Annotated in this window: 29 protein-coding genes, 3 tRNA genes and 3 pseudogenes; 18 read left to right on the top strand and 17 right to left on the bottom strand. The window is 36.4% G+C overall.

Annotated features, from left to right (window positions below):
- The first annotated feature begins 465 nt into the window (after positions 1-465).
- Positions 466-1,473 (top strand): NAD(P)H-dependent glycerol-3-phosphate dehydrogenase, encoded by a 1,008-nt coding sequence (gpsA, locus tag ACFINE_RS01695; protein WP_375620836.1) that lies wholly within the window; start codon positions 466-468, stop codon positions 1,471-1,473.
- 1,940 nt (positions 1,474-3,413) lie between these two features.
- Here the strand turns inward: gpsA and fabI are convergent.
- From fabI to fabA, 3 genes are read right to left on the bottom strand one after another with little or no spacing between them, the layout of a single operon-like run.
- The gene (gene fabI / locus ACFINE_RS01690) at positions 3,414-4,232 is read right to left on the bottom strand and encodes an enoyl-ACP reductase FabI (protein WP_375620835.1); all 819 of its coding nucleotides are present in this window, start codon (positions 4,230-4,232) and stop codon (positions 3,414-3,416) included.
- 48 nt (positions 4,233-4,280) lie between these two features.
- Positions 4,281-5,501 (bottom strand): beta-ketoacyl-ACP synthase I, encoded by a 1,221-nt coding sequence (gene fabB, locus ACFINE_RS01685; protein WP_375612835.1) that lies wholly within the window; start codon positions 5,499-5,501, stop codon positions 4,281-4,283.
- Positions 5,502-5,558: 57 nt separating this feature from the next.
- Positions 5,559-6,068 carry a 3-hydroxyacyl-[acyl-carrier-protein] dehydratase FabA gene (gene fabA / locus ACFINE_RS01680; protein WP_273722474.1) on the bottom strand — a complete coding sequence of 170 codons (510 nt, stop codon included), beginning with the start codon at positions 6,066-6,068 and terminating at the stop codon, positions 5,559-5,561.
- 233 nt (positions 6,069-6,301) lie between these two features.
- On the opposite strand from fabA, the gene irrA reads away from it, so the two are divergent.
- The gene (gene irrA, locus ACFINE_RS01675; protein WP_375611439.1) at positions 6,302-6,814 is read left to right on the top strand and encodes an iron response transcriptional regulator IrrA; all 513 of its coding nucleotides are present in this window, start codon (positions 6,302-6,304) and stop codon (positions 6,812-6,814) included.
- Between the two features lie 46 nt (positions 6,815-6,860).
- On the opposite strand, the gene ACFINE_RS01670 is transcribed toward irrA, so the two are convergent.
- The 4 genes from ACFINE_RS01670 to ACFINE_RS01655 form a co-directional block, all read right to left on the bottom strand.
- Entirely contained in the window at positions 6,861-7,427 is a 567-nt protein-coding gene (locus ACFINE_RS01670) for an SH3 domain-containing protein (protein WP_375620834.1), read from the bottom strand.
- Positions 7,428-8,897: 1,470 nt separating this feature from the next.
- Positions 8,898-9,131: a 30S ribosomal protein S21 gene (gene rpsU / locus ACFINE_RS01665; protein WP_012754552.1), complete on the bottom strand. Its 234-nt coding sequence runs from the start codon at positions 9,129-9,131 to the stop codon at positions 8,898-8,900.
- 188 nt (positions 9,132-9,319) lie between these two features.
- Complete coding sequence (locus ACFINE_RS01660) at positions 9,320-10,993, bottom strand: formate--tetrahydrofolate ligase (RefSeq protein ID WP_375620833.1); 1,674 nt, start codon at positions 10,991-10,993, stop codon at positions 9,320-9,322.
- 756 nt (positions 10,994-11,749) lie between these two features.
- A tRNA-Arg gene (locus ACFINE_RS01655) sits at positions 11,750-11,826 on the bottom strand.
- Positions 11,827-12,193: 367 nt separating this feature from the next.
- Here ACFINE_RS01655 and ACFINE_RS01650 point away from each other — a divergent pair.
- The 3 genes from ACFINE_RS01650 (at position 12,194) to pgi (ending at position 18,319) form a co-directional block, all read left to right on the top strand.
- Entirely contained in the window at positions 12,194-13,333 is a 1,140-nt protein-coding gene (locus ACFINE_RS01650) for an efflux RND transporter periplasmic adaptor subunit (protein WP_375620832.1), read from the top strand.
- On the top strand, positions 13,330-16,464 hold the full coding sequence (locus tag ACFINE_RS01645) for an efflux RND transporter permease subunit (protein WP_375620831.1): 3,135 nt from the start codon (positions 13,330-13,332) through the stop codon (positions 16,462-16,464). Before ACFINE_RS01650 ends, ACFINE_RS01645 begins: the two co-directional genes overlap by 4 nt.
- A gap of 190 nt (positions 16,465-16,654) precedes the next feature.
- On the top strand, positions 16,655-18,319 hold the full coding sequence (gene pgi, locus ACFINE_RS01640) for a glucose-6-phosphate isomerase (protein WP_375620830.1): 1,665 nt from the start codon (positions 16,655-16,657) through the stop codon (positions 18,317-18,319).
- A gap of 352 nt (positions 18,320-18,671) precedes the next feature.
- Here pgi and ACFINE_RS01635 read toward each other — a convergent pair.
- Positions 18,672-18,761: transfer RNA gene (locus ACFINE_RS01635), tRNA-Ser, on the bottom strand.
- Between the two features lie 285 nt (positions 18,762-19,046).
- On the opposite strand from ACFINE_RS01635, the gene rplU reads away from it, so the two are divergent.
- From rplU to ACFINE_RS01615, 4 genes are all read left to right on the top strand, one after another.
- Entirely contained in the window at positions 19,047-19,526 is a 480-nt protein-coding gene (gene rplU / locus ACFINE_RS01630; RefSeq protein ID WP_375620829.1) for a 50S ribosomal protein L21, read from the top strand.
- 12 nt (positions 19,527-19,538) lie between these two features.
- Positions 19,539-19,808 (top strand): 50S ribosomal protein L27, encoded by a 270-nt coding sequence (gene rpmA / locus ACFINE_RS01625; protein ID WP_273723965.1) that lies wholly within the window; start codon positions 19,539-19,541, stop codon positions 19,806-19,808.
- A 1,404-nt stretch (positions 19,809-21,212) separates the two neighbouring features.
- Positions 21,213-23,744, top strand: a complete 2,532-nt coding sequence (gene ptsP, locus ACFINE_RS01620) for a phosphoenolpyruvate--protein phosphotransferase (protein ID WP_375620828.1) — start codon at positions 21,213-21,215, stop codon at positions 23,742-23,744.
- A gap of 1,256 nt (positions 23,745-25,000) precedes the next feature.
- Positions 25,001-25,090: transfer RNA gene (locus ACFINE_RS01615), tRNA-Ser, on the top strand.
- A gap of 473 nt (positions 25,091-25,563) precedes the next feature.
- On the opposite strand, the gene ACFINE_RS01610 is transcribed toward ACFINE_RS01615, so the two are convergent.
- The 6 genes and pseudogenes from ACFINE_RS01610 to ACFINE_RS01585 form a co-directional block, all read right to left on the bottom strand.
- The gene (locus tag ACFINE_RS01610; RefSeq protein ID WP_375620827.1) at positions 25,564-26,784 is read right to left on the bottom strand and encodes an MFS transporter; all 1,221 of its coding nucleotides are present in this window, start codon (positions 26,782-26,784) and stop codon (positions 25,564-25,566) included.
- A gap of 365 nt (positions 26,785-27,149) precedes the next feature.
- Positions 27,150-27,320: a hypothetical protein gene (locus ACFINE_RS01605; protein WP_375611449.1), complete on the bottom strand. Its 171-nt coding sequence runs from the start codon at positions 27,318-27,320 to the stop codon at positions 27,150-27,152.
- Positions 27,321-28,799: 1,479 nt separating this feature from the next.
- Entirely contained in the window at positions 28,800-29,123 is a 324-nt protein-coding gene (locus ACFINE_RS01600) for a cupin domain-containing protein (protein WP_375620826.1), read from the bottom strand.
- Positions 29,116-29,733 (bottom strand): annotated as a pseudogene (locus ACFINE_RS01595) (YqcI/YcgG family protein). Before ACFINE_RS01595 ends, ACFINE_RS01600 begins: the two are co-directional and overlap by 8 nt.
- Positions 29,734-29,840: 107 nt before the next feature.
- Complete coding sequence (locus tag ACFINE_RS01590) at positions 29,841-31,046, bottom strand: ATP-grasp domain-containing protein (protein ID WP_375620825.1); 1,206 nt, start codon at positions 31,044-31,046, stop codon at positions 29,841-29,843.
- The gene (locus tag ACFINE_RS01585) at positions 31,043-32,233 is read right to left on the bottom strand and encodes a hypothetical protein (RefSeq protein WP_375620956.1); all 1,191 of its coding nucleotides are present in this window, start codon (positions 32,231-32,233) and stop codon (positions 31,043-31,045) included. Before ACFINE_RS01585 ends, ACFINE_RS01590 begins: the two co-directional genes overlap by 4 nt.
- Positions 32,234-33,603: 1,370 nt before the next feature.
- Here ACFINE_RS01585 and ACFINE_RS01580 point away from each other — a divergent pair.
- Positions 33,604-33,801 (top strand): annotated as a pseudogene (locus ACFINE_RS01580) (hypothetical protein); the annotation flags it as partial.
- Positions 33,802-34,253: 452 nt separating this feature from the next.
- Positions 34,254-35,465, top strand: a complete 1,212-nt coding sequence (locus tag ACFINE_RS01575; protein ID WP_375620824.1) for an MFS transporter — start codon at positions 34,254-34,256, stop codon at positions 35,463-35,465.
- A 319-nt stretch (positions 35,466-35,784) separates the two neighbouring features.
- Here the strand turns inward: ACFINE_RS01575 and ACFINE_RS01570 are convergent, their stop codons facing one another.
- From ACFINE_RS01570 to ACFINE_RS01560, 3 genes are all read right to left on the bottom strand, one after another.
- Positions 35,785-36,054: a hypothetical protein gene (locus ACFINE_RS01570; RefSeq protein ID WP_012754562.1), complete on the bottom strand. Its 270-nt coding sequence runs from the start codon at positions 36,052-36,054 to the stop codon at positions 35,785-35,787.
- A gap of 2 nt (positions 36,055-36,056) precedes the next feature.
- Positions 36,057-36,503 (bottom strand): hypothetical protein, encoded by a 447-nt coding sequence (locus ACFINE_RS01565; protein WP_375612874.1) that lies wholly within the window; start codon positions 36,501-36,503, stop codon positions 36,057-36,059.
- 104 nt (positions 36,504-36,607) lie between these two features.
- On the bottom strand, positions 36,608-36,847 hold the full coding sequence (locus ACFINE_RS01560) for a hypothetical protein (RefSeq protein WP_375612875.1): 240 nt from the start codon (positions 36,845-36,847) through the stop codon (positions 36,608-36,610).
- Positions 36,848-36,996: 149 nt separating this feature from the next.
- Between ACFINE_RS01560 and ACFINE_RS01555 the strand changes: the two genes are divergently transcribed.
- The 7 genes and pseudogenes from ACFINE_RS01555 to ACFINE_RS01525 all read left to right on the top strand — a co-directional run.
- Positions 36,997-37,503 (top strand): helix-turn-helix domain-containing protein, encoded by a 507-nt coding sequence (locus ACFINE_RS01555; RefSeq protein ID WP_375610047.1) that lies wholly within the window; start codon positions 36,997-36,999, stop codon positions 37,501-37,503.
- 979 nt (positions 37,504-38,482) lie between these two features.
- Complete coding sequence (locus ACFINE_RS01550; protein WP_375620823.1) at positions 38,483-44,800, top strand: Vomp family autotransporter; 6,318 nt, start codon at positions 38,483-38,485, stop codon at positions 44,798-44,800.
- A gap of 632 nt (positions 44,801-45,432) precedes the next feature.
- Positions 45,433-50,424 carry a YadA-like family protein gene (locus tag ACFINE_RS01545; RefSeq protein ID WP_375620822.1) on the top strand — a complete coding sequence of 1,664 codons (4,992 nt, stop codon included), beginning with the start codon at positions 45,433-45,435 and terminating at the stop codon, positions 50,422-50,424.
- 493 nt (positions 50,425-50,917) lie between these two features.
- A complete protein-coding gene (locus ACFINE_RS01540; RefSeq protein WP_375620821.1) occupies positions 50,918-51,184 on the top strand; it encodes a hypothetical protein in 267 nt (88 codons plus the stop codon).
- Positions 51,139-51,327, top strand: a complete 189-nt coding sequence (locus ACFINE_RS01535; protein WP_375620820.1) for a hypothetical protein — start codon at positions 51,139-51,141, stop codon at positions 51,325-51,327. The genes ACFINE_RS01540 and ACFINE_RS01535 overlap by 46 nt, the downstream gene beginning before the upstream one ends.
- A gap of 76 nt (positions 51,328-51,403) precedes the next feature.
- A complete protein-coding gene (locus tag ACFINE_RS01530; RefSeq protein ID WP_375620819.1) occupies positions 51,404-51,721 on the top strand; it encodes a hypothetical protein in 318 nt (105 codons plus the stop codon).
- 426 nt (positions 51,722-52,147) lie between these two features.
- Positions 52,148-53,585 (top strand): annotated as a pseudogene (locus tag ACFINE_RS01525) (hypothetical protein); the annotation flags it as partial.

The raw sequence follows: 53,585 nt of genomic DNA, 5'->3' as shown, positions 1-53,585 counted from the left end.
TAGATCAAGCACCTGGTTCAGAAATGCCCATGGAGCAAGGTCCAAATACGCAGTTTCCTGTGGAGTAGTTGTTATAAATATCTACGGAGCTGATGCGGCATGTATCAGCTTCGTAGAAGAATTCGTGGGATATAAAGCAGGAGATAAGTACAAGATATCAGTGGAATGAGTATCATTATTTTGAATATACTTTTAATTTAAAAGAGAAAGTCCGTGGGGTATTTAGTCAATCTTTAATTTTTGAGACAAATAGCTATTTGTAGAATATACAAAAAGTGATGTTTGTAAAATTTACTACAAAGAAAGAGAATGTGCGAAACAAGTTTTTATATTGTGTGAGATAAAAAAGCTACGAAGCAGTAATATTTTTAGATTTAAAGAATTTATATTAAAGATAGCATTAAAATTATTGTAATAATAATATGCAATTGAAATCAAAAATTTAGAGAATAATCAGAAAATTTAATGAAAACCGTTGCAATGACAGTTATAGGTGCTGGTTCTTTTGGTACTGCATTAGCGATAGCTCTTGCCCGTAATGGTCATAATGTTTTACTTTGGGGTTATAGTCCTCAACATATCAAAGAATTACAGGAACAACGTTGTAATCAAGTATATTTACCCGATGTTCGATTTCCTGAAAATTTATTACTTGAAGCTTCCCTTGAAACTGCAATAACGGCAAGTCACAATATATTAATCGCTGTTCCAAGCCATGTATTTCATCAAGTTTTGTATAATATTCAGCCTTATTTAGATCAGCATTCACGCGTTATTTGGGCTACAAAAGGTTTAGAACATGGTACTGGACGTTTCTTACAAGAGGTTGCTCGTGAGATTTTAGGTGAAAAAATTCCTTTAGCTGTTTTTTCTGGACCAACTTTTGCTCAAGAACTAGCTATGGGTTGGCCTACTGCAATGACGATAGCAGCTTCTGATGTTGAGTTTGGTAAAGAATTGCAGCAACTTTTTCATTGTGACAAAAGTTTTAGAGTTTATAAAAGTTCAGATATGATTGGTGTTCAATTAGGGGGGGCAGTCAAAAATGTTATTGCTATTGGTGCAGGAATATCAGATGGCATAGGTTTTGGGGCAAATGCACGAATAGCTCTTATCACACGAGGACTAGCTGAAATCAGTCGTTTAGGGGGGGCTATGGGTGCTGAGCTTTCCACATTTATGGGAATGACAGGCTTAGGTGATCTGGTTTTGACATGTACTGATAATCAGTCGCGTAATCGCCGTTTTGGAATACTTCTTGGTAAAGGAATAGATATAAAAGAAGCAGAAAAACAAATTGGTCAGGTTGTGGAAGGATACTTAAATACCAAGGAAGTATATACGTTGGCGCAGCGTATTGGGGTAGAAATGCCCATTGTAGAGCAAATTTATCAAATTCTCTATTGTGGTAAAAATATAACTGAAGCGGCAAACACATTACTAAGCCGCGCCCTCAAGGACGAAATTCAATGATATCCTGTTTTTTAATAATTCCAATCGTAAAAAATAGAAACATGCTATGATAGACATATAAAATAGATTTTATTGATGGTTGTATAAGGCAGTCATATTCCAGAAAATTATAGATTCATATCATTCGATTCTTTATGAAACATGGCTGAAATATAAAAGTTTTGGCTTTTGTCTAAGAGCTATCTCTTTGAAGATAAATTGTCGTTTCCACTTATACATGTTTATGTAATGTAATGAACAAGATATTTTTATTGTCTCTTAAATTCATCTCACAATGATATTTGCAAACAGAATAATACAAGACTCATTAGGTAGAAGCATCTTATTTATGTAACGTATAAGCTAAGAATATCGGGGCAGGGATATTGCGAATCTCTGTTTTTGTAATTCTTTAAAACAAGAAGACAATCTAATTTGGGAAGAAGATGAAATTTTAAAGCTGAAAATCTGTTCCCATTTCTACAATCATTTTTAAATTCGGTTTTACGCTATCTAAAGCAATATCTTTTAAATAATAGAGATTATCTCACACCTTTATTTTCTCATTTTCTAATGAAAGCATTTCTCTGATGTGTCAGGTAAAATAGAATGCCCAAAAAAACACGATTGCTGTTGTATATTCATGTTCTTGTTTTAAAGAGACCTCTCTCTTAAAACTCCCAAGTCCACTTCGCGACGGTGACCGTGAATAGTATAACGATAAAGCCATTGTGCACATCCCCATCTTTACGTTTATGAAGGAGGAAGACGAGCATCATTACCCCCCAATGTTGAAACAGCTCTTGGCACTTGAAGCTGTTCAGTAGAGATATTTAAGCCTTTTATTTTCTCACATGTCAATTCTGTTTTTTATATGCAAGAAATGATTTTTGGAATTATAACTTTGAAAGTCTAAGATTGAGAAAATGTTATTGTACTTGTTTGTGACTGTCAGTTAAACTAAAAAATAATGTGATTATAAAGATAAAAAATTGATTTATATAAATAATTCATTTTATTTTTGTATTGAGTTAATTAAAAATATGTGTTTGCTTGTCACAAGCGGGTTAGTACGTGGATAAAAAATTATTAAAGATACTTCTAATGAATCATCTCAAGTGTCAAGGGTTGTTTCAATATTAGAACATGGCAAGTAAAATGACGGTGTCGGTTTGTCATCTGTATAAACATTAAAATGGTGGTAAAAAAAGGATTTTATATACTTCACAGGGATTTTTTATACGTTTTACAGGTACCATTGTGAAATGGAATGGCATGCATTGAGAGATATCTTAAAAAAATGCATGAAGGAGCAACAGCTATAGTGTTTTTGGGTGTTCTATTTTACCTGACATATCAAAGAAACGCTTTCATTAAAGAACGAGCAAAATAAAGGTGTGAGGTAAAGAGTAATCTCCATTATTAAAAAAACATTGATGTAGATGCTTTTAAAATCGTAAAGTCTCATTAAAGAATAATAGTAAAATTAACGATTGATTTCTTTACGCCTTCATATTCTTCCTAAATTAGATTGTATTTGCGTTTCAAGAATAAATCAAACGGTAGAAATATTTTTTTTTCAATTTGCTACACAAAAGCTGAAACTAAGGATTTTAATAATTCTCTAATCTCTGTTTCAAACTGCGGTGGCATGAGAGTTGGATATTGATTTATAAGCAATGGCAAAAGCGTATACTTTAGTAAGGTAAATGACGTCATAAAACACAAACTTTATCAACCATGAATTGAAGAAATATTCCGGCTTTTTATAAAATATTTTGCGAAACAAGGCATCGTACATCTGGTTTTGTATTCACTTATTCTTACAAACACTTGTACACATGCCTTACGTCATATTATTATAAGTCAATACACTGTTATATAGCTGAGAAAGTACTCAATACCCGATTAAAGCACTATGCACATGATTGATTTTATTTTTTAGTGCAATAAAATAAAATTTATCCTTCTTGAGAATCGTCACTTTTTTTTAGTTCTTCAAGTATTGGCATAGACATGATGTTATAGCCTGAATCAACATAATGGATTTCACCTGTGACACCTGATGATAAGTCAGAGAGTAGATAAAGAGCAGATTTTCCAATTTCATGAATATTTACGGTACGACGTAATGGGGCATTACGGCGTTGATGTGAAAATATTGCCCGTGCAGCTGCAATACCATTACCTGCTAAAGTTCTAACAGGACCAGCGGAAATCGCATTGACACGAATATTTTGAGGACCAAAGTCCGCTGCTAAATAACGTACCATAGCTTCTAAAGCTGCTTTAGCAACACCCATGATGTTATAATTAGGCACAACTTGCTGTGAAGCACCATAGGTAAGAGTTAAAAGTGCTCCTCCATTCGGCATAAGCTTACCCGCGCGCTGGGCAATTTCAGTAAAGGAATAAGCTGAAATAACCATCGTGCGTTGAAAGTTTTCACGTGTTGTAACATCAACGTAACGCCCTTTTAGCTGAGTTTTATCTGAAAAACCAATGGCATGGACAATAAAATCAATTGTTTTCCATTCTTTTTCAAGTTGCTCAAAGACGTAATCAATATTTTCACTTTTTTCAACGTCACACTCTAGCACTAATTTGCAGCCAAGTTTATCTGCTAGGGGATGAACACGTTTGCCAAAAGCATTTCCTTGATAAGTCAACGCTAATTCCGCTCCTGCTTGTGCGAGCTGACAGGCAATGCCCCAAGCAATTGAATGGTCATTCGCAATTCCCATAATAAGGCCGCGTTTGCCCTCCATCAAACCTTTCATATTATTCTCCGTAAGACCGTACTTTTTTCAATTACTAAGAGCTTTTGTTTATACATAACGTTGGAAAACAAGCGTTGCATTGGTACCGCCAAAGCCAAAAGTATTCGACAATACGGTATTCAGTTGTTGATGATCACGTCGTTCACGAACGATTGGCATATCAGCAAAAGCTGGATCAAGTTCTTCAATATGGGCACTTTCACAAATAAAATTATGATTCATCATTAACAATGTATAGATTGCTTCGTGAACACCTGCTGCTCCCAAGGAATGTCCTGTTAGAGACTTAGTAGCGGAAATGGGGGGGCATTGATCACCTGCTCCAAAGACACGACGGATAGCTTCTATCTCAGGAGGATCACCAACAGGAGTTGCTGTCGCATGGGGATTGATATAATCAATTTTATTATTGACTGTTGCAAGAGCCATGCGCATGCACCGCTCCGCTCCCTCTCCTGATGGGGCAACCATATCATGTCCATCGGATGTCGCACCGTATCCAACGATTTCTCCGTAGATTTTTGCACCACGTGCTTTAGCAAGTTCTAAATCTTCAAGGACTAAAACGCCAGCCCCTCCAGCAATGACAAAACCATCACGATTAACATCATAAGCACGTGAAGCTTTGTGAGGGGTGTCATTATATCTGCTGGACATAGCGCCCATGGCATCGAATAAAACAGATAGTGTCCAATCCAAATCTTCGCAGCCTCCGGCAAAGATGCGCTTCTGTTTACCATATTGAATCATTTCGTAAGCATTACCAATACAATGATTGGAGGTAGCACAAGCTGAAGAGATTGAATAATTGATCCCCTTTATTTTAAAGAAAGTTGCTAATGTTGCAGATGCTGTAGAACTCATCGCTTTAGGGACAACAAAAGGTCCAACACGTTTTGGGCCTTTTTGGCGTGTAATGTCAGCAGCTTCTACGATTGAATGTGTTGAAGCACCTCCAGAACCCATAATAATACCCGTGTGTTCGTTCGATACTTCATGCGGTTCTAGACCCGCATCAGCAATTGCTTGATCCATGGCAATATGATTCCATGCTGTTCCACGCCCATGAAAACGTAGAGCACGTCGATCTACGAGTTCTTCTATATTAATATCGGGCTTGCCATAAACTCTGCTACGAAAGCCTAATTCAGCATATTGAGGTGCGTAAGAAATTCCGGATTTTGCTTCACGTAAACTGGTTAAAACAGCTCCAGGGTTATTTCCAATTGCGGAGACAATTCCCATTCCGGTTACAACAACTCGACGCATTCATACCTCCTCGTTCCATACAGAATAGTGAAAAGTTCTTTCTGACGGAAATAACGTTCAATCTTCTTTGAATAAAGCAACGCGTAAATCGTTCGCCTTATAAATAGTCTCTCCATCTGCTTTTAGCCACCCATCAGCTATTCCTAAGACTAAATTTCCACGTCGAATACGCTTAAAATCTATTTCATATTCAAGAATTTTGGTTTGTGGAGTTACCATCCCTGATAACTTTACTTCACCTGTTGATATTGCTCTTCCTTTGCCTGGTTCACCTAGCCAACCAAGAAAAAAACCTGTTAATTGCCACATACCATCCAGTCCAAGACATCCTGGCATGACGGGATCGCCTATAAAGTGACAATTAAAGAACCACATGTCTGGTGTAATGTCAAATTCGGCGCGAACCATTCCTTTATCGTATTTACCATCAGTTTCACTAATTTGAGTGATTCGATGAATCATCAACATTGGCGGTGCTGGCAATTGCGCATTACCTCTACCAAACATTTCGCCGCGAGCGCAGCTTAGAAGCTCTTCATATGTGTAGCGAGACTTTTGTTCAGCCATTGTTACTCCATTTATTTGCATATATCTTTAATTTCTGCGCTTTTCCCAACCTACTTTTAGAGCAAATTTTAAAGAGAGGGAAATGATTTTATATCATTTTTAATGACAAAAGCCTTTTTTTATGTATTCTACGTAGGTAATTATTTAAAAATGGAATACAAGATTACACCATACTATTCCCATTTTTTTGTATTTTGATCTTATTTAGCAGGAATGTATTTGGGTTTGTAATTATGTCAGTGAGTGCAGACAATTTAGATATGAATGAAGAGCAGCAGTTCACAAAAGAGTGTGGAAAAATTGTGCAATATTATTCCATTTCTATGTTAGAAAAACGTTTGCGTCAAAATGGTCTGCGTCCAACACGTCAGCGGTTGGAACTTGCACATATGATTTTTTCTCAAGGAAATCGTCATATTACTGCTGAAGAGCTCTATGAGGAAGCGATGAAGGCAGGTGTACCTGTATCTTTAGCAACGGTTTATAATACGCTTCATCAATTTACGGAAGCGGGATTATTACGGATTATTGCCGTAGAAGGCTCAAAAACTTGGTTTGATACAAATACCTCTGATCACTACCATTTTTATATAGAAGGTGAAAATCGTATTCTTGATATTCCTTACAATTTGGAAGAATCTCCCATTATTAGAAATTTGCCTAAGCCACCAGAAGGTATGGAAATTTCACATGTTGATTTAATCGTGCGATTGAAACCAAAAAATCAATCTTGTGATAGGCAGTGAGGATATTCAATGAGGAATAAAAATTAAACTTGTTGAGTTTGATTATTCACCAGCCTTTTACTTTTACTTTTTCATCAGGATAGATTCCCCATAACTGGGGTTGTTGAAGCCATCCGCGTGTATTATTAATGTTTAATTCGCACCATTGTCCATCACATTGGCGGATATTACCAATGACATTAGGTTCTACTTCTGCCACAAGTTCTGCGTTGTCGGTGGGATTTTTTCGTAGCATTAGTCTTTTAGTTTTATCTTTTTGCCATGGAATAGTTATAGCAGTTCGCTTTCCCGATAAAAGCGATTGATACACCCACCCCTCATCGCCTTCGGCATCACGAATTTTGCGCCATTGATCATATTCTTGAATGATTTCAATAGGTAAGCCCTTCTTTTTGTAGGTAAAAATGATAGAATAGTTGCTTCCTGGTCCGACGCGTACATTAACGCTGGTGGGTTTAATCGAAGCAAATCGCGGAAGTGGTAAACCACTGGGCCCTAAATTTTGATTAAATGTTTGTGCATGCAACAAATGAGGTGAAACTAATACAATGACTGTTGCTATTAAGATACATGATGCGAGTATTGAAACGCGAAACCAACGAGAATTTTGCACACCGAACTCCTTTATTTCATCATATATTGGAAATTTAAAATCTGAAAGATAAGACTGGAAACTGATAAAAAGTATGACACACTGCTCGTTAAAGAGATCTAAACGATGAGAAAATTGCTACAAAAATATCAAAATAAGGAAAACAAAAGCTTGTATCTCTTTTCTGGGTTTATTTTTCGAAATAAAAATATAGGTATACATATTATGAACAAAAAACTGTTCAGTGAAGGGGTTATTGTATAGCTTGAAAAGAAATTTTAAATGAACCAAATAATACGATGAATGAAACATTTAAGCGTAAAAATATGAGCAACATTATAGAGTAGATTGATATATGAAGGGCTAACAGAACACTTTTTCGTGATAATCGATTTTATAAAATTTGCTATAATCTTATGCCATGATAATGCTTATCCGTATTAGTAGATAAGCTGGCTCCATTGTTCTATTTACCAGCTTTCAATGTTATGCAGTTCCTATTATTTATGGTGTTCATAGGAAGCCTTTTTGTTTTTTCTTAAATAGCTTTTATTCTATTTGCGTACGAATCCCGCTTATGATGTACAAGAAAATAATCTTCATTGATTCAATATGAGAAGGTGTTGAGAAATTTTATGTTATTAAGAATTATTACTTAATATGAAAAATGATTACTTATAATAACAAATCTACGCGTTAAAAACTTTAACTCGTTATTTAAATTTTAAAAACATTTCCATCAAAAATGGTAATAAAAGGCACATTCATCCATATTAAAAAATAGTGTTTTCTCTGTTTATTATCAATTTTCTTTTCTCTAACTCAGTATAGAAGAAAGTTGAATGAAATAGAAAGGCTTATTCGATACACTGATGAGGGTAATTACATAAGTGATGAATAGAAGAATTTTATCAAGAAAAAAGAATCTGTAGTGCAGTGGTTGAAATTCGTCATCCTTTAGAGAGACAGAATCAAGGGATATAAAAGTTATGGAATTATATCGTTTTGTTACATAACTGAAGGTAAAGAGGATTATGCATTTAATATCATATATTTACACACAATCGCATATGGCGATAGTTGTTTTTGTTTTGTAAAAAGACCTAGGATGATCGAAAGATGTAGAATATTTAATGACAAAAAAGAAATTCATCATGAAATTTATACATAAGAAGCGGTTATTTAAGAGATATCCAGAAGGAAAAAATTATAGCGAGAAGTGATAACAAAACATCCCGCACTCAATTTACATAGGAAAAAGTCGCTTAAATATCTAAAGTGTAGTTTGTTATCTATTTTTTGAAATATAAGAGTGAAATAAAAACCACCTCTATGATAGAAACCTTATTATTTTCAAATAACTAACATATTAGATAACATTGTACATAAAAAACTACACACAAGCAATTCATCGCAATCGCCTATGAAGATAAAATTTTCTAGTAGCTTACTATCTATTGCTTATGCAATTATATAATATCATAAAGTATATTACTTTACCGCAACAGTTCGTCCGTTACTAACAAAACCTTCTCTTTGTGCACGCTTACGAGCAAGCTTACGTGTACGACGAATAGCTTCAGCTTTTTCACGAGCACGCTTCTCAGATGGCTTCTCATAATAACTACGCATTTTCATTTCACGGAAGATACCTTCACGCTGCATCTTTTTTTTCAACGCACGGAGCGCTTGGTCAACATTATTATCACGAACGAGTACTTGCACTATCTATCCTGCTTTTTTCAGTGTCATAAATGATAGGAAAAAACCTACGTCCTTTTAAAGGCATATCCAAAAGGACAAGCACTTATATCATATAAATGAGACATTTGTCTATATCGCTTTTTAAAATTCTATTTTTTTTACAATAAAAACGCTTTTTATAATGAATGATAGAATTTACGGTTATAAATTTATGAAAGTCCTTGTATTTGATCATTTTCGTCAAGATGAATTTTTTCAGCCGTGGGATAATGGGGTAGTCCCGGCATGGTCATAACATCTCCACAAATGACAACAATAAAACCGGCTCCCGCACAGAGACGAACTTCTCGTATGGGAATTTCAAAATCAACAGGAGCTCCGTATTGCGTGGGATCAGAAGAAAAAGAATAAGGTGTTTTTGCCATACAAATAGGGTAGACGCCAAAACCTTCTTTTTCCCAAGTTTCAAGTTGTTTGAGAATAGGGGCTGAGATGATGGCGCCACGTCCACCGTATAGCTTTGTTATAATACAATTAATTTTTTGAACGAGTGGAATATCATCTTGATAGAGAACTTTAAAATCAGAATCGTACTTTTCAATCAAGGTAACGAGTTCTTGTGCAAGTTCTATAGCGCCTTTTCCACCTTGTTCCCAATGCTTACAGATAATAGCTTTGTGTCCAGTTGTTGCAACTATTTTTTGTAATGTTTTTATTTCAGCATCGCTATCGCTGTCAAAATGATTGATAGCCACAACACAAGGAATACCGTAGTGCTTCATATTTTTTATGTGTCGTAAAAGATTGGCTGCCCCTTTTTCTAAAGCGGTGATATTTTCTTCTGTCAGGTTATTTTTATCCAGACCACCATTCATTTTTAATGCACGAATAGTTGCGACGATCACTGTAGCATTTGGTACAATACCTGCTTGCCTACATTTGATATTGAAGAACTTTTCTGCTCCAAGATCTGCTCCAAACCCTGCTTCTGTGACAACATAATCAGCAAGTTTTAAAGCAGTTTTTGTTGCTATAACTGAATTGCAACCATGAGCAATGTTGGCAAAAGGTCCTCCATGAACGAGAACAGGATTATTTTCAATTGTCTGTACGAGATTGGGTTGTATAGCATCTTTGAGAAGAACTGCCATTGCACCTTCCGCATTGAGATCAGCAACGGTGATGGGCGTTTTATCATAACGATAAGCAACAATAATTTTTTTGAGTCTTTGTGTAAGGTTTTCTAAATTTTCAGAGAGACAAAGAAGCGCCATAATTTCTGATGCAACAGTAATATCAAAACCTGTTTGACGTGGAAAACCATTTGTTATGCCCCCCAATGAAATGACAATATCGCGCAATACACGGTCATTCATATCAAGAACGCGTTTCCAAACAATGCGACGTGGATCAATGTTTAGAGTATTTCCCCAATAAAGATGATTATCTATCATTGCGGCAAGAAGATTATGAGCAGCTGTAATAGCATGAAAATCACCGGTAAAATGTAAATTAAGGTCATCCATTGGAATGACTTGCGCATAACCACCACCAGCAGCACCACCTTTTACACCAAAACAGGGACCTAAAGATGGTTCTCTCAAGGTAGCTATTGTTTTTTTACCAATAAGATTAAGAGCATCACTTAGTCCAACTGTTGTTGTTGTTTTGCCTTCTCCGGCAGGTGTGGGATTGATAGCTGTGACAAGGATAAGTTTACCATCTGGATTTTTATTAAGCGATTTTATGTATTCAGAAGAAATTTTAGCTTTATCATGACCATAGGGAATGAGATTGTCATGTGAGATACCAATTTTTTGTGCAATTTCAATAATATGTTGCTTTTTAGCAGTGCGAGCAATTTCAATATCAGTTTTAGGCATGGAAAAATTCTTTAAATTCAGCTTTTATTAATGTTTGGGATCTGTACCCCATGGATTAATTAGAAAAATTCATAAAGAACAGAAAAATATTAAGATATCATAGAAATCGTTGATATGCCATGCAAGAGATAATGCTAAAGAAGCACAAGAAGAGTTTTATTGTTTTTTAGGAAAAAGAATCACTTTGCTTTTAAGCAGTAAAAATACGTTTAATTCAATTAAAAATATTACAAAAAGAAGCTGTGGTTTGCAACAAATGCTGATGATATTAATGGATACCATAAGTGTTTCATAGTAGTACGTTTGAGAAGTAGTTTATTTATTCTTTCCAACAACACACTGAAAAAGTTTCACATGGTGGTAAACCGGAATTTATGGCAGCACATCTGAAGTCCCTCTTAAGATGGGACTGCTAGGAATAAAATATCCAGAAACATCCAGTTATGGAACAATTAGAAATAAGCACGTAAAAAATTACCTAACTGAGTAGAGAGTATAATCCGGAAGAGACCAAAAACAAGCGCATAGATTGAAAAAAGAAAACAACAACATACGCTACTCATGCAATCGCTACGATTATAAGCTAATAAAAGCACCTTAGAGCTGAATTGAAGGATTCATAACATCTTATTCTAGCAAAATGGCTAAAGAAACGACTCACAACAGAATGAAATAACAAAATACAAAGATAGGTAAAAATAAATCACAAAATAAAGAATTTAAAAAATCTGACTTTATAAGTAAGATATTGATAGATGGCGCACCCGAAGAGATTCGAACTCCTGACCCCCAGATTCGTAGTCTGGTGCTCTATCCAGCTGAGCTACGGGTGCATACATTTCAATTTTTTACATTGTCTAAGACAAAGGGTTCCTAATCGTTTCATTAAAGAAATGCAAGTGAAACTTGAGTCGTCATAAAAAAATCTCTCTTTTTTTATGATATATTTTAAAAAAGGATATAATATATTATGGCTTCAGTTGGTTTTGATATGAACATTTTTTTGTCATGACCATACAAAGCGATATGAACGATAGTTAACTTGACGTTTTAATCTATGAAAGATAGTCAAGCAGAGGTGAGATGTGTTTTTTGCGGTGGGGGTAAGATATATACACCCGCTGTTGGGTTTTTGTGTAAAACGCCGATATTACTGTTGAAAACTATTTCAGATGAACATGACACAGCAAGGGCGGATGTATGGCGTTATTAAAAAAGAGCTTTCCATTAGTGTTTTTAATCGTTGTTTTAACGGTTACTTATTGGGCTGGAAAAAAGAGTGCAGACCAACCCATTTCTATGGTGGATAAAACAAGAGTATCGGATAAAGCTTCAAATGAAAAAATGGGAAGGCCACCGGTAAATGTTGTCGTTGATCTTGTAAAAGTTCAAGATCTTTACGAACAACTTAACGTTCTTGGGAGTGGAAAAGCTCTTGCAGAAGTCGAGCTTACCCCTTTATCCTCAGGTGTTATTGATAAGCTTTTTGTATCAGCGGGTACAAAAGTACAAGCTGATGATGTGATTGCAAAGCTTGATTCTAAAAAAGAAGAAATAGCGGCTGCAAAAGCAAAAGTGCAACGTGATAACAATGCATTGACGCTTTCGCGTATTCTTAAATTACGCGCCAGCAATACAGCAACGGAAGTTCAAGAAATTATGGCACGCTTAGAGTTGGATAACGCAAATTTAGTTTTGCGTAATGCTGAATTAGATCTCGATCGGCGAACAATTCGAGCACCGATTCCTGGAGTTGTTGGTATTTTGCCCGTTGATGCGGGGAATAACGTGACCCTTAATACTGTAATAGGCCGTATTGAGAATAGAGAACGTATTTTGGTCGATATATGGGCCCCTGAACGATATGTGTCGCGCATCCATAAAGGAGATGAGGTAACGGCAACGTTAATCGCGCAGCCAGATAGATCTTTTGTTGGTCATATTTATGCGATTGATAATATCGTTGATCCAGAAAGTCGCACACTTCATGTTCAGGTTGAAATCAACAATGAAAAAGATACGCTCATGTCTGGTATGTCCTTTTCTGTTTCCTTGCAGTTTCATGGTGGTTCTTTTCCTGTCGTTAATCCTCTTGCAGTGCAATGGAATAGTAAAGGGTCATTCGTTTGGCGTGTGAGAGAAGGAAAAGTAGAGTCTATACCCGTAACAATTATTCAGCATAAAGCGGATCAGGTTTTCGTGAAAGCTCCCCTAGAAAATGGTGATCAAGTTGTCATTCAAGGGGTGCAAATGCTTTATCCAGGAAGTAAAGTAACTATTGATGATCCAAAGTCTCATCAACAGCAATTATCAGTAGGTTATGGAACGGATATACAATGAGCCAAGAATTGAGCACAAAACAGCCTATGTCAAAGGTGGAGCAAGGTGGTCTCATTACCTTATTTATTCGCAGACCGGTTTTTACTCTTGTTTTGAATGCTATGATCATCATTGCAGGATTTGCAGCATGGTTAAATGTTGATGTAAGAGAATTACCCGATGTTGATACTCCTGTAACAACGATTGTGACGATGTTTTCTGGTGCATCGGCAGAAACAATTGATCGTGAAGTTACAAAAGTTATAGAAGATGCTGTTTCTCGTGTTTCAGGTGTTAAGACGATTTCTTCAACGTCTTCTTTTGGACGCTCCCGTGTGAAGATTAACTTTAATGTCGGTGTTGATTTGAATGTTGCAGCATCTGATATTCGTGATGCTCTCTCTCGTGTTACCTATTCTTTACCGAAAGATGCGGATTCGCCTTTGATTATTAAAGCAGATTCGAATGCTGCTGCCATGATGTATTTGGTTGTGACGTCACCAACAATGAGTGTTGATGATTTAACCACGATTGTAAACGATCAGATTGTTGATGCTATTTCTGCTGTTGATGGTGTTGGTGATGTACAGGTCGATAGTGCTCGCACAAAGATTTTTCAGATTGATATAGATCAAGCAAAACTTGCAAGTTATGGATTAACTGTAGCAGATATTTCACGTGTTCTTGCTGATATGACAACAGATGTGCCAGTAGGGTCATTACGCAATTCTAAGCAAAGTTTAGTTGTACGTGCTACTGCACGTTTAACAACACCAGAATCTTTTGAACAAGTTGTTTTAAAGCCTCATGTGCATCTTGGTGATGTTGCGCATGTTACTTTATCGCCGGATATAGAAACAGTTATTCTTCGTATCAATGGAAAGACAGGTATTGGATTAGGTATCGTGCGTAAAGCACAATCCAACACTCTTAATATTTCTGAAGGTGTGAGAGCCGTTGTTGATAATCTCAAAAGTATTGTTCCTTCTTCTGTAAATATAGACGTTATTAATGACGATGCAATTTTTATTAAAAGCGCTCTTCATGAGGTTGAAGTTGCGTTGGGTATTGCTATTTTGAGCGTTATCTTGGTCATTTTTCTTTTTCTCAGAGACATTCGTGTAACGCTGATACCTGCTTTATCTCTTCCTGTCGCTTTGATTGGTACCATTGCGGCTATTTATCTTGTAGGGTTTTCATTGAATATTCTCACATTTTTAGGACTTGTTTTAGCAACAGGGCTTGTTGTGGATGATGCCATTGTTGTTCTTGAGAATATTGTTCGGTGGCGCAACATGGGATTAGGTTCCAGAGCAGCAGCGGTGATAGGAACACGTGAAGTATTTTTTGCTGTTTTAGCAACAACATTGACTTTAGTGGCTGTGTTTGTTCCTATTTCCTTTCTTCCTGGGCAAGTTGGAGGTCTTTTTAGAGAATTTGGTTTTGTTTTGGCAATTTCTATTTTGCTTTCTTCAGTTGTTGCCTTAACGCTTTGTCCAATGTTGGCTTCGCGTTTTCTCAAAGAACATATTGAGGAAAAAGAGGAAAAGTCCCATCATTTTGCTTTTTTATATAAATTAGGTACTTTTTTTCATAAGGCATATACTTACAGTTTGCATAAGTGTTTAGAAAAGCCTTGGGCTGTTGTTTTTGCTTCACTTATTTTTGCGGGTCTTTGTGTTGGAGGCTATACGAAGCTACAACAGGAATTAACGCCAGCAGAAGACAGAGCTGTGATCTTTTTGGTTATTAATGGACCACAAGGTATTTCAACACAATATTTGAACGAGCAAATAGAGCAAATTGAAGCAAGTCTACAGCCATTACGTGATGCAGGGGAGATTGCTAACAGTTACTCTATTGCGGGTGCTGGCGGTTCACCCAATACTGCTTTTTTGATTTTATTGCTTTCATCTTGGGATAAACGTTTACGGAGTCAGCAAGAAATCGTGAAAGATATTAATGCAAAGGTTAAACAGTTTCCCGCAGTTTTTGTGTTTGCTGCGCAGGGAAATTCTCTAGGTGTGAGCGGAACTGGGCAAGGGTTGCAATTTGCAATTCTTGGCAATGATTATGCAATATTACAACCCATTGCTGATAAGCTGGTAAGTGCTTTACAAGATGATCCGCGTTTTATTCGCCCACGCCTTACTGTTGATGCAACGCAACCGCAATTTTTTATTGAAATCAATCGAAAAAAAGCCTCCGATTTAGGGATTGATATCACCAATTTGGGCGATACATTACAAACAATGTTGGATGGTAAAAAGATTGGTTCCATTAACGTGGATGATCATTCTTACGATGTTAAATTGATATCGCGTACAAATTCTATGAAGAGTCCTAGCGATTTAGAAAATATTTTTTTAAAAACCAAAGACAATCGATATGTTCCTTTATCGGTTATTGCGCGTTTACATGAAAAAGCTATTGCTCCTCAATTAAAACGGGAAAAACGCATGAGTGCTGTTATTTTAAGCGCAAATCTTGCTCCAGATATCGCTTTAGGGGAAGCTTACCAAACTGTACAGAAAATTGCTTCTCCTTTGTTATCAAAAGGAACCTATTTGGTTCCCTTAGGGGAAGCCGAAACGCTTAATGAAACATCTTCCAATTTTATGATTGTTTTTGGCATTGCCTTTTTGATTATTTTATTGATTTTGGCTGCTCAGTTTGAAAGCTTTATTTCAGGATTCATTATCATGGCCACTGTCCCATTAGGGATTGGTTGTGCTGTAATTGCTATGCTATTAAGTGGTGTGAGTCTTAATATTTACAGCCAAATTGGATTAATTTTGTTAATTGGTGTTATGGCAAAAAATGGTATTCTCATTGTTGAATTTGCAGATCAATTACGTGATCAGGGAAGAAGCGTGCGTGAAGCCGTAGAAGAAGCAGCAAACATTCGCCTTCGTCCAGTTTGTATGACAATGATTTGTGCCATTTTAGGAGGTATTCCTTTGGTTTTAGCCAAAGGTGCTGGCGCAGAAGCTCGTATAGCTTTAGGTTGGGTTATCGTTGGTGGCTTAGGTTTAGCAACTATTTTTACGCTTTATGTTACACCGGTTGTTTATCTTTTTTTAGGGCGTTTTATAAGACCAAAAGCAGAAGAAGATTTACGTTTAACAAAAGAACTCAATCAAGTTAAATGATGTATATGATAGAAAAGATTTGAAAATTTATTCTTGTAAAAATATCATTTTCGGATCTTATCCTTTATATTTTGTATATTCCTTCATTTTTATGTGAGCAGTGAAAATAGCGAGCAATAAAAGAGATGCTTTCTGCTTTGTTATTGTTTGGGCATAGATTTCATTATCAATAACCGTATAGGATAAGCTTATGGGAGATAGCTTTTCGATTCGAAATGAAATGGCTTTTGAAGCCACATTAAAAGCTTTAAGAAACCATGCCGCAAAGGATGGGGTCTATGATATTCGTCGGCATTTTGTAGAAGATGAACAGCGTTTTTCCCATTTTTCCCTCAGACTTGATGATCTTCTTTTCGATTTTTCAAAATGTGGTGTGACATTTAAAACATTGCAACTTCTAGATGATTTAGCGGTCGCAGCAGATGTGTTAGGCCGGCGTGATGCAATGTTTTCTGGTAAGGCGATTAATACAACTGAAAAACGCTCAGTTCTTCATATTGCATTACGTTTACCTGCTGATGAAATTTTCATGTTGGATGGTCATAATCTTATTCGCGATATTCAAGACGTCTTTGACGATATGGAAAGATTTTCTGAAAAGGTGCGTGATGGAAGCTATAAGGGAGGCAGTGGCGAGAGAATAAGTGATATTGTCAATATTGGTATTGGTGGTTCTGATCTTGGTCCTGCAATGGTCACGTATGCTTTAAAACCTTATCATGATGGTCCACAGTGTCATTTTGTTTCGAATGCTGACAGTGCCCATATTTCTGATACTCTCTCTATTTTGAATCCAGCAACAACGCTGTTTGTCATTGCTTCTAAAACTTTTACAACGGCTGAAACAATGGTCAATGCTCAAGTTGCACGTCAGTGGATTTGTTCACATTTAGGAGAAGAAGCCGTTTGTACGCATTTTGTTGCTGTTTCAAGTGCGCTTGATAAAGTGGCAGAATTTGGCATAGATTCCACAAGAGTTTTTAAATTTTGGAATTGGGTTGGAGGACGTTATTCAATTTGGTCAGCCATTGGACTTGTTGTTATGTTTGCAATAGGTGGTGGAAATTTTCGCCAATTTCTCAATGGTGCTTTGCAAATGGATCAACATTTTAAAACTATGCCTTTGCATAAAAATATTCCTATTCGTTTTGCTCTTTTAGGATTCTGGCATCGTGTTATTTGTGGTTATTCATCACGTTCGATCATTCCTTATGCACAGCGTTTAATACATTTTCCAGCTTATTTACAACAGCTTGATATGGAATCAAATGGTAAGCAAGTCTCGCTGGATGGAAAACCATTAAGTTTTTCAAGTGGTCCAATTGTTTGGGGGGATTCAGGAACAAATAGTCAACATGCTTTTTTTCAGCTTCTGCATCAAGGAACAGATATTATTCCTGTAGAATTTATTTTATTTATAAAAGGGCATGAGAAAAAATTACATTCTATGTATGAGATGTTGCTAGCAAACGGTTTAGCACAATCAAAAGCCTTGATGAAGGGGCGTAGTATTGAAGATGCTCGGCATATCTTGATAAAAAATGGAGTTGATGAGGGTGAAGCAGATCATTTAGCACGTCATAGAAGTTTTAAAGGAAACCGTCCCAGCATTACGCTGGTTCAAGATTCATTAACGCCTTTTGCACTCGGTCGTCTTATTGCGCTTTATGAACATCGCACTTTTGTTGAAGGGATTTTAATGAATATTAATTCATTTGATCAATGGGGTGTTGAACTTGGTAAAGAATTAGCAAACGAGTTACTACCAATTCTTCGTGGAGAAAGTAAAGCGGATAATCGCGATAGTTCAACATTAGGGTTGCTAGCACATATTCAAGCAAGACGTGCAAAATAAATATAATTTGACAGTAGGTTTTGTACTAACTAAGCAAAAGTAGAATGAGAGAGAAATATGAGATAATTCTTTAATTTTACTATGCTTTCTCTTGTTATCTGAACTAGATTTATGTAACAGAAAATCAAAAAAGTGCAAAAATTGTAAAAATGAGAATTTATTCGCAAAAACGATAAAGACCTTTGAAAGGTCTTTGAAGATCCTTTGAGAACCTCTTAAAAACTCTTTGAGAAAAAAATAAATTGGTACAAAACCTAGTGTCAAAATATACAAAACCCGCTGGCAAGCTACAGACAAGCTACAGGCAAGCTACGATTAAAGGCAGTTTTAATAATATCGCTTTATAAATTAATGGCGGAGAGAGAGGGATTTGAACCCCCGATAGAGTTGCCCCTATGCCGCATTTCGAGTGCGGTGCTTTCAACCACTCAGCCATCTCTCCATAATAAAGTGAAACAAAAATCGGCACTATTTGAGTGTATAAGGGGTAGATAACCTTCAATTGTTTTTGGTACAACCTTTTTTTCTTTTTTATGGGACTTTATTGACAGAGAATAGAAATTCCTTCATATATACAAAATATAAGCGTGGGGAAATCTGCGCATATTTGTGTTGAAGAAGGTTTTATCCTTCTTTGGGATCTATTACGACTGATAAAAAGCAGCCTATTTTCCCTTATTTCAAGGCAGAAATTAAATAAGAGCTGGAGTGAACGGAAGGATAAAAAATGTTCGCAGTCATTAAAACTGGTGGTAAGCAATACCGCATTGTTGCTAATCAAGTGGTAAAAGTTGAAAAAGTTAGTGGAAATGCGGGTGATGTGGTTGAATTCAATGACATATTAATGGTTGGGCAAGAAGGTAATGCGGTTATTGGTACCCCTGTCGTTGCTGATGCATTGGTGACAGCTGAGATTTTAGAACAGGCACGCGGGCGCAAGGTTATCGCATTTAAGAAGCGCCGTCGTCAAAATTCTAAACGCACGCGTGGCCATCGTCAAGAATTTACGAGGCTTCGTGTTTTAGAAATTTTAATGGGTGGTTCAAAACCTAAAAAAGTTGCTGCGAAACCTATAAAAGAAGAAGAAACTACACCAAAAGAAACAAAAGCTGCTGCTTCTGTTGAGAAGACGACTAAAAAAATGGTTGAAAAAAAGACTGCGTCGCAGAAGAAAGCATCTGTAGCATCAAAGAGTAAGAAAGATTAAAGGAGAGCGTCTATGGCACATAAAAAAGCTGGTGGTTCCTCGCGTAATGGTCGTGATTCAGAATCGAAACGTCTAGGCGTTAAAAAATTTGGTGGTGAAACCGTTATTGCCGGAAATATTATTATTCGCCAGCGTGGTACACGTTGGCATCCTGGAAACAATGTCGGCATTGGAAAAGACCATACGCTTTTTGCATTATCAAATGGAAAGGTTTCTTTTCAACGCAAAGCGGGTAATCGTTCCTATGTTTCAGTCATTCCTATGGTGGAGGCAGCAGAGTAATCTGTAACACTCTCTAGCCATCAACGGGATTTCATTGAATTGTAGTTGTGGTTTTATAAGTATTCAAAGGGAAAGATGAATCTCATCTTTCTCTTTTTGCGTTGGTACTATAATAAATGTAGAAGATAAAAAGGTAGAATCGGGGAAATGGCTTTTCTCAATGAGGGAAAAAGTTTGTGCGCTGTTATGTTAGTATTTAAGTACTGAACATATTGATATTATGATAGAGTTTGTTGATAAGTTTCTGTATAATAATCAGTGAGGAGAGACTTTCTTTTTATGTATGAAGAAGCGTCGAGTAATTTCTTATAAGAGAAGCAGTTTGTTTTCAGAAAATTATGAGAAATTTAATGAGAGCATTATTGATGTAATCATTTTGATAAAGATGGATCTTTTTATCGGCATTGTGGTATTGATGAGTTGTCATACTGTTTTTAGGTGGTAGTGTGGGTAGGTGGGGCTATTCATTTAAAAAGACATAGGGATAAAAAATCCATAAGAAGGTAGTCAAAACTACTTTGAAAGTGACGTGCATTAAGGAATTTTCGGTAAATCGAGAGTGAAATTATATTTTTAAGGAGTACGGTGTTTAAAGATATAAAAATAACCAACTTGCAATCAGCGCCCTTCAAGAATATTTTTTCTGATTTCACTATTATTGTGTATTGTTGAAAATAGACAAGCATAAGAGCTAGGGTTAAGGCAATAATTGCTTTTCATTTTTTACTTTATTTATCTTATTTGTAGAGTTTTTCTTGATTTTAGTAGTTGGTGATGGTGCTTGGGAGGGGATGTCGTACTTTGCAAATGTGCGACAGAGGGTATTGTGTATTTGCGATATTGATTGAAGTAAAGGTGTAGCTTAAAATATATAAATATTATATATCGAGAGTTTGATATCATAAGATGGGTAGCACGGAATTTTAAAGATGATAAGTTGCATGGAGCAATTTGTAATTATGTAATGAACTTATAAAGAGGGATAATAGGTTAAATAAACTTTGAGGAATCAATTAAAATATTAGCTGAAGTTACGGATGATTGGGAAGGATGCTTTCTTGTAGGGAGAATAGTGAAAAGTTATGTTGGATAACTTAGGATAATGAGAGCATTTTGAAAGCATAGTTTTTCAGGTGATTGGTGCTGTAAAAAACGGGGTTTTGTCTTTGTAAAGTAAAAGAGTAAGAGGCAGACTTGTTTATGATGGTTTTGAGCACTGAGGTGGATAATAATATCTAATTGTTTTATCGGTTATATTGAGGTATTTAAGCACCTCACTTAGCTATATTCTGTAAAATATAAAGAGAGCTGTGGTGGTATTTATAGCTTGTATTTTGGGAAATGCAGCTTTGAAAAGGAATGTATCAGAGATATTGGTGTTCAAATGTGAGGCAATTTGAATTCATGATGAGATATGAGAAAGCAGAAGCAATGAATGTAGATTTTACTGATGGTGAAATCTTGTCTATAAGATCTGTACAACTTGCAGCTGCTTTTGATCATAAAAATGATGCAATTTATGCTGCTGCTGAATTGCTTGTGCAGGTTGGTGCAGTTGATAAGTGTTATCTGGCAAGTATGCTTGCACGTGAAGAAACAACCAATACTTGGCTTGGAAATGGTATAGCCATTCCTCATGGTATGGCTGAAAATCGTGATTTAATTATCAAGGATGCTGTTGCTGTTATACAGGTGCCTGCTGGTGTTGAGTGGCAGGATGGCAAGAAAGCATATTTGGTTATTGCCATTGCAGCGTGTCCAGATCGCTATAGAGAAATTTGTAAAAAATTGACGTCTCTTTTATTTGATAAAAAACAGCTTGAAGTACTTGCAACAACTATGGACAAACAGCAAATTGTTACAACTTTGTTTGACCAAGAGATGAAGATAGAAAAAACTTTTATTGGTGACCTTTCGGTGTGTCAGGAATGGACTTTAGATTATCCAAGTGGTCTTCATGCACGACCAGCTTCTCTATGGGTTGATTTTGCGAAAAAGGCTCAAAACTCTATCAGAGTTCGCCATGGTCAATATACCGTTGAAATGAAAAATTTGGTTGGTTTATTGCAATTAGGAGCAAAAAACGGTGATGTTCTGATTTTTTCTACAGATGCTGCAGAAGGAGCACAACTTCTCAATGATGCCATTGCTATTGCAAAAAAAGTGAGTATTAGTGAAAAATGTCTGATGAGAGCAATGGAATCTCAAACAAAGGCTTTTCATGGTTGGTATCCACGCTCTATGCAAAAAGGCATTTCTGGTGTTGGAGCGAGTTCAGGATTAGCATTTGGTAAGATTTTTGTTTTAAGGCAAAATGATATTTCCATAATAGATCAGCCAATTGATTTTGCAGCTGGTGCAGCATGTCTTGAAAATGCTCTTACAAAAACAAAACATAAAATGGCATCTGTGATTTCTGATATTACAGTGCGTATGGGAGCAGATTCTGCTGCGATTTTTTCTGCGCAAATGGTTTTGCTTGAAGATGAAAATTTAATAGCTCAAGCTTGTCGTTTTATAGCGGAAGGTCATGGTGTCGCTTGGTCTTGGGATAGAGCGGTTCGTCAATTTTCAGATATGTTTTTTAAGGTAGATAATCCTTTGTTAGCAGCACGTGCTGTTAATTTAGTTGATGTTGGTCGACGTGTTTTAGGTGAAATCAATCCATCCTATAGATCGTTCTTTTTAAATGATATTCCACATGGTGTAATTCTGGTTACAAATGACCTTTCTCCTTCTGATGTAGCACAACTTGATTGTACAAGGGTAAAAGGATTAGCAACAGCATGGGGAGGTCCATTATCTCATACAGCTATTTTGGCGCGTACTCTTGGTATTCCAATGGTTGTTGCTGCAGGTGATGATATTTTAGCAATTCAGTCTGATATTCAGGCTATTATTGATGGCGATAACGGGTTTATTTACCTTAATCCTACGCTTGAAGACGTTGAAGATGCTCAAAGGCATATTGATACTGTTGCGCAAAAACGTGTCAGTGAAATAAATGCATGTAGATTACCAGCGCAAACGACAGATGGTCAAAGAATTCGTATCATGGCTAATGTCAATTACGCAAATCAGGTTCCTGTTGCGCTTGATTTAGGGGCTGAAGGTGTTGGACTCATGCGCACGGAATTTTTGTTTTTAGAGAATCCATATATTCCGGATGAAGAGCTACAATTTAATATATATCGGGCGATGATTACAGCTGTAGGAGATAAGCCATTAATTATTCGTGCACTTGATATTGGTGGAGATAAACAGGTTACGCATTTACATTTATCTAAAGAGGACAATCCTTTTTTAGGTGTTCGAGGAACGCGGCTTTTGTTACGTCGACGTGATCTTTTGGTGCCTCAATTACGTGCTTTATATCGAGCGGCAAAAGAGGGTGGAGATCTATGGATTGTGTTTCCGATGGTCATGTCTGTTTCAGAGATTGTCGCTATAAAAAAGATTGCAGAGGAAATCCGCAACGATGTTGATGCACCAAAATTAAAACTTGGTATTATGATCGAAGTTCCAGCAGCGGCCATTATGGCAGATGTATTAAGCGCCCATGTTGATTTTTTTTCAATTGGAACCAATGACCTAACACAGTATACAATGGCTGTTGATCGGCAAAATCCGTACCTTGTGTCTGAAGCTGATAGCCTTGATCCAGCAGTTTTGCGTATGATTTATCAGACTATACAGGGAGCTGCACAACATAAGTGTTGGGTGAGTGTATGTGGTGGTATGGCTGGAGATCCTTTTGGTGCAATGATTTTGACTGGATTGGGAATTAATGAGCTTTCTATGATATCTTGCGATATTTCTCCAGTAAAGGCGTGTTTACAGACTCATAGTTTTGAAGATATGAAAATTTTAGCACAAAAAGCATTACAATGTGAAACTGCACGAGCTGTACGTGCTCTAAGCAAGGATATAAGGTAATAAAGAACATTAAGGGGAAAGAACGAGCTCATTTTGCAGACTAATCAGATCTTTAGTGCTGTAAAACATTAATACAGTATATTAATTTATAATGGTAATTTATCGTTTTACATAATGAGAACCCTGAATATTGTAGGTTTTTTTCGTTTTAAATTTCTCTATATTTAATTAATAAAAATTACTCTTTTATACATTACAAGGAGGAGTAATGTATGGATAAAAACACTCTAAGAAAGAATAAATTCCTTTTATGCATTCTCTCAAATAGCAATAGATATTGTAACATTAGGCGACAAATAGCGTGATAGTACTTGGCTTTTACTTTTTATTTAAGGAAAGATGATGTTATCCAATAGATTTTATACCATTCATAGATACCGTATGAGGTAGATGTGGCAAGCTTTAAGAGATGTTTTTTTACAAACGTGTGGATGGGAAAGAAAATAGTATTTTTAGAGTATTCTGTTTTGTGATGAGACCATATCACGCTTAAAGAATGCGATAATCAAAAGTATAAAGTAATACGTAATTTTTTTAAATAATGGAGACTACTTTAGATATTTTGAAAACTGTAAAGCTGAATTTAAAAATATATGGTAAAAATGAAAACAGGTTTGCATTTTTATGATTTTGTATTTGATCAAAATGAGACTATTTTTTCATTTTAGAAAATAAAATATATTCATACATATTAAATTAAAAATGCAAAGTTTTTTTCTGAATTTTATTTTCTTTAGTATCAACTAAATATAGAAGTGTGAAATTGAATAGAGGATTTAGAATAGGGCTTATTATGTAATCCTATGAAAGAGAAAACTGATACCATCACACGATTTTACAGCTTTCAATGTTGCAAAAATTCGTGCTATTTAAGAAAATGCATAAGAGCCGCTTATCCTCTCTTAAAATGTTCTTCCCCCACATACCATCCCTTCCTATGACGTATAAGTAAGTGATTTTAATTATTTGGTTGTGTAAAACTATGGGCTGTATGCTAATTTTAAGAGAAGTATTTTTTTGTGAAGCAGAAAGTGCGTAAATGAGCATGAAAGTTTATAACTGGTGACAATCTTTTTATTCTCATTATTGTATTCTACAAACCTATCCACGAAAAAAGTTTTTTCTTAAAAAGAAGGGATGTGCTTGTTATTCAACAGATAAAAGCTCTTACTTTAATAAATGAATTTGTTTTTTGGGTTTTGAATGTATAGTTTAGACTTGCACGTTATTTCTTTCTGGGTATAGTGCGAACTTCTGGAGAGGTGGCCGAGTGGTTGAAGGCGCACGCCTGGAACGCGTGTATATGGGAAACCATATCGAGGGTTCGAATCCCTCTCTCTCCGCCATTAATTTAAAACGAACTTTCATATGCTTGATATGACATAGTTTAAAAAGCTCAGCATTTGCAGGATTTTTTATTGTTTGCAATTCACCAGTTCGCGTCGATCTATGCTTATCATTATGTACACCTAGAAATTGCTGTTGAATTTCCATGAATTTTATACTTTTTAAGCTCCTCTCCTCTCGATCTTAGATAACCTGATCTAGCATAAACGATCTCTTCAAATATCATTAAAGGATTTTTGCCATTATCACTAACTTCTGGTAGAGCTTTTAGAATTAATGGTGATCATAGTGCTATTTGCAATTTCGTTGATTAACGGGCTAAATGCGTTTTATCCACATGAGAGGTAACGAATACCTCAGCTTTTCTCACGCAATGTGTTTATTTAAAATTAATGTCATGAATATTTGTACAAAATTTTTATCTATACGATAATCAAAAAAAGGCTGACGTAATATAATAATTGAACATCATTCATGCGGCGCTTTCTTTTATCTCTAAGCTTTGTATGTAAATAGATAGTCCGTGCAAAATAAATAAAGGGGCGCAAAAGCCTATAAATACACACAGGACGTATAATATAGAAAATGAAAAAAATTTTCCTGCATATAAAAGCACAATAGAGAATAAAGCTGTTATGATGCGTACACTGGCATCGCCTGCCAAAATCACCTCGGCTAAATTTTCACTAGGTGTGATAGCTTGTCCAATTGTTATGCCCGATACCCTAAAATAAAATTGCCCAATACCTAATAAAAATCCCATAATATAAAGGGAATATTGAGTAAAATTTAAATATAAAACAAAAGAGATTGCGATCACGGCAAAAGCTGGTGCCCCCCATACAAAAAAACGAATTAAAGATGGAAATTTCCGTAAATAATAAGATGAGATAAGACCATTGATCACAAAACCCAGTGCTGACAAAGCAAAAATAGAATTTTGAATAGCTGTAAATTTTATATTATCTGATGTTATAGAAGCAAGAACAAGTGGCAATAAAACAATAGGCCCCGTATAGAGAGAATTATTCAAAATACGATTAATCGTTAAAAAACGCAACGCAGAAATCCGCCAAAGGCACCTGAACCCAACTCCATAAGCTTTTTGAGATGGCTTTTTTAATAGCTCTTTTGCTCTGTTTAGTTGTTGTATAGACTTTATACGAAACCATAAGCTGGCATTCAAAAGATAGATAAATACAATAAAGGCTATGGCTATTTTGTGCCCCAAATGCGCAATTATAAAATATATAAGCAATGGGGATATAATAACAAAAAACTGACAGCAACTAGTGTAAAATGCAAAAATTCCAGCTTTTTGTTTGGGAGCTGGAATCAGCTGATTCAAGGCACTATTGTTATTTGGGTTATCAGCCCCCATCAAGAGAGCAAGTAAAAAAAATACAAACAAAATAAGTACTGGATTGTTCATAAATAATAAGAAAGACAATAAACAAGCGCAAATAATTTGACTATAAAACCCAATTATAAAGCCTTGATAGTGCGCCAACACGTTTCCCAAACATAAGCCAGCAATTCCAATTGCGATTAAATTAACGACATTTAAAGTAGCAGACGCTTCTCCCGTTGTATCTTGGAATTGTAACAAAGAAAGGCCAATAGATAATACACCACTAGCACAAAAACTCGTCAAACAACCAATCATAATCATAAGAAAAACAGAATTACGCAATAGCCTCCTCCCTCTTAAACAGAGACTCAAGGCATTTTATGATTTTCTCCATTGTCGAATATGGTTCGGTACTAAATTCCAGTTTTTCATAAAAGTTTAGTTCAAATGCGTTATAGGCACTTATTTTTTGAAAGTCATCTGTCAGCATGAATTCTATACTTGGCAACCTTGTACCCATAGATTGAGACAAATAATAGGAAATTACTTTCCAATACATATAGGTACGCTCTCTTGCCAAATAATTTTCCAAGGCATATTTCAAGTGACAACCACTTAAAATATATTTCGGACAATGGTGTAACGGATAATAAATACAAATAGCACCGGCTTCATGTCCCAGACAAGAAGAAATATTAATATTTTTATCATTTCATAATATTATAAAAACGCTCAGTGAGCAGATCTTCCAAATTTAGTCTAGTCACAACAAGATTGGTTGCTAATTTTTGAGAAACATGAGACCAAGCCAATCTTACTACTAAAGTTCCAATAACCTTTAAGTCAGATTCTGGATAAGCTTTTTTTAAATTTTCCACCCATATGTCTCTGTGACATATAATAATTGGCTCATCTCGTCTGAATGAACAAGATGTAATTCTAAACCAATATTATCACAAAGTTTTGAGCTCTTGAATTCTCCGTATCCTAATCTGGTATTCTTAAATCATCATAGGAACTAAGAATTTTTAAGTATTCCAACTTTTATTAAACGTTGTAACAATCTATTAGAATCTCCCCTTCACTGACTTCGACAATTATTTTCTCACCACTACAAGAACAAAAAATTATCTTTGAATTTGCTTACTTTTAGAAAGAAAAATGAGCAATACTTTTCCTTAACTAAAAGAAACACGCTCTATACCTTTTTCTTTATGATTATCAAAAAACTATCCCGTTACAATTAACCATCAATTATTAGAATAATATTCTGCGTTTAGCCTAATAAACTGTTATAATCAATGTTTTTCTCTGTTCTAAAAATCAGTGCTTTTCATTCTAGAGATACTCGTAATTGCTGTAAAATCTTTCCTAAATAACACGATCATCCTGAGAAGTTTTATACATACACACTACATTATACGGAATGCTATGTATTTTTTAACTTACTCAACTAACAAACATCTTTTAATGGACAAAATAAATCACGAAATTTCTGTGCTGTCACAATTCGAAAAACAATCATATATCTCCTTCCAATGATAGACGATGTCATTAGAAGAAAGCTTTAATGATATTGGTAGAATAAATTAACCAGAAAAAATTGCAGCGCTGATGGAATAAATTCTATTTTATACCTTGTAATTCTATCTAAATTTTAATCATTTTTGTTAAAGGTTCTTATGCAATTTTTTCTACATTCAGCATCATTTTACCACTTGTTGGCAACAAAAGATTAATAGCTAAATTCACCTATGTCATAATAGTTCTTTTTTGGGTAAAATAGGACATCTTCAATTTCGATATATAAATATTTTAATTCTTTAATATATTCTCTTCACATGCTTTAGATTAACAACACAACAAAACCCAAAATAAAAATATTTATTTTAATTAAGTTATTGAATATTATTTAAAAAGTATGGAAATAAAGTGATGCAAGAGTTAAAAATTATTTAAAAATTCAAATCCATCTACATTTTAGAGCCATCACGCATGGTAATAGCAGTTTTCATTAGGTATACTAAATATGCTTGATAACTTTTCTGCTTCATGCTTGTAGGGAATTTCAGATAGAGATAATACCAGAATCCATTCGTGAATGCTCGACAATAAAGCTGTAAACAAAATTATTTCCTTTTTGTTTAATCCGTTAAGCTTGATCCATTTTTTTTCCTAAAGAATAACGTTCTATTTTGTACTGTAAAATGCGGTTTCTGAAAAGTTTCCACGTTGGTTTGGGTAGAGGACGTAAACTTCATAGCCTTATTTTCCGCAGAATCTATGGGCGCATTATGGGAGGCAGGAGTAAAAGAATAAAATCCTGTATGAGAAAGAATCCATTAAAGAGCGTGCGGTTACCCATCTCTAATATCTCCAATAGTGAGATTTTCTGTAGCAATTGCATATATGCATCCTACATCTGCCGCAATTGATTTGTGCCTTGTATTGGCAGGTAGATGTATAATATCTCCTGGTGTACAGGTTATATGTTTTTCGCTATAGAAAAAATCTAACTCACCCTCTATAATTAAGAGAGTTTCATCGACCTGGTGAATATGCCAATCGTGTATTTTTTTTGGAAAATCTTTTTGTATCTCTATTGATCCTTGCTCTGGAAGCATCATTTTGAATATATCATAGATATTTTTATTTAATTTAATTTTAGAAAATTTAGTCATTATCGTGCTCCATTATATGATATGGGCAAGGTGGGGATTCAATATTATTATCTTGCAGGAAGTATTGCGTCCATTCTCTATTTTGGGGTTCGCCATATTTTCCTAAAAAAGGAGATTTTGTGATAATATCAAAAGGTTCAGGCCTTTTTCCTACAATGAGAATACATTTTGTTCTGTAGAGAGAAGACTTAGAAAAAACACTTAAGCTGGAAAGTTAACATAAATATAGAACTTACTTAATTCTGTTTATATGAGACGGGATATTGCAAACTATAAACATAGGCTCGCCATGAAAGCAGAACTCCCATAAAGGATTGTCCATATTTTTTGGTATATGCTTAGGCCATTCTTGGTCATCAAGAGTTCGCAAATCTTTAAGTATAGACCAGAATTTTTCTCTATAAACTTCGATACTTTGTACGGGGGCAGGCTTCTCGAATGCAACAAAAGATGTGTTCTTTCCAAAACTTTTATAGTTATCGCAATAAGTTATCAGGTCTTCCATCATATTTTTTGCGGTCAATTTATTGTAGAACCCAAATCTAAGCATATTTTTTGAGTATCCATTTACACCGAATAGGCAGGGAAAAGGTCTAATTGTGTTATTCATGGTTGCATCGAATTCTTTAAAAACGACCTGCTTCCATTTTTCATATTTGTCTATATTTTCAATTATTTGCGCTGCTGAATCCATGTTTTCCTCCCAATTGTTGTATTTTATAAGAAATTGCTACGAATGACCCTCTCCAAAGCTGATAATTCATCATCACTGTGTCCCCAAATTGCTATAATGGCAGGGCAGGTATTTAAATCGATGGTTAGGGGGAGGGGCTCGTTTTCTTTAAAAAAGAGCGTAAAATGAACCACATTTTCCCAAGAATGAAGCTTTTGCCGCCATACGTTAACATCTTTTATAATATGACCGTCGATCTCGTTGATAAGGAAGATAATACGCCCTTTTTTCTTAAAGCGACTTGGGGTTTGCGAAAACACGCCTGCAATAAGGTTAACGGAGCTTTCAAGTAAATCATCTTCATAGCAATGTGCGAACAAGGTGGGTGCAATTCCTCCGTGGAGTCGGGCTCCTACTTCAATCATCACTGGACCACGAGCTGTTTGCATGATTTCCATATGCGCAGGTCCATATTCAATTCCCAGCACGCGAATGCATTGTTTTGCATAAGAGATAAGAGGGGCATAAGAGGGATCTTGAGAATCAAGTACATCAAGCGTTTCATAAACAAAAGTACTTCCATTATGAATACCTTTTTTATATCGTGACAAACTACATATTTTTATAGCCTCTCCCTTTACAACGGCATCGACGATGTATTCCTCTCCCTCCAATCTTTCTTGGAGCAAATAAGCCTCGTTAGGTGCGTCAAAAATATTTTTTTTCTTCCAGTCGATTTCAGAGGTCCACGTTACTACTTCCTCAAGATTAGAGAAAAATAAAACACCATCACTCCCTGCAGAATCATTTGGCTTTACCACATAGCCGCTGTGGCTTTCAAAACCATCGAAAGTACAATCGTTTTTTGTAAGAATCTTTGATCGGATGTAAGATAAACCATTTTCACAAAGGCGTTTTTGCATCGCTGCTTTTTTCCGTCGCCAATCGGTAGTCAAGGGGTTATTCCCAAGACAACCATAATAAGCCGCCAATTTCTCTGCACAATAGATACCTCTTTCGGCACCCGCTATTACAGCCTCTATCGTGCCGATAGGAAAGCGTTTCTTTATCTCATCGACACTATGAAGCTTCGCTTCTGCCATGCCCTTTCCCTGATAAGAAAGCATATAGTGTGAAAAAGGAGCTGCTTGAGAGACAACACCATAACAAGCATAGCCTAATTTTTGCAAAGCAGGGCCATAGAGGGCACCCGTGGAGAAAGGGTCGACAATAAGAATAGGTTTTCTCATACTTTGTTCCGCTGCGATAAAAGGAAAAGAACATAAATAAAGATTATCAACCCTATAAGGGGCAGAAGATAAACAGCTGCTTGAGGACCCATAAGGGCAGAGCTTGTAAGAAGACCAAGAATGACATAACCTGCCGATTGGGAGAGAGTATAAAGCATGCCGCTATAGCTTCCCACCAGCTCTGCTTGAGCCTCTGTTTTGGTCGCTTCAATCGTATGTTTGCGGGCATTAATTCGCATGGTATTCATTGAAAAGCCAATAAAAAAGCAAAAGACCACAGCCAAATAGGGCGATTGTGTGGTGCTAAAAATAAGATCAGCCATGCTCAACATAAGGGCTGGGAGAATAAATTCAAAACGAGGGATTTTGATAAAAGCAGCCAAAAAAGCGCCCACGCCTGCAACCGCACTGCAAAGCCCATAATATTCAGAGCCAAAATTTTTCACACTCTGAAAAAGAATAGTTGCCAGCGTATTATAAGCGCAAATATGAAAGCCAATAAGTCCTATGCAGACGCATAAAAGTTTAAGCTCATGGGAGAGCTCATCCACTTGCGGTGTAGGTGCTGGCTTCTTACCAGTTGCAAGTGCTGTGGTATCTGTAGCGTTGTATTCATCGCAAAAGATAATATATCCGGCTATAAGGCTTATAATGATGTCAAACAAACAAAGTGTCACAATCAAACCATTATAACCGATTTCAGCTGCTGCCCCTCGAGGGCTGGTCGCTTCTAAGAGATAACCACTCAGTGCTGCTCCCAAAAATGCGCCAATTTGCACCACTGTTTGCATAATGCGGGAAGCCTTTTGGGCGCTAATATAACCACTCAGTGCTAGTTTAGTATTATAAGTCTCGAGTGTGCTTAAGGTAATCAAAGAGAGATAGCCGATAGAGATAGAGACAGCAATAAAACCAAAGGGGGAATCAGCGTAATGGAAAAGAGCAATCAATAAAAGAAGGCTATAGATAATGATTCGCCTTTTGTATAAATCGACCAACCGCAGTGAGGCTTTAATGCGCACAAGACTGCTTTTTTTCAAAAGATAGGGCATAAGGGTGCCCAAAGCCATGGTTACGCCTAGAAAAACCGATGAGGATGTTATGCGATAAGCATTCCAAAGATTACTTAAAAATAAAACCATATCAGAAAGATACAGCAGGACAACAAGCCCATAAAACCGAAACATCAGTTGCTTGTGCACATTATCCCCCCATGTTAAATAGGCATGCTATAAATTATACACTTTTACAAAAAGCTAATATATATGTTGTTAGGCATGTCAAGTTTTTTCGATAGAAGCATGGTACAGATTTGAACGATAACGTTTATCATAGCGATAGCTAATTTTGGAGAAACTGAGAGCGGAGGCGGTTGGTATTTTTACTGTATCTCTTGTGAGGTGCTTTTCCAATGAGGAGTTTCTTCGCTAAATGACCAGTATAGCTATGTTCTTGGGAAGGCTGTGTTTGCACTCTCAAGATTGCCTCCATTTATACTCAAGGTTGAGGTTTTTCTATTGACCGTTGTTAGATGTTATTGTGACAATAAACTTCGTTATCTATCAGAAACATTTATGGCATTAGCGCTAAGGTATTGTATTAAAGCCTTTACATAGTAGTCTTTTTCAGAGAGAGGTATTATTGGTTCAGTTTTAGGAGGCTTTATTACGGCCGATTTGGGCGTCGTCGTTGTTTGAGGGCTTATTATAATATTCTTAGTTTCAGTTTATGAATATACCGAAAGATATATTGAAACATTTGATTCAAACGCTTTTGCAAGACATATTTCAATATCTCAGCGATGTTTTCTGAGAATTGCTCTGCTGCTTTTTGACGGAATTGAATATCAAATGCTTATAGTGTGAGCGGTGGTTTGAGAAAAGATAGAGCTGATTTCATTAGATTTCTATGTAGTGCAATCCAGTACTAGCTCTTAGGACAATAATATACTGAGATCGAACTCATTTCTATACATTTACACGACGCTATAGGAGTAATCCTCAGAAATCTACTAGAATTCGTTAGAAAATGGCAGGTTATGGAGTGTGAACAAAAAAATATATTTTTTACAAATACTTAATCTTATTTTAAGTTGTCTAAAATATAACCTTATCTTAAAACTAAGTCTATATACTGCCATTTATCATAAAGTTAATAAGTTATACAAAATGCGGGAGTATTGTGTTTTTCTGTTTAGAGACGAGTTAAAAAACATCTTATTGAACATTAAAAGATTTTAGACAAAAAACAATTTAACTTATGGAGGGTATATAGACAGAATGTATCTTGATAAAAAAGTTTATAACTCCATGCGGTCTTCAAAGAAATTTCTCGTCATTACTCAACAGAACAACATATAATACAAACTTTTAACACAGTTCTTAGTATAGAAATAATCCATAAATTAGAGATATTTAGATAAAGGAAAAGCAATTGATCCGTTGCTTTTAGCACTCTTAGCAAGACAGATAGACGCAAACATACGCTTGAAATTATTGAACCTTCCTTAGCTTCATTGCAAAATTTATTAATTAGCGATTGATCTGTTTATTCTAGTCTTGCTTATTTTTATGCTCGAGAGCTTTCTATTGAAAGTGTCGTTAAATTAAATCAATCTATTCCAAGACCCCATATTACATTTTATCTTCATTTACCGCCCACTACAGTACTGGAACGATTGCAGAAAAGGAATGGTTTAAACTTAAAATACGAAGAAAAACTCTCTTTTATTGAAAAAATTTATTTAGAAAACTAATTGTAATGGGCTTGTTTTAAAAGATTTAGAGAAGGGGAGTAGAAAAGTTAGCAATATTTATTGTGAGGATAATAGTATGTTTATTCTTTTAGAGACGAAGTGTGGTGATAGAAGAACGACATGGAGGAATATACTCGAGCATATTTTAGTGCACGGAATAATAAGGACAATAAAATGTGAGTGAAGCTTCCATACCGTAAAATTGTTTCACATATGTATAAAGGTGTAGCTTCTGAATAAAACGCACATAAAATATTAATTTTGTTTTTGTCCATAAATGTTCCGTTTTCATAGAAGAATTAATCATAAAACAGCACAAAGATTGTAAAAGCCTCAAAAAAGAAATTTTGCTTTCTTAAATTTAATGATCTAAAATGAAAATTGTCAGAATGCCTGTTTTTAAACAGGATGTATCGTGCATATCGACTGGTATTCATTTTAGAGGATAATTTATGTTCACTTCAAATTTGAAGGAACGCATTGCTTTATTTGAAAATAGAACTTTTCTCTATTTTACTTTGAGCGGCTTATTTGCTACATTTGGAAGTGGACTAAATTATATTACATTGTCATGGATCGCTTACAATCAGACGGGCTCAATCCGTAGTGTGGCGTTGATGATGCTTTTTCTTTGGACGCCTAGCATTATTTTTGCGCCTATTTTTGGCATATTGGCAGATAAATATAACCGTAAAACGCAGATTATTATTTCAAATCTTGTGAGAGGTTTGGTAATCGTGAGCTGGGTAATGCTTTGGCATTTTGGTATAGAAATTGAATTGATGGTCTTATCTGCTCTTTTGGGTATTTTTATCCCTTTTTATATGCCATCAGCTATTTCTTTAATTCAAAGTATTGTGCTGAAGGAACAGCTCATCAATGCAAATGCAACCATCGATATGGTTTATGAACTTGGCACTATCGTAGGTATGGGCTTAAGTGGATTTATACTGTCCTATGCAGGAACAAAAGGAACTCTTCTAATAGGTGGTATATTCTTTATCATTGCTGGTTTATTTAATTTTGCAATGAAGGTACCTAAAAACCGAAGATCTAAAAAACAAAACCAGCAAAATTGGTGGGAAAATTATACAGCATCCCTTCATTATTTTAAACAGAATCCGGCTCTTTTTGTACCTTATATAAGCCAGATGATTATTATGACTCTTTTGATGACCATTCCTGTTATTCTCGTTCCTTATATACAAGAGGTTTTACATGCGGATAACAGGACCTTTGCAATATTTGAGGTGCTTTATTCTATGGGTGTATTGACAGGTGCGTTTTTTTCACCACTTCTTTGTAAAGTTTTATCTATCAGGAAAGCATTAGCCATTTTATTAGCTTTTATGGCTATTGGCCTCGCTATTTTATCTGTTAATACACACAATTTTGTTGTTTTTCCTGTTTACTTTATGATTGGATTTGGACTTTCGAGTTGGGCTCTTTCGATTTCTTTATCACAACTCTCTTGTGATCCTGAATACCAAGGAAGATTGCAGGCAAGTTTTAATGGTATCTCTGGATGCTTGATCCTCGGAGTCTATCTCATCATGGCAAGCGATAACAGTAACATATCACCTCAATCGATATATTTTTTTCAAAGCATTGTTGCGTTTGTTGGAATACTCATAGTGCTGTTTTATAAACATGAAAAACAATAAATTACGTTTAAGAGTGGACAACATACGCTATTTTATAAATATTTACGCTGCAGTACATTTCACATTTTGCTTTTAAAGGAGAGTTGAGAAAATGTAAAAGTTGGTGCTTAATGAACAAAGCATAAATTGATGTATGCTAGAGAATACTCTCTATTTTTTGATAATGATCTAAAAGAATTGATGCGTTTCTTTAATTCATCTCACTGTTGTTAAGAAGACGAAAACGTAACACTTTAAATCTTCTTGAAAGTTTTTTGTCTAAGCGTAGCAGAAAGTAAAGCGATGAGGTAATATCGTATCATATGGGGAGAGTATTGTATTATTTTTGTTTTTCAAAATCCATATGAAAAATTGTATCAATTTCATCTTCATTGGAATGAGTATTTCTACGACGATGCAAGGTTTGCACAATCTCTTTTTTTAAAACAGCATCTGTTTCACTTAAACGGTGAATACTGAGTTCCAATTCAAGAGATAACGCCAAATCCACGCACAGTTTAAGCTCTTCTCCAATGTCGAAACCGCGTTGATAGTCGTCATAAAGACCAACCAGTGTATCAGATAATTCTTTATCGCATAAAGAGGTCATGCTTAATTCCTCAACGTTGCGGGTTTCCATGCAGCTTTTTTAAGTATCACTCCACTATCATCACTTAAAATTGCCATGTATACGAACCTCATGGTTTTGTCAATTTTCTGCAAAATACGCGCTTTTAAATCAAAGCCTATTAAAGATTTTATTACTCCAAGATTTTGAAGCGCCCAATTGTAAATATGGATGGCAATGTGTTTACTATAGAATTTATAGCATTTAAAATACATTGCCAAAAGGCTTTTAATATGCGTAGAGGAAGAGTATTCTGACGATAAACCAAACACCCTGAAATCTCTATTGCCAGTTACAGCTAAATCAGTGCTATTAATATATAAAATAAGCAAACAGGGTTTGTAAACGTCTAACTTTTTAATAACGAGTGATAATCTCATTTTTTGTAGAATACCAATTATTTTGCCTATTTTATATTGATTTTTAGACATTGATAAACTTTTTACCTTATAAAAACCTATGGGAAATGCATTAGCATATTTTTGTAATAAGATTTCAGTGGTATATTACACAGCATGAAATGAAGAGAATCGTATTAGGCTTTTTGCTTTTGAAAGAATATGACTGCAACTTTTGAGAAAGCAGTTGGCAAGAATTGGCTTGGCATGCAAACTGATAGAGTTGGCAGTGGCGCATTTAGTTTTTTCATTGGCCTGTGTCCAAATGTTTTTGACTCTGGAAAATAGCCTCTGATAGGCTTGAGTTTTTCCAAGGTTATATTACAGGGGCGCAGCTCAGAGAAATACCACGGCGATTGCATTTTTGTAATTGTCATAATTTTCGCTCCTGCTTGAATGGATGCTGTAACATCCGTTTTTGTGGGGTTATGTATGTGATAACTGCTCTTCTTAAGGGGCAGTAATGATAGATGTAAATCAATATAATTATTTAGTCAACAATTATATTGATTTTGGAGTGTTTTTTTTGGCTCGTCCGGAAGCAAAACCTAAAACTGAGTTGGCAAAACGTTTTCGTAAAGTGCGTCACGCTCTTGGTTTTACAGAGCGTAAGCAGTTTGCTGAACATCTTGGTATCACTGCTGGCTCTATAGGAACTTATGAAACTGGTATAAGTGAGCCTACAGCCTCTGCGCTCTCCAAATATCAAGAAATTTGTGGTGTTTCATTAGATTGGCTAGTAACGGGAAATGGCGAGATGTTTTCAGATGTGGCAAAGGCGAAAGCAGCTGGTTTTAAACCGCAGGCGATTCCTACTGGGCTGATGAAAAAGCTGGGACATTTAGTTTATACGACCTATCATGATGCAAAAATAACACTTTCTCCTGAAGATGTTGCGGAATTAGCAGCAGAGCTTTATGGAAGATTGCAAGAGCTTATTCAAAACCTCAATGATATAGAAGAAGTCGAAGCCACTTTGCCACTTTTAAAATTACATTTAAAGCGTAAAATCGAAACTGAAAAGCACATCTAGAATTTCATAAGATACGAATGAACAGCCTTTAAAAAAATAAAACTTTTTTGATTTTCTGCTGTATAACCAAGTTTGGAATGTGAAAATCTCACGATTTTCGAGTCTCTTATTCGATCTGAAAAACGAGAAACTATCATTATAAATCAATATATTTCTCTGATTAAAGATAAAATGGTTCATAAAAAGAATGACGAGTAGTGATACAAACAAAATTTCTTCAAAAAGAAGCTAATATAGTGCCATTCCTGAAATATTTGTTGGTTGAAGAAAAGATACGGACAACAGTGAAAATACAATGACGATGTTTTGTTCCTATAGAAGGGTAACAGATATATAAGAGAGAAGAACGAAAGACTATTTATAGGCGCGCTTTTGTCTTTTTATGAAGATGATAAGATGAGCACGTTAAAACTTTTTACAGAGCGTGCATCATTATATTTAAGACAGATTTCTTTCAAAGAGATGTATAATATATTGAAACAGTTTACCTCGCAACAAAAAGTGAGATTATCATGATAATCGTCATTATTACATTATGCTATAAGTTAAAAAATCATAAATTTGTGCTTATAAGAACAGCTAATTTATTGAGAAGTATTTTTATAAATTTATAAAAAATAATTTTTACACTCTTGCCATTCTTCTGATGCGCTTTATTTGAAAAGTAGAATTGCTCTTTAGTGAAACTATTTTTGTTAAGAGATAAATCGCAGTATTTTTGAATGGAGATAACAGTATATTTTCAAAGTTTTGTGTTTTTATTTATTTTTTAGCTTGAATCCCTCTAGCTAAAAGGGTTGGGGACTTTTCTAGATTCGATGTTGTTGCAGAGATTTTAGGTCGATGCCGGATAAGTATCGGTATCGTAGGGGGGAGTTTTGTCTTGATTTATTGGTTTTTGAAGTGCGCAAACTAAGGGTTTTGCCATGTGTGTTTTCGCGCGTTGTGATGATGTTGAACTCTGTAGGAGGAGATTCTTATGAAAAAAAAATATTCCACACCAAATTTAATTAAAGTTGTCTCTCTTAGTACGGTAATGGCCACACTCTTATCGAGTGTTTCTCCTGTTTTTGCGGCGAATCTTGCGATAGTAGGAGGGACGAGTCAAAGTACACCTGGTACTGGTGTTGCATATCCACACGGTAGTCATGGGAGTGTTGTTTTTGCTGGTGATGATGATTTCTGTGGTGTAGACAACGTTATTGGTCGTGGCGGCAAACAACAACAAGGAATTGCTGATAGTCAACGAATAACCGCAGAGCAACAATATGAGAGATTTATTGGTGAGAAAGTTTTTGGAGGTCGTAGTCCTTACGGCACGACCACTGAAAAGGTTACTTGGCAAGGCGCTGGGATTCTAACCAACAATGCTACTTATATGGGAACAAACACTAGTGGTATCATTAATGCTATGCCTGAGGCTTATGGTGTTTATTCTTTTGCAACGGGTTGTGGATCTGCAGCGACGGGTAATTATTCAACCGTATTTGGTGCAGGTGCGACAGCAAAGGCAGGGGGTGCACAAGCTTTTGGTGTTTCCGCACTTGCAAGTGGTATAGCAAGTGTTGCTATGGGTGTAGGCTCAGAAGCATCGGGCAAATCTTCAGTTTCTATTGGAGGGCTTGCAACTGCATTAGGTACAAATAGCATTGCTTTAGGTACAAAGGTAAAGGCAGAAAAGAGTTATACGATTGCTATAGGTACAGATGCTGAAGCTAAAGCTTCAGGTGCTATTGCAATAGGGGGCAGGCGCTCTGACAGAACCGAAGAAAATGATCCTAACAGAAAAGTAATCGCGAATGCTGAAAATGCGATTGCTATAGGTACGCAAGCTTATGCTGAAAAAGAAGATTCGGTTGCCATTGGTGTAAATTCGCAAGTGCTTGTTAGAGATGGTGTTGCTGTAGGTGGTGGGGCTATCTCTGATAGAGACAAGAATGTTGCTGGTTATGATCCTGTAACAGGTAAAGGGACAACAAAAACCAGTATAGCATGGAAGAGCACCACAGGCGCTTTTAGCGTTGGTGAAGTTGGCGGTCGTGGTAATGGTACGCTAACACGACAAATTACAGGGGTTGCAGCTGGAAGTGAAGATACTGATGCGGTAAACGTGGCGCAACTAAAAGCTATGAAAGATATCATAGCAGGGGGAGGGGGGTGGAAACTTTCTGCTAACGATACCGATCCGACAGATGTGAATTCAGGCAATACTGTAGATTTTTCAGTGAAAAGTGAAAAAGAAGCGGGAAAAGACAACTTAAAGATTGCAAAAAACACTGCAGATAATAAGCATAAAATTGAATTTACTTTAAATGATCGTCTTAAATTGACGCAAGTCACCACAGGCCAAAGCACGATGAGTGATGATGGCTTTTTTGTTAACGGTGAAAGCGGTTCACGCATGACTGTAGACGGCTTTTTTATTAATGGTAATGATGGTCCAAGCATGACTATTGATGGTATTGATGCAGCCAAGCAAAAGATCACAAACGTAGCAGATGGGTCTGAACCTAACGATGCAGTGAATTATAAACAGTTGCAAGAGGTGAAAAACGCGAACAAAACGAGTTGGCAGCTTGCTGTTAACGGTGGAAATGCTACGGCTATTGGTCCAAATGGTACAGTAAATTTTCAGTCAGCTGACAATAAAGGTACAAAAAATATCAAGATCGAAAAAGATAATGATCGCAATGTCACATTTGATCTAGCTGATGATATTCAGGTAATGACTGTCACAGCAGGAGACAGCATTATGGATGCTGCTGGCTTTAGATTTGACGGTGATGAGGGGCCGAGCATAACTGTTAATGGTATTCATGCTGGTAATAAAACGATTAAAGGAGTAGCGGCAGGGGAAGAAGATACTGATGCTGTAAATTATAAGCAGTTGACAGAGGTAAGAACACTTGCTGAAGCAGGCTGGAAACTTTCTGTTGATGGGAACAATGCTACAGATGTTAAAGCTGGGAGTACAGTAGATCTTGTTGCGGATGCGGGTGAGGACGGAAGCAAAAATATAAAAATTGCAAAAGACAGTAATAAAGTTACATTTTCTTTGAATGATAACCTTAAGCTTACGAGTGTCACGACAGGCAACAGCATTATGAGTGATGAGGGCTTTAAGTTTATTGATGGTAATGGACCAAGCATAACTTTGAATGGTATTAATGCTGGTGATAAAAAAATTACAGGAGTAGCTAAGGCAGAAGGCGATACTGATGCTGTAAATTATGAACAGCTGAAAGAGGTAAGGACACTTGCAGAAAATGGCTGGAAACTTTCTGTTGATGGTAACAATGCTACAGATGTTAAAGCTGGGAGTACAGTAGATCTTGTTGCGGATGCGGGTGAGGACGGAAGCAAAAATATAAAAATTGCAAAAGACAGTAATAAAGTTACATTTTCTCTGAATGATACTCTTAAGCTCACGAGTGTCACGACAGGCAACAGCATTATGAGCAACGATGGCTTTAAGTTTGTTGATGGTGGTCCAAGCATAACTGTGAATGGTATTGATGCTGGTGGCAAAAAGATTACAAAAGTGAAAGCTGGTACTGATGATACTGATGCAGTAAATTATAAACAGCTGAAAGACTTTACAGCGGGGATGGAAACGGGCTGGAAGCTTTCTGTTGATGGTGATAATGCTACAGATGTTGGGGCAGGAAGTACAGTAAAGTTTGTTGCAGTTAAGCAGAAGGACGATGATAATAATGAGAGTGAGAACACAAATATAAAAATTACCAGAGGTGATAACAATGAAGTGAAGTTTGATTTAAGCGAATATATTAAAGTTGGTCGTGTAGAAACAGGGGACAGCAGAATGAGTAATGCCGGTTTCATGATCAAAGATGGCCCAAGAATGACCAAGGGTGGTATTCATGCCGCCAATACAAAAATTACAGGAGTCGCAGATGGTAGCAATGAGCATGATGCTGTTAATCTTTCACAATTATATAAAATGAAGTTTGAGATAGAAGACAATAGTCTTGTTAAATGGAGTAAAAGTAAAAAAAATATTACCATTGGTGCTGAAAAAGAAGGTATCGAAATCAATATTGCGAACTCTGAAGGCAAGGATCGAATTATTTCTGGCGTTGCAGTTGGAAAAGTCAGTTCCGATTCAACAGAAGCAATAAATGGCCATCAACTGTTTAATTATATTACTAATATAGTGGATTTTTTTGGTGGTGAGGAGACAGATATACTTAATGGTATCAAACCAACTTTTATGGTTCAGAATACAAAACACGACAATGTAACGGATGCTTTCGCTGCTGTTGATACTTCTATCACAGATATTTATAGTCAGATTAATAATGTAACAGAAAATAGTCTTGTTAAATGGAAAGAAGATCAGAAGCTTATCACTATTGGTGCTGAAAAAGGCGGTACGAAAATTGATATTACAGGTACTGAGGGAGAGCGAACCATTGCAGGTGTAAAAAATGGTGAAATTTCCAAAGACTCCATGGAAGCTGTAAATGGTAGTCAAATTAATACAATCTCTGGAGATATTGCAAAATTCTTTGGTGGTGGTACTTCATTTGAAAATGGTGTGTTTGTTGGACCACAGTATAATTTATCTACCGTTTCTGCAGATGGTACAGTAGTACAGAAAACATTTGACAATGTTGGTGAGGCTCTTGAAGGACTTGATGTAAATGTCAAGAATGTGAATAAACATATACAATATGTAGACAAGAAATTTGATGATAAATTTGATAAATTTTCTCAAGACGCGTTACTTTGGAGTGAAGAGGAAAAAGCGTTTGTCGCACTGCGTGGACCAAATGGACAGAAGACAGATAGTAAGATTAAATTCCTTGCGGATGGTGATATTTCAGGAGATTCAACAGATGCAATAAATGGTTCTCAACTTTATAAGATGGGCGATAAGATTGCGAATTATTTTGGCGGTGGTGCTCGCTATGAGAATGGAGAGTGGATAGATCCTACTTTCAAAGTTTCTCAGCGTAATGAGGATGGCACTATTGTTGAGAAAAAGCATCATAATGTCGCTGATGCTTTTGAAGGTGTCAATAATTCTATTACGGATATCTATAATCAGATTAACAATGTAACAGAAAATAGCCTTGTAAAGCAGGAGGGAGAAGATGGTCTTATTACTGTGGGTAAAGCAACTGGTGGTACTGAAATCAGCCTTGTAAATAAAGATAATCAAGAAAGAACACTTTCCGGTGTGAAAGATGGAGAACTTTCTCAAACATCAACGCAAGCGGTAAATGGTTCACAGCTTTTTGCTACGGATAAGAAGGTTACAACTGTTACTGACAATCTTAAAACAGTCGCTCAAAATACATCGAAATATTTTGGGGGTAGTACAGATGTACTGAATGGTGTAGAACCAGCTTTCCTTATTCAGGGGAAGACCTATCATAATGTTACGGAAGCGTTTACAGGTGTTAATACTTCTATCACAAATATTGATAATAAGATTTCCGATGTGGTAAAAAATAGTCTTGTTAAGCAAGATGGAGGTGCATCAGGTATTATTACTATTGGTAAGGATACCGCTGGTACTGAGATCAATATTGCAGGTGTTGGTGGTTCAGGACGTAAAATTTCTGGCGTGCGGGAGGCAGAAAATGGTGATGAAGCTGTTAACAAAGACCAACTTGATAAAAGCATAGATAAGATTTCTAAAGATATTGAGACAGTAACTGCTGCTGCGGTTCTCTATGATAAGAATGACGATAATAGTGTTAATTATGGTAGTGTAACTTTGGGCGGCGATAAGAACAACGGAACAGTTGCTCTTCATAACGTAAAAGATGGTAGCATTTCTGAAAATTCCAACGATGCAATCAATGGTAGTCAGATTAATAAAATATCAGCAGATATTGCAAAGTTTTTTGGCGGTGGTGCAAAGTTCATTAACGGTGCTTTTGAAGGGCTGAAATATACTTTATCCGCTATTGTAGGTGGTGAAGTAGGGAAGGCTAATTTTTACAATGTTGGTGATGCTTTAACAGGTCTTGATAAAAATGTTCAAGATGTGAATCAACGCTTAACGAATGTATCCAATGAGTTTAATCAGAAAATTGAAAATTTCTCTAAAGATGCTTTACTGTGGGATGATGAGGAAGAAGCATTTGTAGCACGTCATGAAAAAGATGGCAAGAAAACAAACAGCAAATTGAAGTATCTTTTAGATGGTGAGATTGCTCAAGGTTCAACAGATGCCATTACGGGCAACCAACTTTATTCCATGAATAACCAACTTGCGAATTATTTCGGTGGCGGTGCCAAATATGAGAATGGCAAATGGACAGATCCTACTTTTAAGATTGTTCAAGTCAATGCTGATGGTACGACTGTTGAGACAGAGCACCATAATGTCGCTGATGCTTTTGGTGACGTCAATAAAAATATGTCAAATATTAATAACCGTATTGATGATGTCATCAACAAGGTCGATTCAGATGCTTTAAAGTGGAATGATAAAGAAAAGGCCTATGATGCTGGTCGCGATGGAAAGCCGAATAAAATTATCAATGTAGCTGATGGTAAAGTTGAAAAAGGCTCGAAAGATGCCGTCAATGGTGGGCAACTTTGGGAAACCAATGAACGTGTTACTGGTGTCGAAAAAGATGTGAAGCATCTTACCAACAGAGTTGATACCATTTCCAATACGATTGCTGATATTGGTGATACAGTTATCAATATTGATGCCAAAGTTGATAACATCAATAATAGAGTTGACGGCATTGAAGAGGATGCTGTTCGTTATGATAGAGATGAAAACGGCAAAAAAACCAATAAAATCACATTAGCGGGGGGGGATGCCAGTGAACCTGTTCTGATTGATAATGTAGCTGATGGTAAAATTGAAAAAGGCTCGAAAGAGGCTGTAAATGGTGGTCAACTTCATGATTATACTAAAGAACAGATGAAGATTATTCTTGATGAATCCAAGCAGTATACAGATCAACGGGTTAATAATATTGTGATTGATGCGATTGATGATGCTGTTGATCGGGCTAAGCAATATACAGATATGAAGTTTGATGTCTTAAACTATAGTATTGAGAGTGTGAAAAAAGAGGCTAGACAAGCAGCGGCTATTGGTCTTGCGGTGTCTAACTTACGCTACAATGATACACCTGGAAAATTAAGCGTTGGATTTGGTACTGGTTTATGGCGTAGTCAGTCTGCATTTGCCTTTGGTGCAGGTTACACCTCAGAAAATGGAAAATACCGCTCTAACATATCCGCAACAACTTCTGGAGGTCACTGGGGTGTAGGTGCGGGATTCAATATGACATTGAATTGATAATAAACAAAATACATAAAAATTCCTTCTCACCCCTGTCTCATGAGGCAGGGGTGAATTGTTGTTAGGTATGTAAAATATATATATATAAATTGATAAGCGCTAACGATAAATACAGGTTTAAAAAACAGAAAAACCGGACGCTTTCAACAAAATGAACTTCTTATTTCAAAATAAGATAATGAGTTTTTTCATAAATTATAAGTTTATTATTTTCTTCTTTAATTTTTAAATCTGAAAAATCTGTAGCACTCTACAGATAAAAAAACCTTTTGCTCTCTACAAATCTATTAAAAAGCTTTCTACTAAGACAAAAATCTCCATTCAAATGTATTTCAACTTTACTGGAAGAAGCTATAAAACAATACGCTAAATTAACTCTACCCCTTGCAAAAAACAACAAATAAGTTTAAAGGTTAAAAAAACCAATCACCACAAAAAAATTTACTTTCTTAGGAAATGTAAAAGAGCAAAACGCATTAACCATAAAATCTAAAACACAACGTCTCTATCTTTTCAGTCAGGTACTAAATTTTTGAATACGTTTAGAAAAACCAATTTTGGAGGACCTAATAGCGTTTAAATGTGTCTTTTTTGTGTTTATAGTTATTTCTTTCATTGGGGAGTTCATTATGAAAAAATTATATACAAAATTAGCAGGGAGCAATTTAAAATTTTCTCGTTTTCCTTTTATTAAAGTCCTATCCTTGACTTCAATAGCGGCACTTTTAGCCAGTGTTTCCCCTGTTTTTTCGAATGATTTGGATTCTTCTAGTTCATCACAGGAAAATTATTTAACAGCGCTGAATGTTGCTTTGACATTCAAGGTAAGTGCTGCTGATGACTATGAAAATTTTTTAACCAAAACTCTTACTGGTGTAAGTGATTATAGTCCTATAGTGAATGTTTTGGCAGAAACCAGCGATTCGATACGTTCAATTGATATGAATGCTGGAAGTAAAAAAATAACAAGAGCAGCTTTAACTCCAGGAGTTGTAAAGGGAGATCAGATAACTAGGGATGATTTGGGTAATCCTCTTGTCTATGGTGAACGAGCTCAGGGAGAAGCGCATGATGCTATTGTTTTCGGGCAAGTAGCGCAGACAAAGGCTGACCAAGGGATTGCTATCGGCTTAACTGCTTTAGCTGGTAGTAGTAGAAATACTAAAAATAGCATTGCAATCGGCTCTTCTCTAACCGATAGTTCTGATGAAAAAGAGAGAACAGTTTCATTTGGTGATTTTTCAATAGCCTTCGGTAGTAAAGCACATAGTTATGCAAATGAAGCGATTGCTATGGGGTACAATGCATATGCAAAGGAGCAGGCGACGCAGGGAATTGCTATAGGCGCTAGCTCTAATGTGACGGTTGCGGGAGGTGTTGCTCTAGGAAGCGATTCTATATCCGATAGGGCTGCTGGTGAGTTTGGCTACACTTCTTTGTTGCAGGGTCCTGCAACAAACATCGAGGCGCAATGGAAAAGTACGCGGGGCTCAGTTAGTGTTGGTGATTATAGTAAGGGTATAACCAGACAAATTACAGGCGTAGCTGCTGGTTCTAATGTTACCGATGCAGTGAACCTTAGACAGTTGCAGGACTTAGAAAAAGTTGTAAGACAAAACGGTTGGAAATTCTCTGTTGGAGATAAAAATGCTACCACTGTTCTTATGAATAGCGCGGTAGATTTTTCCGCTAGAAGTAGCAACCTAAATATTACAAAGGGCGAAGATGACAATAAAGTAAAATTTGATCTGGCGCAAGACATTGCACTGGAGAGCGTAAAGACAGGTACAAATACCTTCGATGCCACGGGCTTAGTAATTACTGATGGTCCGAAAATAACCACCGGTGGTATTGATGCTGGAAATAAAAAGGTAACGGGTGTTACATCTGGTGATCTTAGTGCAGATTCACAAGAGGTGGTAAATGGTAGTCAGTTGAATGTTGTAGCTACCCATATAGCTGGATATTTAGGCGGTGGTGTTAAATTTACGAATGGTCAATGGGATAATCCAGAGTTCAAAATTAAAACTTTAAATCCTGAGACGAATGAGATTGAAGAAGAAAGTTTTCCAAATGTAGCCAAAGCCTTTGAAGGTGTGGGTAAGTCTTATGTAAATCTTCACAATGAGATTAAAAAAGCTACCGATGATAGTATCTTTAAATGGCATGCCGAAACGGAGAGCATTACAATTGCTGCCAGTGAGGGAAAAGGTGGGCAAGAAAGTATTGCTATAGGTAAGCTTTCAAGTGCAACTGCCAACAATGGTATTGCATTAGGTGGTTCTGCAAATGTATCTGGTGAAAATAGTATCGCATTAGGTGGTTTTGCAAATGCATCTGGTGAAAATAGTATCGCATTAGGTGGACTTTCAGCTGCAACAGCTAAAAATAGTATGGCATTAGGTTCAAATGTACAAGTACTTCCTGAGGGTGGTGTTGCTGTGGGTTATAAATCTGTTTCTCGTAACTCAGTGTCCGCAGTTGGCTATGATCCTTCCATAGGGAGCCAGTCAACGGATGATGGTGTGATATGGAAGAGCACTCAAGGAGCTTTTAGTGTTGGTGATACTCCGAATAAGATAACACGACAGCTTACAGGTGTAGCAGCGGGTTATGCAGACACTGATGCCGTCAACATTGCACAGCTGAAAAAATTAAGAGAATTTGTAGCACAAGGGTGGACACTTTCTCTTAATGATAAGGCTGTTTCAAACTTTCAGCCGGGTGATATATTAAATTTGGTTTCTGGAAGCAAAAACTTTGAGATTAAAAATAGTGATACAACAGACAATAAAGACAAAAAAATAACATTTGATTTGGCACAAGATGTCACATTGAACAGTGTAAAATTAAAAGACGTCACTTTAGATAAAACGGGATTAACCATTGAAAATGGTCCCAAAGTAATAGCGGATGGTATTGATGCTGCAGGTAAAAAAATAACAGGTCTTGCGGGTGGAGATCTTAGCACAAATTCGACAGATGCCGTTAATGGTGGCCAGCTTCATGCAATCACTGAGGATTTATCAAAAATTTTAGGTGGAGATGTATCCTTTGATGGCAAAAACTTTAAAGTACCAGAGTATAAATTATCGAATATTGATGAAAAAGGTGTTGTAACAGATAAACCGCATACCGATGTTGGTTCTGCCTTTAAAGGACTTGATGACAATATCAAGAATGTGAATGCTCGCATTAAGGAAGTCTCAGAAGGAGTTGCACAAGATTCTTTATCTTGGAGCGATGCTGACAAAGCTTTTGTTGCCCAGCATGGGGAAGGTGATGACAGAAAGGCAAGTAAAATCACATCGCTTGCTGTAGGAGATATTACGAAAGAATCGATGGATGCCGTAAATGGTTCTCAACTTTATTCACTGGGCGATAAGGTTGCAAAATATTTTTCTGATGACGCTGAATATAAGGATGGGGAATTGAAAGTTCCTGATTTTAAGCTCAAAATTATCAATGATGATGGCACTGAAGCTGAATCAAGCTATAAGAATGTATCAGATGCATTTTCAGGTGTGGGTAAACTTTTCACAAAGGTTCAAACTGCGATCAGCGATGTAATCAGTAATTTGCTTGTTACGAAAAATGAAGATGTTATCAACATTGGTAAAGGAGTAGAAGGTAGTGAAATCAATATCGCAAACAAGGGTGGTAAGGATCGAACTCTTTCTGGTGTAAAGGCGGCAGAAAAAAACAATGAAGCCGTGAACAAAGAACAATTTGATAAAGGTTTGAAGGATCTTTCTGATACCCTTCTGTCTGATAGTTCTTCTGTTGTTCTTTACGATAAAACAACAGATAATCAAACTGATTATACAAATGTAACTTTTGGGAAAGGGAAGGATGCTACACCTGTTGCGCTCCATAATGTAGCCGCCGGATCGATTGCGGAAAACTCAACGGATGTTATCAATGGAGGACAGGTTCACATCCTTTCAATGGATATAGCAAAATTGTTGGGTGGAGATGCTGAATTTAAGGATGGTGCTTTTAAAGGGCCAACTTATAATTTATCCAGTATTGATAAAGGTGGCGAAGTAACAGATAAACCGCATACCGATGTTGGTTCTGCCTTTAAAGGGCTTGATGACAATATCAAGAATGTGAACGCTCGCATTAAGGAGGTCTCAGAGGGAATTGCACAAGATTCTTTATCTTGGAGCGATGGTGACAAAGCTTTTGTAGCTCTGCATGGGGAAGGTGAAGACAGAAAAGCAAGCAAGATCACATCACTTGCGGCTGGCTCTATAGTATCAGGCTCGAGTGATGCGGTTAATGGCGGACAGATTTATGATCTGAATCAGTCGCTAGCAAAGTATTTTGGTGGTGATGCTAAGTATGATGGTGATGGCTGGGCGCTTCCAGGTTTCAAGATAATGACTTTCCAAGAAGATGGAAGTTTTGAAGAGAAGGATTATGATAGCATTGCAGCCGCGTTTGCCGGTGTAAATAAGGTTTTCAAGAATCTTCATAATGAGATTTCAGGCAACATTGAGCAAAATGCGTTGTTGTGGAGTGATGATGCAGGTGCGTTTATAGCACAGCATGAGAAAGAAGGTAAAAAGGAAAACAGCAAGATCACGTTCCTTGCGAAAGGAAAGATATCAGAAGATTCGACTGATGCGATTAATGGTGGTCAGATTTATACACTTCAACAGACATTTGCCTCATATTTTGGTGGAGGAGCTGGTTATGATAAGGAAGGAAACTGGCAAGGACCAAAATTCACCGTTCAGGTCTTTAATAAGGATGGTACGAAAGGTGATAAAGAGGAGCGTAATAATGTCTCTGAAGCATTTGATGTTGTTAATGACAGCATGAGCACTATCAACGATCGTATAAAAGAAGTTGAAAAGAGTACCTCTTCGAATAGTCTGAATTGGAATGAAGAAAAAGGAAGCTATGATGCATCTCATGTTGATGCTCAGGGTGTTAAGAGTCCAAGTAAGATTATCAATGTAGAGGATGGCAAGGTAGACAGAGATTCAAAAGAAGCTGTGAATGGAGGACAGCTTTGGGAAACTCAGCAAATGATTACAGATCAGGTCAAGGATATTGAAAATAAAGTTACGGAGGGGTCTGTACAATACGATAAAGATAAAAAAACGGGCAAAAAGACCAATAAAGTTACATTAGTTGGTGGAGATGACAGTTCTCCAGTATTAATAGCCAATGTAGCCGATGGAAAGATTGAAAAGGATTCGAAAGAAGCGATTAATGGCGGTCAATTAAAAGATAAGATGGATTTTGTGCTTGAAAATGCCAATAAGTATACGGATGAGCAAGTTTCTCATCTTGTAAAAGATAGCGTTAGTGAGGCTAATTCGTATACGGATATGAAGTTTTCGACATTAAGTTATGCTGTTGAGGATGTTCGAAAAGAGGCAAGACAAGCAGCAGCTGTTGGTTTAGCGGTAGCTGGTTTACGCTATAGTGATATTCCTGGAAAATTAACAATCGCATTTGGTAGTGGTTTATGGCGTAGTCAATCTGCTTTTGCTTTTGGTGCAGGTTATACTTCAGAGAACGGTGATATTGGTTCCAACTTGTCAATTACCACTTCTGGAGGTCACTGGGGTATAAGTACAGGGGTTAATGTGATACTCAACTAATAAACGACTAAATCCATAAAATTGATTTGCCTTTTTCTTTCTTAATTGAAGAAAAGGGCAAATTTTTTACTTTCTTCCAGAGCTCTCTAAAGCTATTCTAAATGTATAAAACACCCGTAATTATATAAAATCCGAATATAAAAAGCCTATGACAACTTTTGTTGAGAATAAAAGACCTTAATGGTAAAGATTTAAAAAATTGATTGCTATTATTTTGATTTATTAAAATGCTTCAAGAAATGTAAATACGAATATACCCTTTATTAAAAGAAGACAGTTTTAGCTTTTATTTTCGTATAGTTTTAAACGTATGCTTTATAATGCAACGCTCTACAGATATGCAACGTACTCCAAACACAAGTATTGCTTTAGGGTAGTGGAGCGCAAACGGAAAAATAATGGAGCGTTTCTGTAGGCAATATGGCTTACGCTTTAGAGAAAAGCAGTATCGCAATAGGTAGTGAATATAATAAGAAGAGCGAATACGGGGAAAATGATTATACAACTTGCGAAGAGTGATTATTCAACAGTAGTGGGAGCTGTTTCTAAAGCTTTAGAATATGGTTCGATTTCACTTGGTCATTCCGTGCTATATGCATTTGCTCAAGAAGCTATTTCTATGGGCTTCTATTCAAAAGCAAATGGGGTTGGAAGTATCGCTTTAGGTTCTTATTCTAAAGTGACGGTTGATGGGGGGCTATTGGGAACAACTCTGTGTCCGGTAGGGCTGATGGCGTTTTTGGGTATACGTCTCTTCTGAAAGGACCGGCTAAAAACACTGAATCTCAATGGAAAAGTACGAAATTTGCAGTAAGTATTGGTGTTCCTAGTAAAAACATAACGCGACAAATTATAGGTGTAGCAGCTGGTAGCAAACCTGCCGATGCAGTGAACCTTAGATAGTTGCAGGGTTTATAAGAAGTCGTAAGAAAAAAAGGTTGGAAACTGTCTATTTATGGTGAGGCAGCTAAAGGTATGGGTGCTAGATAGTACAATAAATTTTTCATCGGGAGGAAGTAACTTCAGGGTTAAAAGAGATAAGGACGATGAAAATAAGCTCATATTTGGTTTGGCTAATGATATAGCATTGAAAAGCATAACATTAGGAGAGAAAAGAAAAGTCGATGCAACAGGCTTAGTAATTACTGATGTCCCGCAAATAACCACCGGTAATATTAATGCGGCAAGTAAAAAAGTAACAAATGTTGCAGAAGGAACTAGCAATACTGATGCAGTGAATTTTTCACAACTGAAGGGAATAAAAGAACAAGTAGCAGTGAGTATTTTTGTAAAATAGGATACAGCAACGAGACACATTACCATGAGTAAGGATATAGATGGGGCATTTTAGTAAAAAGCTTTCATAAATCCTCTAATGAAATAAAAGATCTTACTCACGAAAAATAAACTGATGCCTAAGCGGATGATCAATAGGCACAAAAATTATACCTTTTTCAAAGAGATCAAAGCTAAAAACGATACACAACCTTTGATAGAAAAATGAAATCCATTCTAATATTAAGTATTTTTTTACCTTCCTCAAATTGACTTTCACGAACCTACCCCTAGTTACCCTCTAAAGACACTGTAGAAACAACAGTTTATGTCTTAATTTTATTTATGTCCCAAAACACGCTGTAAAAGCAGGAACACGCAAGGGAAATAAGAAAGCTCTAGAACACACCTTTTTTGTGTTTTTAATCTATTGTTATGAGGGGGTATTATGAAAAAATATTCAACACCAAATTTGATTAAAGCTGTTTCATTGGGAACAGTTATAGCGACGCTCTTGTCGAGTGTTTCTCCTGTGGTTGCTGCAAATCTTGCGATAACAGGTGATAAATTTCAAAGTACAAGTGGTCCTAGCGTGTCTTATCAATACGCTAGCCATGGCAGTATTGTATTAGCTGGCGATAAGGATTACTGTGGCGTGTTTAATGTTGTTGATCGTGGTGGAAGCAATCAAGGTACTAATAACCAAATCACTGCAGAGGAACTATATGAAAGAGTTTCTATGAATAAAGAGATTAATGGCAAGCGTCCTTTTAACTGGGCGAAGGTTCAGCTTAATTGGGTTGATGATGGTCTGACCGGTAAGGGGGGATATATGGGAAAAGCAACCGGTGGTCTTTCAAATGTTCTGCCTGAAGCTTATGGTGTGTATTCTTTTGCAACTGGGTGTGGATCTTCCGCAACGGGGCATTATTCAACAGCATTTGGAGCGGGTGCAACTGCAAAGTTTGGGGGATCACAAGCTTTTGGTATTGCTGCACTTGCAGGTGGACAAGCAAGTATTGCTATAGGGGTTGCGTCTGAAGCAGTAGCAAGCAATACGATTGCTATTGGTGGGCGTGCAAAAGCAAAAGGCGTTGATAGTATTGCATTCGGTAACAAATCACTTGCAGGTGGACAAAAAGCAATTGCTATAGGTTATGGTGCTCAAGCTCAAACAGATCTTTCGATAGCGATTGGTTCAGATGCAAGAGCGACTGAGCATAAGGGTGTTGCTCTTGGGAGCGAGTCTGTGGCTGATGTTGCTGCTGGCGCTATCGGGTATAATTCTTTAACTAAAGGCCCTTCAGATTCTGACGACATGATATGGGCGAGTACGCTAGGTGCAGTGAGTGTTGGTGATGCTAAATCAAAAAAAACGCGCCAGATTGTAGGAGTGGCAGCTGGTAGTGGCGACACTGATGCCGTTAATGTTGCACAGTTAAAATCATTACAAAAATACGTAGACCAAGGTTGGACACTATCTGTTGGAGGTAAAAATGCTAAAGCTGTTGGTGTACAAGATACTGTAGATTTGTCGGCTGCAAGTGACAACCTTAAGATTACAAAAGGTGAGGAAAACAATAATGTAACATTTGATCTAGCTAATAATATTACAGTGGAACGAGTTACCGCTGGGAGAAGCTCTATCAGTGATGATGGCATTTTGTTTGCTGATGGGGCTAAAATAACTGTGGATGGTATTGATGCTGGCAATAAGCAGATTACAGGAGTGGCAGCTGGGGAAGAACCTGATGATGCAGTGAATTTTGCGCAGTTGGAGCAGGTTAATCGGGACGTTGCAAGTGTAAGTCAAAATACATCACAATATTTTGGTGGTGGTGCAGATGTATCTAATGGTAAAGCACCAACTTACACAATTCAGGGTA

Source organism: Bartonella sp. AA97HXZ (assembly GCF_042196985.1).
Taxonomy (GTDB): domain Bacteria; phylum Pseudomonadota; class Alphaproteobacteria; order Rhizobiales; family Rhizobiaceae; genus Bartonella.
This window is presented reverse-complemented; position numbering and strand designations above follow the sequence as displayed.

Excerpts from the sequence above, each read along its gene's own strand:
- ACFINE_RS01560 (WP_375612875.1), bottom strand. The coding sequence starts at position 36,847 with ATGACAATTACAAAAATGCAATCGCCGTGGTATTTCTCTGAGCTGCGC.
- fabA (WP_273722474.1), bottom strand. The coding sequence starts at position 6,068 with ATGGCTGAACAAAAGTCTCGCTACACATATGAAGAGCTTCTAAGCTGC.
- ACFINE_RS01545 (WP_375620822.1), top strand. The coding sequence starts at position 45,433 with ATGAAAAAATTATATACAAAATTAGCAGGGAGCAATTTAAAATTTTCT.
- pgi (WP_375620830.1), top strand. The coding sequence starts at position 16,655 with ATGGGAGATAGCTTTTCGATTCGAAATGAAATGGCTTTTGAAGCCACA.
- rpmA (WP_273723965.1), top strand. The coding sequence starts at position 19,539 with ATGGCACATAAAAAAGCTGGTGGTTCCTCGCGTAATGGTCGTGATTCA.
- ptsP (WP_375620828.1), top strand. The coding sequence starts at position 21,213 with ATGATGAGATATGAGAAAGCAGAAGCAATGAATGTAGATTTTACTGAT.
- ACFINE_RS01645 (WP_375620831.1), top strand. The coding sequence starts at position 13,330 with ATGAGCCAAGAATTGAGCACAAAACAGCCTATGTCAAAGGTGGAGCAA.
- ACFINE_RS01575 (WP_375620824.1), top strand. The coding sequence starts at position 34,254 with ATGTTCACTTCAAATTTGAAGGAACGCATTGCTTTATTTGAAAATAGA.
- irrA (WP_375611439.1), top strand. The coding sequence starts at position 6,302 with ATGTCAGTGAGTGCAGACAATTTAGATATGAATGAAGAGCAGCAGTTC.
- fabI (WP_375620835.1), bottom strand. The coding sequence starts at position 4,232 with ATGAAAGGTTTGATGGAGGGCAAACGCGGCCTTATTATGGGAATTGCG.
- ACFINE_RS01550 (WP_375620823.1), top strand. The coding sequence starts at position 38,483 with ATGAAAAAAAAATATTCCACACCAAATTTAATTAAAGTTGTCTCTCTT.
- ACFINE_RS01590 (WP_375620825.1), bottom strand. The coding sequence starts at position 31,046 with ATGAGAAAACCTATTCTTATTGTCGACCCTTTCTCCACGGGTGCCCTC.
- ACFINE_RS01585 (WP_375620956.1), bottom strand. The coding sequence starts at position 32,233 with ATGTTTCGGTTTTATGGGCTTGTTGTCCTGCTGTATCTTTCTGATATG.
- gpsA (WP_375620836.1), top strand. The coding sequence starts at position 466 with ATGAAAACCGTTGCAATGACAGTTATAGGTGCTGGTTCTTTTGGTACT.
- ACFINE_RS01565 (WP_375612874.1), bottom strand. The coding sequence starts at position 36,503 with ATGTCTAAAAATCAATATAAAATAGGCAAAATAATTGGTATTCTACAA.
- ACFINE_RS01660 (WP_375620833.1), bottom strand. The coding sequence starts at position 10,993 with ATGCCTAAAACTGATATTGAAATTGCTCGCACTGCTAAAAAGCAACAT.
- ACFINE_RS01540 (WP_375620821.1), top strand. The coding sequence starts at position 50,918 with ATGATTATACAACTTGCGAAGAGTGATTATTCAACAGTAGTGGGAGCT.
- ACFINE_RS01570 (WP_012754562.1), bottom strand. The coding sequence starts at position 36,054 with ATGACCTCTTTATGCGATAAAGAATTATCTGATACACTGGTTGGTCTT.
- fabB (WP_375612835.1), bottom strand. The coding sequence starts at position 5,501 with ATGCGTCGAGTTGTTGTAACCGGAATGGGAATTGTCTCCGCAATTGGA.
- ACFINE_RS01600 (WP_375620826.1), bottom strand. The coding sequence starts at position 29,123 with ATGACTAAATTTTCTAAAATTAAATTAAATAAAAATATCTATGATATA.
- ACFINE_RS01650 (WP_375620832.1), top strand. The coding sequence starts at position 12,194 with ATGGCGTTATTAAAAAAGAGCTTTCCATTAGTGTTTTTAATCGTTGTT.
- rplU (WP_375620829.1), top strand. The coding sequence starts at position 19,047 with ATGTTCGCAGTCATTAAAACTGGTGGTAAGCAATACCGCATTGTTGCT.